Genomic DNA, 55,756 nt, shown 5'->3' on the forward strand with positions numbered 1-55,756 from the left:
CTCGACCGGCACATCCGGCTGTCCGCCCACGTCGTGCAGGACGTGTCGGAGTGCGGTGAACAATTCGTTCGAGATCTCGTATGGCGAGTCCAGCGGTTTGCGGAACACGGGAGCGAGATCTGCTACGCGAGTTTGAACTTCGTCGAATCGGTTCGGTGAACTCATGAGGTCTCCGTAGTGACGGATCCGATGTTCCCCCGGCCGAGTGATCGCATACGGCGCACACCCGGTTGCGGGGCCGCGAGCCCCTATTCAAATTGCATTGATCCGACTGACAAGGCTACACGTCAAGATCGTTCGATTGAAGACGCCGCCGCCTGCCGTGTCACCCGAAAGGCCACCATGACCTGCTCGGACGCGGGTTCTGGGCGGTGCACGCGCAGCGCAGCTCGGGCGGCACGTCGGACAGCACCTGTTCGATGTGCTCACCGCACCCTCGGTAGGTGGGCTTACCGCATTTCGAGCAATCGGCACGTTGACACATCGGGTCTCCTTCAGGGTTGGTACCCGCAGGGGTATAGCGGAGTCTTTCACTCGACCCTGCGGCGGGTAGCCGACAGGGGTTTGTGACAGAATCATCAATTTCGAATAGTTGGTCACCTGCGGACGCTTGGGAGCTGCTGCCGAGCGTCAAGGGCGTCGGCTCCGAACGCGCATACCAATACCTCACCGAATCACTGCAGTGCTTCGGCGGTTCCGGAGATCGAGTTGAAGAGAACTGTTCAACCTGGGTCGGAGATGGGCTGAGCCCAGGTCGACCGGGAGTTGCTGACCATTGCTGCGTTTATGAGGAAATCATCAGTTATTGTGTTATCGTACCGGTGTTGTGCGTGATCGCTTTGCTGATGTGTCAATCGGTGGCTCGGTGAGAGGACTCGTATGTCCCGGTATCTGTTCGCCCTCGGCCAGGTCGTAGCGCGTCGTCGCTGGTGGGTGCTGGCACTGTGGATCGTCGGGCTGGTCGGCGCGATCGGTTTCGCCGCCGGCGCCGGTGGCAAGACCAACGACAACTTCACCGTCCCCGGCACCGAGTCGCAGGATGCCGTGTCATTGCTGCAGCAGCGGATGCCGGCATTCAGTGGCGCGCAGATGCAGGTTGTTTTCGAAACCCCCGGCATGGTCAAGGTGACCGACCAGCAAGTGACCGCCGAGATCGAACAGGCTATGGCGGGGTTGAAGGGACTGCCGCAGGTCGCGGCGGTCGTCGATCCGTTCCAGGCGCAGGCGGTGTCGCCGAATCAGCGCGTGGCACTCGGCAGTGTGCAGTTCTCGGTGTCGGCGGGTGAGGTCGGCGAGGAGACCCTCGACGAGGTGGATCGCGTCGCCGACTCGGCTCGCGATGCCGGTCTAACGGTGGAATTCTCCGGTGCGGTGTATCCGGGCTTCACGGCCGAGATCCCGCATACCCCGGAGATTCTCGGCATCGTCGCGGCATTCATTATCCTGCTGATCACCTTCGGTGCGGTGGTCGCCGCCGGACTGCCCATCATTACGGCGTTGGTGGGTGTGGGTATCGGGCTTACCGGGATTCTGGGCGTGGCCGCCTTCGTCGATGTGGCCTCGGCGGCGACGTCGCTGGCGCTGATGCTCGGCCTGTCCTGTGGGATCGATTACGCGCTGTTCATCCTGTCGCGGCATCGGCACCAGATCGTGCTGGGCATGGCCGCGGCCGAGTCGATTCCGCTGGCGGTCGGAACTGCGGGCAGCTCGGTGGTGTTCGCGGCGATAACCGTGATCATCGCACTGTGCGGCCTGGCGGTCGCGGGCATTCCCTTCCTCACCGTCATGGGGCTGACGGCAGCGGGTGCGGTGCTGGTCGCCATGCTGGTCGCACTGACACTGCTGCCCGCGCTACTCGGCTTCGCCGGCGATATGGTCGCCAAGTTCATCTCGCCGCCGCTGCATCCGGGAAAGGCGGAGGAGGTCGCGCGCATCGCCGCCTACGAGCCCGAACGCACATTCGGGCACGCGTGGGGCCGATTCGTCACCCGATTCCGGATCCCGATGCTGGTTCTCGGTATCGCCATTCTCGCCGCACTGGCCATCCCGGCCACGCGCATGGACCTCGGATTGCCCAGTGGTGAAACGCAATCGGAGTCGAGCACCGCGCGCAAGGCATACAACATCGTCAGTGGGTCGTTCGGCCCCGGTTTCAACGGACCACTGCTGGTTGTCACCGACCTGTCGGCCGCTACCAGCCCGGACGCCGCGCAAACACTGATGGGCCGACTGCGGCAGGTGCCCGACGTCGCCGCCGTCCAGCCCGCCGGCTCCGACAACGGGTTGCTGCTGGTGCAGGTCATCCCGAAGACCGGTCCCAACGACTCCGCGACCACCGATCTGGTGCACCGGCTGCGTGACGATCGTGACAGCATCGAAAGTGGCACCGGCGCAAAGTATCTCGTCGGTGGCACGACGGCAGCGAATATCGACACCTCGAACCAGTTGGCTAAGGCGCTGCCTATCTTCCTCGCGGTTGTCGTGGGTCTGGCGCTGGTATTGCTCACGATCGCGTTCCGCACGATTCTCGTCCCGCTGTCGTCGATCGTCGGATTCATCCTGTCGGTCTTCGCCGCCCTCGGCGCACAGGTTGCGGTATTCCAATGGGGGTGGGGTGCAAGCCTTTTCGATGTGACCAAGGCGCAGACGCTGAGCTTCCTGCCGATCATCACGCTGGCCATCATCTTCGGCTTGTCCAGTGACTATCAGATCTTCGTGGTATCCCGGATCAAGGAGGAGCACACGCGCACCGGTCAGGCGATCAGTTCGGTGCAGAACGGCGTCGCGCACTCCGCGCGCGTCGTCACCGCCGCGGCGCTGATTATGTTCGCGGTATTCGTCGCCTTCACCACCACCGATAATCCGATCGTCAAACCCTTGGCGTTCACCCTGGCGGTCGGTGTCCTGCTCGATGCCTTCATCGTCCGGCTGACGCTGGTACCCGCGGTCATGGCCATCATCGGAAACCGCATGTGGTACCACCCGCGCTGGTTCGCGCGCTACGTCCCCGACCTCGACATCGAGGGTGTCGAACTCGAACGCCGATTCAGCCACGACACCGAAGCCGAAGTGCCGCAAGACATTACCGGTGTGTCATGACGCCCGCTAGCCGAGTAGCGCGTGCTCCTCGGTCACGAAGTAGGAGGACTGCGCCAGGGCGATGAAGTTCTTCTCGTCTTGGTTGAGTCGATTACCCGCGCGTTCATCCAGGCAGTCGCCGGAGACGCCGCACTGATCGCCGCCGACCTCGAGGAAGCCGGAACGCTCGCGGCCGCCGCAGTCATTAACGGCGACGGCCTTCGATCGGCACGCTATCTGCGCTACCTGAGCGACTTCCACAACCAGATCCCCGCCGGCGCCACACGCCACCCCGCGCTCGCGGAATTCGTCGACCTCATGCACACGCACTACCCGGCAATCGTTGCACCCCAACAGCGCTGATCTGTGGATACTGTGCGGGGCCATGACGATGTCGTCTTCACTCGCCACAGGCCTGCCCCGCACCAGCGGGTGTGCTGGGGGTTTTTCGGAAGATCGCTGCGAATTCCTCGGCCAGCAGTCCGTAGAGTGCAAGGTCGGCGGGTGCGCCGTGTACAAGTCGAGCATTTCGTGCGACGCCCTCCCGAATCGCGCCGATGGACTCGCACGCTGCCACCGCGGCGGAATTCTGGGTGAGAATCCAAGAATACATTCGGCGAAGTCCCATAACCTCGAAGCCGAACCGGGCGAGTAACTCGCCCGCCTCTGCGCCCAGGCCGCGGCGACGATTGTCGGTTTCGCCGATGGCGATTCCGAATTCGGCGGACCTGTCTTCGGGGCTTTGATGACTGAGCGATCCGAGTCCGATCGGTGCGCCGGAGTCCATCATGCAGAAGATGAAAGTCGCATTGTTGTACGACACTTGTTCATAGCTGGCGATCCATTGCGTCCACATCCTCTTTGAAGAGGGGTAGCGATAACCGACAGCGAGCCGAAACGACTCCTCTTGAAACCATTTGTGCAGAACCTCTACATCACTCTCCTCGGGAGCCCTGAGCGCTACTGTCGTACCTCTGATCACCGCAGATCTCCTTGCTGAAAGAAACCAAGTCCAGTACCGGCCGGGCGCAGGCTGACCGCCGTGTCCGCGCGAGAGCGCGCTGCGCCGAGGGCTTGCCGACGACACTTCTTTTTCGGCAGCCCTCAGTTCCAGCCCGCGCGAAAACAGTCGTCAGAGCGGAAAAGGCGGACAGGTCAAGCAAGGCGGGAAAGGCCCAGGCAGGGGAGGGATAACCAGGGGGACGAAGAGCGCCCGAAGCATCTCGGGAATCTCCAATGCCGCGATGAGGCCCCCCAGCCACGTCAAATCCAGTACAAGCATCTTTATCTCTTCTATTTATGGGATGGTTCATGACCACATTGGCTACTCGCTCGCTCACGAAAGAACATCGTGTGCTGAGGTACGGGATCCTCGAACGTTTCCAGGCGCAGGCGACTCCGAAACAAAATCACATCCCTTAGAAGGTGATCGTGATCCCGAAAATCGGCTTGTCAAGGCTGCCGCCAACGACGATACCGGTGAAGTTTTCCGTGTGGCCGCCGACGCCTAAGTAGCCGCCGCTGCCAGGGAAACCAGCGTTGCCAAAAATGCTGCCGTGGCTGAAGGTGCCGAAAGATGCGTCGCCTATGCTGCCATAGCTGGTGCTATTCGATCCGAGAGCGCCGGGGCTGACGCCGTCAGGGGTGATACTAAGGCTCATGATTTTCCTTTCGATGTTGCGCTGACGGAATAGTTCTCAAGCCCGTGCAGTAACAGTCGTCAGAGCGGATAAGGCGGATAGGTCAGAAAGGCGGAAAAGGCTCAGGCCAGATAGTGATAACCCAAGGAACGAATAACCCCCGAAGCGTGTCAGAAATCTCCGCGACGACACTCCACAACCACGTTAAATCCAGAATCAACATCTCTATCTCTTTTCCTTGTGGGATGGTTTATGACGACACTGGCTCCGACGAGCGGTCTCACCGGCTCGTCGGAAGCGAATGTCGTGTGCCGAGGTCTGGGGCTTCTCGACCGTTTCCGGGCGTGTTCCGGGGTGGTTCACGCCACCTTGAACGTGAACCTGTACAGGCCGCCGTCTCCCGCGAAGTGCTCAACGGCTGCGGGGTTACTCGTCGCCTGCAGTTGCAGGCGGCGCGGCGGGCCGAGCTCGTCGTCGTTGCCCAGCGGGAACTCCATCGCGCGCTTGTTGAGAACTCGTAGCGTCTCGCGGACCGTGGCAGCGAGCACAGCGGTCCGGAGGGCAGTCGGTTGCCCAAGGGTGCGAGACAGGGTCAGCGCCCATTGCCCTTGGAGGATCTGGTTGTAGGCGCGTCGGACATCATCCACGACGTCGCGACCGTTGTCCTTCTCGATCAACTGGAGGACATACAGGGACCGGGGGTCGTAGGCCGCTATGGCGATGTCGCCGCGGCGGGTTTCGCCGGTGTCCATGTCGTCCCAGAAGTCGTACCCGCCGTGGACCGTGAATTCGGTCTGGGTGACGACGCTGTCGCTGAGCGGGATCTGGCCGCGCCAGGTCAGCAGATAGACATCGTCCGAACCCGCCTCGGTGCTCTGCTTGATGCACTTCATCTCATCGACGATCACCTTCGTCATCACTTGCCTCCATTCCGATGTCCCGACCCGCGCCACTCTCTGTGGGATGACACCAAGCTACGGGCGGAACCGAAGGTGCGCAAGAACCTTTGATGTAACGGTTCTATCATGACAAGCACCTCTGATGTCACGGTTTAAACATGAAAAAGAGGGGACGGTTCTACCGTCCCCTCTTGCGACCCGACGTTGCCGGGCGATTCAGGCGTTGTGCGACTCTGCTGCGCGCATTGCTTCAGCCGCTTCTAGGAGTTTCCGCTTCCGCTCGTCCATCAACTGTTCTATCTGGACGGGATCTAAGGCTTTGCGGATGCCTTCGAGGAGGAATTCGCGCGCAAGTTCGGCGACCGGGACGCCGCGAAGGATCGCGATCTGCTCTAGTAGCTGGTAGTCCTTCTCGCGCATTCGTACGCTGAACGTGCTGATGTTGCCGCCCTGTGGCGATGAAGATCTGCCGGCCATCGGCCCTCCTGTTGCTGCGCAGGTGTAACGGCGCGTGGGTTCATCCCTATAAAGCCTGACCAAGGTGCGATGAACCTAGAGCACCGTTGTGTTTGCTAACGAGCATATAACGCTCGCGTCATAAGCACCATAGAACCGAAGAATCTTAGGTGCCAGTTTGTATGCAGGGCTCGAGCCGGGTCGAGGCCATCCAGCAATTCCGAGCGGAAGTAATCAGATTGACCGATACGACCCCATCACCGTCTGGCATGGACTTCGTGAGCGAGGCCGACCCGGCAGAGATCGAGACCGAGCTAGAGATCGTGATCGACATCGAGATCGACTTGGCAGAGCTGAATGATGACGAGCGCGAAGACCTCGATCGACTGCATAAGGGTGCGCTCGAGTTCTTCATCGAGGACGGCATCCGGAAGATCCAGGACTCTGGCGAGATCTGACCTCCCGCAGTCGGCAATCAAAGCCACACCAAGCCAAGCGCAGCCTGAAGTGACAGGATGCGGTTTCGGGCTACTGCTCTGCTGGCGGCGATTTTCCTGCTGCGCATCGCAGTACCAACGGCCGCGTCGGGTGCGCGATGCGCCGGATCGTCCTACCGACCCGCGGGCAGTGTGATCCTGCCTCGCAGCGGCAGCAGGGGAGCGAGGTCGACCGGCGGTTCCCGGGAGCGGAAATGTAGTAGGTCCAGGCCACCTCGCACGGATCGACGTACCGCAGGTGTGTCTCCTGTTGGGAGATGACGCCGGCGCCGTCTCGCTCGGGGCGGCGGTGATCAGGCGGCACGCTGCTGCAATGCCCGCATGCCGCGCCGATTGCTACTGCTTGGCCTGGTCCTTCATGTCGGCGCTGTCGGTTTGTGGGGTATGTCGGATGCCGCGCCAGCCCAGTGGGAGTTGGACGCGGCCTGCGCGGATATCGCCGATGAGGTGCTCGTAGCCGTCACGGACCTCGCTGAGATGGACCCATGCCGAGTGCCGAAGCTCCTCGCAGTCGGCGTGCAGCACCGTCCACCACGCCTCGGCGTAGGTCTTCGCGACATGACTGATCACCTCACCGAAGGTGTGGGTGTGGCGGCGGGCGCACCGGCTGTGACGGACGTAGGACGCCGCCCAAGAGTTGATCTTGTCGATGACCTTCGCGATATCCGCATGGAGGGCGGTCTCGGTGACATCGGGTGCACGCGGTTGCGGATTCAAAACCGCCGAAATCAGTGCAGCGTGCAGATCACCGAGTTCTCTCGCCCACGCGATCATCGGTAACGGCTCGGTGAGGCGCCCCGCGATCGCGGCCAACAGCTGATCGGGCGACAGCACAGATGCCGCATCGATCGCGCTATCCCCCGGCACCGCTATAACCGCGTCCATGGGTGATCCCCCGTATTTCTGGAAGCGAGTGCTCACGGCGCTGCTGACCACCATCTGCGGCAGATGTTGACGTAGTGGTCGCCGCTTCGGGCGATACCAGCGGCGCTGTCGCGGAGGCTGGTCATGCGAACTGTTCGGAGGCTCGTCGTTCGATGACGGCCTCAGTGGGATGGGCGTGCTGAATCATAGGTTGTTGCTCGACTATTTCGAGATGAATGGTTGATGCGGCGAGTGCGGCGCGGCGTCTCGGCGCATAATGCTAATACTGACTGCGCACTCAGTCAACGACTGGTCGAGCAGTCGGCCGGTGCTAGAGTGTCCGGAAATTTGGCCGAGGAGGGGTGGGATCAGTGAGTGGGCGTGCGACGGGACCGGGCAAGTCGGGCGCGATTCTCGATATTTTCACGCGCCATGTCGCCGAGAAGGGCTACGACGGAACCAGCTTCAGTGGTGTCGCAAGCGAGCTGGGCATCTCTCAGGGCCTGATCGTGCATCACTACGGGACGAAGGCGCGGCTGTTGGAAGCTCTGCATGTTTCCTACATGCGGCGTCGGATCGACGAGGCCGAGCGGATTGTGTCGAAGTTCGCCACGCCGACCGAGCAGCTTGCCGGGCTGTTGCACGCGGCCATGCTCTATCAGGTGCACGATCGGAATCGGACCGTTGCCTTCCAACGTGAGGTCGCGCGGCTTGCGCAGGAGGCTGAAGATTCCGAGGGGCGCAAGCTGCGCAGGGATTACATCGGAATCCTGCACAGCGTGGTCGATGCGGGCATTGCGTCGGGTGAGTTCCGCACTGTCGATACCAGCATCCGGAGCCTGCTCATCTTCGGTGCCGCGCAGTGGGCGTGGACGTGGTTCGAGCCGGAAGGGCGCAGATCCGCCGCGCAGGTCGGTGCCGAACTGGTAGACCTCACTCTCGGATCTCTATTGGTGAATCGCAGATCGCTGCCGCGCCTCTGCGACCCCGACGGTCGACTGGTCGCAGGGGTACTCGAGATCATCACCGCCGCCCCGGAGACACCGAAAGCCGCCTCGGAGTGATGACCATCCTTCGGAAGATTCCCTGATCGATGCGCTGCGCGAGATCGTCGACATCCACCAGGCCACCCTCGGCCAGATCGCCCTGGCATGGCTGACCACCTACCACGGCGACACCGTCGTCGCCATACCCGGCGCCACCAAGCCACACCACGCCGAGGAGGCCGCCGGGGCGATGAAGGTCGCACTGAGCGGCGAGGAGACCGAACGCCTTGCCGATCTGTCCACAAGGGTCACCCACTGACCGCTGTTCTATGGGCCGTCGGTGGTTGCCAAACGTCGATTCGTCACGCGCAGTTGACGTTCCGTGCTATTGGTGAGGTCGTCGACTTGCTCGGCCGTCAACCGCCCGCACGGTTGTCCCCAGTGCAGCGCGATATCGTCCCCCGGCGCTGCGTCCGGGATCCCGGCGTAGCCGTCCGTCCACACCGGGACGGTTCGCCGTGTCGTCTCCGACAGTGATAGGTGTGTGCCGTCCCAGCGCAACCGGCTGGTCCCGACGGTGAGGTCGTCGCGGTGGCGATCCAGTACCGTCGCGGCGGTGATGCGGCAGTTGTCGAGGATTTCCAAGGGTTGGTCGCCGCCGGCAGCGGGCAGCAGCCTGGTCCACGGGTAGACACCGAAGACGTGGAAGCTGTGGTTCGCGGCTGCCTCCGGAGCGAGAGTGGGCCCCAGATGGGACCAGTACATACCCGCGATCGGGGCGATGAGTCGCAGCAACTCGGCGAGGAATTCGGGGCCGTCGAGTTCGGCGCCGATGCCCCCACCCAGCCAATAGGAAGCCACCAGTCGCTCGTCCAGCGGATCGGCGACGCCGGTCAGGCGCGACATGGCCCGCAAGTACGGCCATGCGCCGGAGAAGCCGCGCGCTAACACCCGCACGCGTTCGCCATCGCGGTCACGCAGCGCCGCGGTGTGCTCGGGCCCGCAGTAACCGAGGTGGTTGGGCGCATACGCGTAGCGCGCGAACATCTCCACACCGTCCATCAGGTCGGTTCCTCCGATAACGTTGCGCTCCAGCGGCTTTCGATGTCGCCGTAATGCCAGATCGCGAGCGCGCCAGCCCAGGTGGACGCGAAGAGGCCGACGATGATGAAGCCCATCGTGGCCAGGTCGAGGCCCCCGATCCAGGCGAGCACCCCGCTGGTGACATCGAATTTCTCGGTGAGGATGGAGATGAGCTCCTGGACACCGATCAGCAGGGCCACCGCGACCGAGAGCCCGGTGACCACCATGTTGTAGTAGATCTTGCGGATCGGTCCGGTGAAGGCCCAGCCGTAGGCGTAGTTCATGAACGAGCCGTCCAGTGCGTCGAACAGCGACATGCCCGCCGAGAACAGCACGGGCAGAACGAGAATCGCGTACCAGGGCAGCCCGGTGGCGGCCGCGCCGCCTGCGATCACCAGCAGACCCACTTCGGTGACGGTGTCGAAACCGAGGCCGAACAACAGCCCCACCGGATACATCTGCCACGGCTTGCGCACCGCGCGCATGACCGGCGCCAAGACCCGGTTGAGCACGCCGCGCGAGTCCAGGGCGCGCTCGAGTTGCTCTTCGCTGTAGCCGCCGCGTCGCATAGCGCGTAAGACCTGCCAGATCCCGATCAACGCGGCCAGGTTCAGGAGTCCGATGAGGATCAGGAAGGTGCCCGAGACCGATGTGCCGAACACCCCGGTCCACCGCTGCAATCGCGAGTCCTCGTCTTCCAGGTTCCGCGCCAGCGCGGTAACCCCGAAGGTCAGCAGCCCGACGAGCACGAAGACGATGGTGGAGTGCCCCAAGGAGAACCAGAAGCCGACCGTGATCGGTTTCTGCTTGTCCGCCACCAGTTTTCGGGTGGTGTTGTCGATCGCCGCGATATGGTCGGCGTCGAAGGCGTGTCGCATGCCCAGCGTGTAGGCGGTGACGCCGAGCCCGACGCCGAATATCGCGCCGTCCACCTGATGCTCGTCGGGCACGACCAGCAACAGCAGCGTCCCCCATCCCACGATGTGCAGTATGACGATTGTCGCTGCCATGCCGAGGATGCTGCGACGCTGCCCGCCGTCGCATCCGTCCCACGCATCTCGCAGCTTCGTGGTGATTGTCGCCACGGTCCCATCTTTCCCACTCGTCCGGCGGAGCCGCCGCCGTGTTCAACAGATTCGCGGTAGCTGCTCTCCTGCGGGCAGGTCGACGACACGGGTGCCGCCGAGAGCGGTGCGGGCCACCACCATCCCCGGGTGCTCGGCAACGCAGTGACCCACGATTGCCGCGTGGGCGCCGAGGGGATGCGCATGCATGGCGTCGAGGACGCGGTCGGCATCGGCGGGGGGTACGAATGCGACGAGTTTGCCTTCGTTGGCGACATACAGCGGGTCGAGACCGAGCAACCCGCAGGCATCGCGCACCCCGACGGGCACCGGTATCGCCAGTTCATCGAGTTCGACGCCGACGCTCGCGGCACGGGCGATCTCGTTGAGGGAGGCGCCCATGCCGCCGCGTGTGGGATCGCGCAGCACGTGCACATCGGCGCCGGTGGCGAGCATGGCCGCGACCAATCCGTGCAGTGGCGCGGTATCGCTGCACAGTGTCGTGCCGAACTCGAGTCCTTCCCGGCAGCTCAGTACCGCGATACCGTGCAGTCCGATCTCACCGCTGACCAGCACCATATCGCCGGGCCGGGCCCGCTGGGGCCGGATGTCCACGCCTTCTGGAACCAGTCCGATGCCCGCGGTGTTGATGAAGATGCCGTCGCCGTGCCCGGTGTCGACGACCTTGGTGTCGCCGGTGACCAGCCGGACCTCGGCCGCGAGCGCGGCGGTGCCGACGGCTTCGGCGATGCGGGCGATCTCGGCCAGCGCGGTGCCCTCTTCGAGGATGAACGCGGTCGAGAGCGCTATCGGCCGGGCGCCCGACATCGCCAGATCGTTCACGGTGCCGTTCACGGCGAGGTCACCGATCGAGCCGCCGGGGAACACCAGCGGCTTGACCACGAACGAATCGGTGGAGAACGCCAGTCGCAAATCGCCGAGGGGGAGCACCGCCGAATCGCCGAGCTCGGTGTCGGCGGCCGCGCCGAACGCGGGCAGGAACAGGTGCTCGATCAGCTCGCCCGACATCGCACCACCGCCGCCGTGTCCCATCACGATGTTGGGCGCGTCGCGCAGCGGCATGGGGCAGACCCAACCATCGATGTCGAGTGGGGGAGATACGGCTGCCCCACTGCCGTTGGTGTCAGGCATGGGCTACCTCCGCGGGAAGATCGAGACGCCGGTACAGGTAGTACGCGGCACAGGCGCCTTCGGAGGAAACCATCGTGGCACCCAACGGGTTTCGCGGGGTGCATTCCTTGCCGAATGCTGCGCATTCGTGAGGTTTGATCAAGCCTTGGAGCACTTCACCGGACCGGCACACCGAAGACTCGGCGGTGTGCAGATCGCCGACGGAGAAACGCTGTTCGGCGTCGTAGTCGCGGTAGCGCGGCGACAGCCGCCAGCCGCTGCTGGGGATCACGCCGATGCCGCGCCACGCCCGGTCAGTGACCTCGAAGACGTCCTCGAGCATGGCCTTGGCCGCTGGATTCCCGGCCGCGGCTACCGCACGGGGATAGGCGTTCTCGACCTCGTGGCGTCCTTCCTCGAGCTGGAGCACGGTGCGCCGGATGCCTTCGAGGATGTCCAGCGGTTCGAATCCGGTGACCACCATCGGAACCCGGTATTTCTCGGCCAGCGGCGGATATTCGCCGGTGCCCATCACCGTGCAGACGTGCCCGGCGGCGAGGAATCCCTGCACCCGGCAGCTGGGCGACTCCATGATCGCCGCGATGGCGGGCGGGACGAGCACGTGCGAGACCAGCAGTGAGAAATTCTCGATGCCGAGCCGTTGGGCCTGGTACACCGTCATCGCGTTGGCGGGCGCGGTGGTCTCGAATCCGATGCCGAAGAACACCACCTGCCGATCCGGGTTGTTCTTGGCCAGTTCCAGCGCATCCAGTGGCGAGTAGACCACCCGCACGTCGCCGCCTTCGCTCTTGACCCGGAACAGATCCTTGTGACTGCCGGGTACCCGCAGCATGTCGCCGAAGGAGCAGAAGATCACCCCCGGCCGTGCGGCGATCTCCAGTGCCTTGTCGATCACCTCGAGCGGGGTGACGCACACCGGACAACCGGGCCCGTGGATCATCTCGATCTGATCCGGCAACAGCTGGTCGATGCCGTGGCGGATGATCGAATGTGTCTGTCCGCCACACACTTCCATGATCGACCAGCGCTTGCTGGTGGTGGCGCGGATACGGTCGAGCAAGTGTCGCGCCAGCTCGGGATTGCTGAATTCGTCCAGGTATTTCATGACTTCGCCTCCTGGTCGTCGACGGTCGAGCCCGGCGCGGATGCGTCGGAATCGTTCGCCCCGGGTTGCGGGGCTTCGGGGTTGTCGACACCGGCCTGCTTCGCCGCGAGCGCGAAACCGTCGCCGAACTCCTCCTTCAGTACGCCGAGATGTTCGAACTCGGCCAGCGTTCGCAATGCGGATTCTTCATCCAGGCGTTGGATCGCGAACCCGACGTGCACCACGACGTAATCGCCGACGGCCACGTCCGGGATGTATTGCAGGCACACGTCTTTGTGCACGCCGCCGAAGTCGACCTCCGACATCAGCGTGCCGTCGCGTTCGTTGACGCTGAGCACCTTTCCGGGAACCGCAAGACACATCAGTTGTCTCCTTCACTCACACCGCACCGGCTACCAGGAGCTGACCGAACGCGATCCCGCCGTCGTTCGGTGGCAGTCTGCGATGACTGATGACACGGAATCCGTCGCGTTGTAGCAGACGGGTACAGCTCGACAACAACAGCGCGTTCTGGAACACACCGCCCGACAGCGCGATCACCGACTCGGGCGCGGCGAATCGCCGTGCCGTGTCGTGCACGAGGTCGGCGACGGCGGCGTGGAATCGGGCGCCGATGACGGCGGGCGGTATGCCGCCTGCCGCGTCGGCGACGACCTCGGCGAGTACCGGGGCAGCATCGATCCGGGCGGGATCGCCGTCGTGCCAAGCGAACCGGTACCGGCCCGCCGTCCCGCGGGCCCCGCGGGCCCGACCTTCGAGTTCGATCGCTGCCTGCGCCTCATAGTCGACGACGTGCCGCACCCCGGCCAGCGAGGCGACCGCGTCGAACAGCCTGCCCATGCTCGAAGTCGGCGTGCAGCCGAGCCCGGTATCGAATTGGTGCGCGAGCACGGCCCGCTCGGCGTCGGGGCAGGCGTCGACCGAGGCGATGCCGGGGGACCACTCGATGCCCGCCGCGCGCAGATGCGACAGGGCCATCCGATAGGGCTTGCGGACGCTGAGGTCGCCGCCCGCCAAGGGCACATAGGACAGGTGCGCCATGCGCCGGTAGCCCTTGTATCCGGCGACGAGCACCTCGCCGCCCCAGATCGCGCCGTCGGGTCCGTACCCGGTGCCGTCGAAGGCGATGCCGAGGACCGTCTCGTTCGCATCGATCCCGTGCTCACCCATCACCGCGGCCAGATGCGCGTGATGGTGTTGCACGGTATGCACAGGTCGGTCGGCCGCGTTTGCGCGGGCCCACGCGGTGGAACGGTAGCCGGGGTGGGCGTCGGCTGCGAGTTGGGTCGGGTGCACGCAAGTGAGTTCCTCCAGGTGGGATCGCGCCGTGTCGAACGCCTGCAAGGTGGCCAGATCGTCCATGTCGCCGATGTGCTGACTGAGCCAGGCGTACCGTCCGTCGGCGACGGCGCAGGTGTTCTTCAGGTCGGCGCCGACCGCCAGGGTCGGCGGAACCGGGATGGGCAGCGCCAGCGGGAGCGGCGCGTAGCCGCGGGAGCGGCGTACCGGCAGCTCGGCGCCGTCCACGACACGCACCACCGAGTCGTCGCACGGGATGAGAATCCGCCGGTTGTGGCCGAGCCAGGCGTCGGTGAGCCCGGCCAGGCGGGTGCGGGCGTCGGCGTCGTCGTAGCAGATCGGTTCGCCGCCGAGATTGCCGGAAGTCATCACCAGCACGCCGGGGCCGGGCGGGTCGCCGGGCAGGCCGAACAACAGCAGATGCAATGGGGTGTAGGCGAGCATGACTCCGAGGTCCGGGTTGCCCGGTGCGACCGCGTCGGCGACGGGGCGTTCGCCGCGCGGCAGCAGGACGATCGGCCGCTGCGGCCCGCTCAGCAGGGCCGCACCGGTGGGATCGATGGTCACGATGCGCGCCGCGGCGTCCAGGTCGGCGACCATGACGGCGAACGGCTTGTTGCCGCGCCGCTTGCGTCGACGCAATTCGGCAACGGCGGTGTCGTTGCCTGCGTCGCAGGCGAGGTGGTAGCCGCCGATGCCCTTGACCGCGAGAATGCCTCCGGCACAGAGTAATTCGCGCGCTGCGGCGAGTGGCCGCGCCGGATCGCCGGGCCCGGTGTAGGACAGGGTGGGCCCACAGTCCGGGCAGGCGATGGGCTGGGCGTGGAACCTGCGATCGGCGGGGTCGGCGTATTCGCGGGCGCAGCGCGGGCACATGGCGAAATCGGCCATGGACGTGCGCTCGCGGTCGTAGGGCAGCCTGGCGATGATGGTGAATCGCGGGCCGCAGTTGGTGCAGTTGACGAAGGGGTGGCGGTAGCGGCGGTCGCCGGGGTCGCGCAGTTCGCGCGCGCAGTCCGCACAGATCGCCACATCGGGTGAGGCCAGGGTGCGTCCGGCGCCGCCGCGCCGGGTGTCCCCGATCAGGAATCCGGTACCGCCGCGGATATCGACCGCGGTCTGCTCGACCGAGGCGACGGCGGACAGCGGTGGCGGGGACTCGTGCACTCGGCGAATGAACTCCCGCACCGATGCCTCGGCGCCCTCGATCTCGATGACGACGCCGTCCGTGTCGTTGGCGACACGGCCGGTCAGCGCGAGCTCGACGGCCGTGGTGTAGACGAACGGCCGGAATCCGACGCCCTGCACCACGCCGCGCACGAGCAGGCGGCGGCGAACGCGGTCGTCGTTCACGACTGTTCTCCGCTGCCGAGCAGACGCAGTCCGGCCATCGCCCGCTCCGCGCCATCGGCGTCGGTCTTCTCGACGACGAATCCCATGTGGATGATCACCCAATCACCCGGCGCGGCGGGCTGATCCTCGTCGAGCAGACCGATATTGACCTGGCGCTTCTCACCGGATACCTCGACCACGGCGATCTGCCCGTGGTAGCCGTCCGGAATCTCCACGACCCGCCCCGGAATGCCAAGGCACATGATCACACCTCCTGTCCAGCGCGCAATTGCGCCGCGATGCGCGTGACCTCGGCTGCCGCAGGTTCGACGGCCGCGGCGACGACAGGGCTGAGGCCGATTCCCTCGGCCACCGAGTCGACCTGGCAACCGACGACGACGGTCGGCGGCACGACACCGCCGAGCGCGCGCACCGCGGCGAAGACCGCCTCCGGATTCATCGCGTGCGCGTCCATGGCCGTCGTCGCCCCCGACTCGGGTTCGGCGCGCAGGATCTGCACGCGACCGGGTGCGCCGGTATTCGGCAGAGCGTCCACCAGTACCACCGCATCCCACCCGTCGAGCAGGTCGTAGGCCAAGTGCAACCCGCGGATGCCGTAGTCGACGATCCGCTGGTTCTCCTCCGACGCCGTGGGCAGCCGACCGACCACCTCGGGGCCGAATCCGTCGTCGCCGAGGAAGATATTGCCGATCCCGGCAACGAGCACGCGGGCGCTCATCTCACATGTGGCGAATCTTCAGATAACGCCGGAGGTCGGGGATCGACCGTATGCCGAGATACGCGCCGACCACGACGATGACCGCCACCACCGCGGTGGAGACCACACCTACTGCTTCCATGACCGTATTCCTTTCACTCGTCGCCGTTGACAATCGGTTCGAGCTCATCGGGAGCGAAATACAGGTAGCGGCCGTACCATTCGTGCAGATCGGCCGCCGGATCGTCCTCGATTACCACCCCGACATGCGTTTCGCCGTCGACGTCGGCGTGCACCGAAGTGACGCGCGCCGCCCTGCCCTCGTAGAACAGGTCGTGGGCGTCGGCGCGTCGCGTCGGGCGCAACCGAACCCGGCTGCCCTGCCGCACCAGCACCCCGGCGATCGGGACCGCGTCGGACTCCGGGCGCACCGCGCCGTCGGCCGCCGGATCCCACCAGCTCATGCCCTCGGGCACCTCGGGAACCAGGTGCGGCGTCGGCTCACGGCACAGCCCGTGCAGGTCGTGCATGGCCTCGGGCGTCATGCGATCGCAGCGGTCGATGATCTCGGCCGCTCTCGGGTCGGTGGCGCGGGCCCGTTCCTTTTCGTCGTCGGTGAGCGTCATGACGCGCAGGGTGAGGATTTCGTCGATCTCGGTGGAGTCGAACAGCTGGCCCGCGCTCTGCTCGGCGATCTCTGGATGGTCGTAGAGGATGATCGGTGACACCAGGACAACGTCGTTGTGGCCGGGCGGCCCGGCCAACACCGGGAAACAGCGGTGCTGGGTGCAGTGTTCGACGGCCGTCGCGGCGCCGGGTTCGGGGTCGAGGAGCGAGACGAACTCGCCGCCGTCGAGTTCGGCGATCACGTGGGCGCCGAGCATGGAGCGGGCGGTGGCGTCGTCCGAGCTGGTGGCTGCGCCGCCGCTGTTGCGCAGCCGTATTCCGACGCGTCGATAGTCGCCCTCGGGGGCGACGGTCAATTCGAGCGTGCCCTCGATCGGTGCTCGGGTGCGCACCACCACGCCCGCCGTCGATCCCGGAATCGGTTCGACCGCCTGCCAGCCCGGTACTTCGATCGGCATCGTCGTATTCACCAATGACCAAGGGCCACAGGGGATTTCGCATTCGGTGGCTTCGTCCCAGCTGACCCATCGGCGACCGTCGGCAATCAGTTCGGCGCGCGCGGTTCCGTCCAGTTCGACCGTTCGGCGCTGCAATTGCAGGAACCGCGCGGTGAGCGTGATCCGCGTGGCACCGGACGTGCGGACAAGGCATTCGGCGGCCAGCGAATCGTCCTCACCGAATCCGGCCGCGGCCGCGCCGCGCGGGCCGAGCACACCGAACTGCCAGCGGGACTGGTTTTTTCGGGCGTCCGACCGGTAGGGGTACAGCAGATACCCCTCGTACAGTACGGCGTCGGCGACGGCGCGGGCACGGGTCATGGCGGCGTTCACGGCGCGGACTCCTCGGTGAGAAGTTTCGCGACAGCGTCGTCGAATCCGAGCAACCCGTGCGAAGACTTGTAGGTGGCCAGCGCTTCGACATTCTCCCGGCGCAACCGCACCCAGCCGGAATTCGGATAGTGGGCGTCCATGAGATCGCGCCATACGGCGACCGGCATGTCGTATTTGTCCTCGCGGTCCCATGGCACCTGCTGAACCGCGAAACCCGTTTCCCCTCTGATGAATACGGTGCCGCTGAACAGGAAGATCAGGGGTACGGTGCCCTCGCGCAGGGCGTGTAGGTACTTCGATCCGGTGACCTCGAAGTCGTAGGTGCACGGCATCGGCAGTTCCACCTCGGCGCCGCCGGAGAAGCCGGGCACCATGGTGGCACAGTGCATCCAGGTGAACGACTTATGTGTTTCGTGCCAGCGTTCGCGCGGGCCGAAAAGGTCCAGCAGCCCCGCGCCTTCGGCGTCGGAGTAGCCGCGCCGGAAGGGTTCGATTCGCACCTGGGCGCGCAGCGCGATCGCGTGCACCGGCTCCTCGGCCAGCGCGGCGATGCCGATGCGCGCCGACAGATTCGGGGTGACCGCGTACGGTTCCGGCCGCACCTCGAGCACCGCAAAGGTCATCGCATAGGCCGGGCTCATCGCGCCACCTCCGGCCGGGCCCGAGCCGACATCGTGGTGAAGAATTCCGCGATGTAGTCCCTGGCCTCCTTGCCGCCATCGAATCCGCGCCACAGCATCCGCATCCGTCCGACGAACTCGTAGCAGGCATCGATCGGCAGCAGCAGGACCGCACCGGGACCGCCGCGTTCGGGCATCCGGATGAGCAGGGCCTCGACATCCGGTGCGAGCCGGTCGAGTTCGGGATGGCGATCCAGCATCGCCCGCCAATCCCGCAGCGGCAGTTCGGATTCGGTAGCCCCTGCCGGTCCCGGATAGAACGCGACAGTGCGTCCGAGCGCCGAATTGACGAAGAAGAACGCCAGGCCGACCGGGATGTCGAGGGCGTCCCATTCGCCCTGACCGATCGCACAGTCGGGGAACGAGACGTAGTGGTCGGGCACTGCCCGGTAGCGCAGCTCGGCATGCTGATCGGTGAACAGCAGATAGCAGCCCACGCATACGCACATCAGCTGCCTGCCTTCGATATCCACCACATGCCGGTGCTGTGCACCGACCGGTTCGGCGCACATTTCGCACCGCTCTCCGGCCGCCGCCGGCGGGGACGGATCGGTCGCGATACGACGCAGTGCGCGCAGGCCCTGGTTCATCCGCGGACCTCCGCAGGCACCGCCACCGAGATCTCACCGGACCGCACGAGCACGGGCAGCGGCTCGAGATGTCCCTCGCCGTCCAGCCGCGTTCCGGCGTGCACCACGTCGAAATGGGCCAGGCATCCCGGACAGCGCAGCACCGCCGAGTCGGCCGGGGCCCCCATCCTGCGGTGCAGCGCGGCCCCCGCCATCGAACGCCCACAGGCCGCGCAGCGGTCGCGATAGACGAACAGATCCGCACCGACCCTGCAGGCCAGCACCGGCACATCGGCCACCGTGAAACCGCCGACCTCGCCTGCCGCCAAGTCCGCGAGCTCGGGGACCGAGATCCAGCTGCCCGCGGGCGGATCAGCGGTGTGTACCCGCGCGAACAGCGCGTCGGCCGGTATCACGCCCGCCTGCGGCTGTGCCGCTGCGGCGACCACCTCGATAGCCTCGATTTCCGGTGCGGCCGCACGCACCGCGTCCTCCACCGCCAGTTCCAGCGTCACCGACGATGACGGGCACGTGCGACAGCTGCCGGACAGCTCGAGCCGCACGACACCGTCGGCGACATCGATGAGCGTCACATCGCCGCCGTGCGAGCCGAGGTACGGGCGGACGCTGTCCAGCGCCGTCGCTACCCTCGTTCGCACGTCGTGCGGGTGCAGGCCGTGCACCAACAGCAGGCTCGCGACCAGATCGTCGCGGGTCAACTCCTCGACGATCCGGTCGTCCAGCCCGGCGACGATCCGGCCGAATGCCGCGCCGTAGAGGTCGACGACCTCACGCACGAGACGCTCGGCGCGCTCGCGCGCCACCGGGCCGCCTGCCGAACAGGCATCCAGCAGGGTGTCGATCCGATCACCCGCGCCCCGCCACTGGTTGTCGTCCATCGGTCTGGCTCGCTGCTGCGGGCGATCATCCACGCTGTGCCTCCAGTCGTCGGCCCGACCTGTCATTCCGCGGTGAGCGCCTGCGTGGGTGAATGCACCTTGTCCAGGGTTACGCCGTTGCCCAGATACATGTGCACCCCGCAGGGTAGGCACGGATCGAAGCTGCGCACCGTGCGCATGATGTCGATGCCCTTGAAGTGCTCCCGGTCGTTCTCCTCGAAGATCGGCTGGCCCTGTACCGCGTCCTCGTAGGGCCCCGGCGTACCGAAGGAGTCACGCGGACTGGCGTTCCACGGCGTCGGCGGATACGGGTGGTAGTTGGCGATCTTGCCGTCCCGGATGACCATGTGGTGCGACAGCACACCGCGCACCGCCTCGGTGAAACCACAGCCGATGCCCTCGTCGGGCACCTCGAAGTGCTCCCACGTCTTGGTGTTGCCCGCCCGGATCTCCCCGAGCGCCTGCTCGGCGAAATGCAGCGCGCACGCCGCCGCGTAGGCCTGGAAGTAGGTCCGCGCCCGGTTGCGTTCGATCGTGTTGCTGCCGTGCGCCGGAATCTTCCATTCCAAGGTGACCGGGCCCTTCAACGCGGTCTTGGGCAGGTTGATCTGCACGCTGGATCCGGTGGATTTGACGTAACCGATGTCCACCAGCCCGGCCAGCGCCGTCACCCACAGGCGAGCCAGCGGCCCACCGCCGGTGTCGAGCGCGAGATGGTCCTTGCCGTCGAACCAGCGGGGCGACATCACCCAGCTGTACTTGTCGTCCAGATCGCGCTTATGCGGTTTGGGGTTGGTGTGCTGATTCCACGGATGGCGCCGGTCGATCGGATTGCCGAGCGGATCGGTCGTGACGAACATTTCCTGATCGGTCCAGTCCTCGTAATACGAACTGCCCAACAGGATCCGGAGGCCGAGATTGATGTCGACCAGCGAGGTGGTGATCAGCTTCCCGTCCACGACGACGCCGGGGTTGACGAACATCCGCCGACCCCACTGCTCCATATCCTTGTAGTCGAAGTTGCACACCGCGGGATCCTGGAACGATCCCCAGCAGCCGAGCAGTGTGCGGCGCAGCCCCACCTGCTCGTAGCCCGGCAGCGCCTCGTAGAAGAAGTCGAACAGGTCGTCGTGCATCGGCACGACCTTCTTCATGAACTCCACATACCGCATCAACCGCGACATGTAGTCGGTCATCAGCTGAATCGTCGCGACCGTGCCGACCCCACCGGGATACAGCGTCGACGGGTGCACGTGCCTGCCCTCCATCAGGGAGAACATTTCGCGTGTGTACCGGCTGACCTGCAGCGCCTCCCGATAGAACTCGCCGGTGAACGGATTGAGCGCCCGCATGATGTCGGCGACGGTGCGATAGCCGTGGTCACCGGCGTGCGGCGCCTCGGTGCGCTCGGCGAGTTCGAGCGCGCCCGGGTTGGTCTCGGCGACCATCTTCTCGCAGAAGTCCACCCCGACCAGGTTCTCCTGGAAAATATTGTGGTCGAACATGTACTCGGCGGCCTCACCGAGGTTGACGATCCACTCGGCGATGGGCGGTGGTTTGACCCCGTAGGCCATGTTCTGGCAGTAACACGAACAGGTCGCGTGGTTGTCACCACAGATGCCGCAGATGCGGCTGGTAATGAAGTGCGCGTCGCGCGGGTCCTTGCCCTTCATGAAAATCGAATAGCCGCGGAAGATCGACGAGGTGCTGTGGCACTCGACCACCTCGCGACTTTTGAAGTCGATCTTGGTGTAGATGCCCAGACTGCCGACGATACGGGTGATCGGGTCCCAGGCCATCTCTACCAGGGCGTCGGGTTCGATCTTGCGAAGCGACGGATCGGGAATGATCTCTGTCATCGAAATATCTCCCTACCAGGTGCGTGTCGCGCCGGATTCGAGCTTCCCGCCCTTGTGCCGCCAGCGCGGTTCCTTGTCGACGGTGCGGCCGGTGATGTGGCGAAGACTGCGGATCACCGACCCGTACAGCCCGGAAGCGGTCGAGGAGATCTTGCCGCCCGGCGGTTCGTCCATGAACGGCATGAACTTGTCCGGGAATCCCGGCATCGTGCAGCCGATGCAGATGCCACCCACATTCGGGCACCCGCCCACGCCGTTGACCCAGCCGCGCTTGGGCACATTGCACTTGACGACCGGACCCCAACAGCCCAGCTTCACAATGCATTTCGGTGATCCGTACTCTTCGGCGAAATCACCCTGCTCGTAGTAGCCCGCTCGGTCGCAACCTTCGTGCACGGTGGCGCCGAACAACCACTTCGGGCGCAGCGCATCGTCGAGCGGGATCATCGGCGCCTGGCCGGTGGCCATATAGAGAAGGTATGTAAGGGTCTCGGACAGATTGTCGGGCTGGATCGGACAGCCGGGCACGCAGACGATCGGAATGCCCGCTTTGCTCTTCCAATCCCAGCCGAGGTAGTCCGGGACACCCATCGCGCCGGTCGGATTTCCCGCCATGGCGTGGATACCTCCGTACGTCGCGCAGGTGCCTACGGCGACCACTGCGGTCGCCTTGGGCGCCAGCCGATCGAGCCATTCGCTCGTCGTCATCGGCTGACCGGTCGCAGGATTGTTGCCGAAGCCGCACCAATAACCCTCGTCGTGCAGCTGCTCGTTGGGGATCGATCCCTCGACGACCAGAACGAACGGATCCAGTTCGCCCCGATCTCCCTTGAAGAACCACTCCAGGAAATCGTCCGCGCCACCGGTCGGACCGCATTCGAAATCGATGAGCGGCCAATGCACGGCAATCTTCGGTAAACCGGGGAGTGATCCGAGTGCGATCTCTTCGATGCTCGGCTGGGTGGCGGCGGTGAGGGCCACCGAATCGCCGTCGCAGCTGAGTCCCGCATTGATCCAGAGGACGTGGATCAGGGTTTCTTCGGCTTTTACTGCTTCCTGAGTTGGCATCGGACTGCCACCTTCCGCAGCGGGGGCACGCGGATACGGTCAGCTTTAACAACGCATCCGCGCGTGACTCTGATCACATGAGTCTAGGTCTGAGAGCGAATGGCTTTCAAGGCTTCGGTATGCCGGATGTTAGCCGTGCGTTGAGCCAGCCGTACCAGTGAGCCAGTCCATCGCCGGTGGTCGCCGATACCGGAACGATCGTTACGCCGGGATTCACCGACCGCGCGTATTCCGCGCATCGCTCCAGGTCGAAGTCCACATAGGGCAGCAGATCGGTTTTGTTGATCAGCACCAGCTCCGCCGCGGCAAACATGTGCGGGTATTTCAACGGCTTGTCGGTGCCCTCGGTGACCGAGACGATCACGACCTTGCCCGCCTCGCCGAGATCGAACAATGCCGGACAGACCAGATTGCCCACATTCTCCACGAACAGCAGGCTGTCCGGCGCCGGCTCCAGCGCGTCGAGAGCGCGTCGCATCATGTCGGCATCGAGATGGCAGCCCGCGCCGGTATTTACCTGCACGACCTTGCAGCCGGTTGCTTCGATGCGCTGCGCATCCAGCACAGTGGCCTGATCGCCTTCGATGACGGCCACCGGAACCGAGTCGAGTTCGCGGATCGTCCGCTCGATCAGGGTGGTTTTCCCCGCGCCGGGCGAACTGGTCATATTCAGCGCCAAGATTCCGCGTTCACGCAATCGCGTACGGTTCGCCGCGGCGAGCTCGTCGTTCTTGGCGAGCACCTTCTGTTCGAGGGTCAGCGTGGTCAGAGCGTGTTCGTGGGAGTGCTCGTGTTCATGCCCGGGACCATGCTCATGGTGGCCATGATCGTGCGGGTGATCGCGGTCTTGGTGTCCGACGGTGATCACAGCGACCCCGTCGCCCTCGCATCCGCAGGTTGCGCACATTGCTCACTCACCTCCATCGATACGATTCGAAGTTCCCGCCCCGCAGTGATCTCGACATCGGCGCTGCCGCAACTGCACAGCACGATGAGGTCGGGCAGAAGGAATTCCGCCCCGCAGTTCCGGCAACGCGCTGTCCCCTCGACAATGCGCAGGTTCAGCCGTGCTTCCTCGGCGAGTGTTCCCTCGGTGGCAAGCTCGAAACAGAACTGCATGGACTCGGGCACCACAGCGCACAGCGCACCTACCTCGACCGTCACGTCGTGCACCACGCGCCCTTGCGCATGCTCGCAGACGGCGTCGACAAGGTACTGGGTTATAGCCATTTCATGCATCCCGACCTCGCCTTTCGACAAGCCCTGGGATGAATCCTACGCCGCGGGGGACCTCGCCTCGGCAATAATCTGCCGCCGGGCCGTTGCTACTGGCTCGCCTTGTTCCTCCAACTCGGCGCTGCCATTTTGCCGGATGAACCAGGCGTTGCGGACCTCGGCTATCGCCTTGCCGGATGACGCCGCGAGCATTGTCGTGATCGACGAGGTGTATGAGCCGCAAGGATTTTCTGGATCTGCCGATGGGGACCCGAAGATCTGCTGCGCGCGTGGCAGTGACGACGTGCTGTCCCGGCTTCTCGTCAGTGAGAATCAGGCTTTTGCGAGACCACCCGCTCGAGGGCGCGCAGGTCTGCATCCAGCTTGCGGAACAACCAATAAGCGGCGACGAACGCGAGCCCGGAGGCCGCGCACAACCCCAGAACCGAGTCGCGCACAAGCGGAAGCTCCTCGGGTTCGAGGGCGGTGAAGCCGGCCAGCACCCCGACCAGCGGCACCGACGCCGTCACCGCAAGATAGGCCGTGAGTCTGCGACGCAGCGCACGCAGATAGGCGGCGTCGTGCACCGATGCGGGGCCGTGGCGCAGGTAGATGGGATAGACGCAGCGGACGACGTAGAAGGTGGAAAGGAAGAATGTATAGGCAACGGAGATGGTGCCCGCCACCAGAACGGTTGCCGCGGCATGGACTATCAGCCGCGCCGGTAGGTCGGTGAACCAGCGAAGCAACATCACCCCCGTCACGGTTGCGCAAACCGCGAACAGCAGCGTGTTCATCGCGCACAGGTCGCCCCAAAACAGTGTGCGCGACCGCACCCGCGCGAGCACTGCCTCGTCGTAGCGTCTGCCGGCGCGCAAGCCGCGAGGAACCGCGAGCAAATCACGCGACATGTATGCGTAGATGAAAATGGCAGGCGGCGAGGCGCAGAGGATGAAAACGATGACACCCTTGTCCAGCTGCGAGTTGGTGGCATCGGAGAGCTGCTCTCTGATCAGTTCCTGGACGTGCACAGCCATGTAGACCGTAGCCAAGGTGACGCCGACCAGCGAAGATAGCCACAGGATGGGGGTGGGCCAGCGCGAAAGTCGGGCCCGCCAACTGTTCGGCGGCGGATAAACAAGGTCGCGGGCCAGTTTCTCGAGGCACAAGTCGAACTGCTGGGCCAATTCCGAACCGCAGGAGTAGCGGTCTTCGCGGTCGGGCGACAGACACTTCAGCAGCACTCGGCGCAACGCCGCGGGGCAATCCGGCGGAAGCTCCGATAGGAACGTCGACTCGACAGGGTTGCGCCGCAGTTCGAGCATGCGGGCCAGCGATGTCTCCGACTCGCCTGCGGAGGTTTCGTCCGCGAATGGTCGATGTCCCGTGAGCAACTCCCACAGCATGACAGCCAGCGCGTAGATGTCGCTTCGAGTATCGAGGTCGGCGGCGGTCACCGGGAGGTCCGGATGGCAGGCTTCGAGCTGTTCGGGCGACATGTACGCCAGTGATCCGCCGAAGTACGCCAGGGGACTTGTGCCCTTGAGGTGTTTGCTGGAGCTGACATTGAAGTCGGCCAGCTTCGGGATTCCCTCGGCGCTCAGCAGCACGTTCGCGGGTTTGATGTCTCGATGCAATACTCCTCGGTCGGACGCGTGCTGCAGTGCGTCCGCGAGTCGGCGGCCCAGCCAGGCGACGGTCTCCGGCCACGTCAGTGCGGCGGTCCGGGTCCGAACAGCTGATTCCGTGGGCCGAACCTCGCCCTTATCGGCAAGTACCTTGTCGATGGCATCGAGCAGCAGTTGCCCGCTGCGGTATTCCGGAGGCGTCGAGCGCTGTAGGCGCAGCACGTCGAGCAGTGTTCCCCCGGGTAGGTACTGCATGTACAGCAGCTTCAGCTCGCCGTCGGCGATGAGTCGCTGGTCGAAGATGCGCACGATGTATTCGTGGTCCAGTTGCGCGAGGGTCTGCGGCTCGTTGCCGTGGTTATGGGAAATCTTGACCGCGACCAGTCGCTGCATTGATTGTTGTCGAGCGAGATACACCTGGGCGAAGGCGCCGGCGCCGATCCTCATCAGGAGATCGAAATCGTCGATATGGTGGCCGACATCGATGGCGTCGAGAACCATTTGGGCACTTGGACGAGCAATCATCGTGCTGCGGTAGTCGCTCGTGAGCTGTGCGAGCTCAGGACCGGCCGCCGTGGCGGCCTCGGCGAGGGTAGCCTCATCGGCTGCGGGCGAACCGCGGCGCAGTGCGTGGAACTCCTCGTAGACCAGCTCGGCCGGAAGCGGACCATCTTGCAGCTCCGCAAATTCCGCACGGTATTCGATCAGTCGTTTGGGAAAGTGATAACGAAGCCAGCGGTATTCGAGATCGATCTTGATCAGTTCGATCAGTATCGTATGCCGCTCAGCCGGTTCACGAGGCAGGTACTCCGACAGGTCTGGTGGGGAACCGGACGCCCAAGCCTTGGAAAACCGTGCCACCACGGCGGCAAGCGCTGTGCGGGTTCGCTCAGCTGGATCGACCAGATCGGTCGGCTCGTACATCGGTCGCTCGGAGATCAGCGCCAGCCGCTCAGCCGGCGGCTACGCGCGATGCGGCCCATGTCGTAGTTGCCCCACATTATTTCCTTTCCGTCGAACCTCCCTGCCCAAGGGTATCGCCCTCACCAGATGGGGCCTGTGGGTCGCGACCTCCGATTGTTTGTTCTCACAAATAGAGAATTACAATACCGAAAATGAGAATCCTGCTATTTCGACGGGCCACTCGGGAGGGGATGTGGAACGACCGGGCCTGACCCGCCGCGAGCGCCGCATCATCACCGTCGCCAGCGTGGGCGCTCGGCGACTCGGCGCCGCCGTTGCGCACCCATGTGAGCTCGGCGCTGCATTCCGGAGACATCACCAAGGGCGAGATGTCATGCGGCAGTTCGCGGTGCACGGCTTCGCGAAGGGCGAGGCGCTGCAGGATGCCGTTGAACACGCGTGGGCCACCAGGCTCGAACACGTGGACCGGTGAACCGCCGCCACAGCAGGTCATCGTTGACGGCGATGTCCGTTGGCGCGCAGTGCGGGCGGCAGATCGGTACCAGCGGATGCCAGTAGCCGTCGGCCTGCGGTGATCGAGGACCGCATCCTCGGCCGCGGGAGCCTGGGCTGTCCGCAGGTCGGGCCCTGTTCGGAGGCGTTGGCGCGTGATTTCGTGTGCACGAATCCAGGAAAGTGCCTTCCCCTGCGACGTACCATCGATTAATGTGTCGTTGTATAGCGGTACGTTAATTGAGGGGAAGATAGCTCATGGAGATCGCGACGAAGTTCTGGACGGTGCGTCGTATGGTGGTCGCGACGCTGTTCAGCATCATGCTGGTGCTACTGACGATCGCCTCGCCGCACCTCTTCGCGGCCTCGGCCGGGCCGCGGGATTCGCACAGTCCCGGGGGTGGTCACGGCTACGGATCGGGAACGCGCCCAAACAGCAATGACCACAGTCAGCGCAACAGCGGTTACGGCTACGGAGCGCGCTCCAACAGCGACGGCCACGATCAGTACCGGGGCCGCACCGAGAATCCCTGCCAGTACACCCCAACGGGGACGTGCGGAGCGCGCTGACAATGAGGTCGGCGTGCTACCTGGCTCGCCATTGGTTCTGGATCGCAGCGGGCAACTCGTCGACCTCGTCGAGCCGCCAGCCCGGGAAGTAGCGGACCGACAACGGGAACACTGCAATCGGAGAAACCGAGTGCCCGGCAGCTCATCGCGACGGGGTCCCGTCCTCGGCCAACAGAGCACGGCCGTTGCCGACTTGGCCGGCCCACAAATCAGGGGACTGTCAGATAGTTCATCTGACAGTCCCAACATCCAGCCGTCTGCCGAGGTCTGAAGATGGACCGAGCGCGGCGTTTCGCCTGCACGGCGCGAACTCCGACGCCACGGTGCTATGCGCGCGGCTTCGTCCGGTCATATCCATCCTTGCAAGGTTCTGACCTCCGACAAGCGGGTGAACTCGGCGGCTGGGGAAGTCGGCGGGGCCGGAGCTGGAACGGGTGATTCGCGTCCGCACGGGCCGTGAACAGGGCAAACTATCCGGTGGACTCTCGCGGTCTCACGGTAGGGCTGACCATAGACAGAAATTCCGGAGCTAGGAGGACGCGATGACTAGTTTTGCAAGCCAGCAGTGCATCTTCCAGATGTCGGAGACGAACCCGCGGGCGCAGCTGTTCGTTGATGGCGGCGCCGCTTACGCTTTCTTGATGTACCGGGATATCCAAGACGGCCGGTATGATCGCATCCCCGCGCCGCCGGGCAAAGATGATCTGGTGTTGCACGTCGAGAAGGGGCTGCGGGTGACGATGTTCTCCGAGCCCGTGTTTTCCGGAGCCAAGACCGTAGTGGCAGCGGATCAGGGCAGACGTGTCAGGCAGTTGGTGGACCGCGCGGTGGTGAAGTCAGCGATCGTCGAATCGGTCTGACGCAGACCACCATCGCCGCACCCACTCGTCATCGCTGTCGCCGGCCTCGCGCTGGCACTCGGCGGTGTAGCGGTGATCACGGTCAAAGGCGTGGCCGGCGGGTGTCGGTGCCCGGCTTGTGCGGGGATCAGAACATCGACTGATCGGTCGGGATCGGTTCGGGTGGGCGTCGTCGTGGCGAGGGCAGTGCCATCGCGAGTTCCCCCCGTCGGGCAGCCCGCCGCCACCGCTGTCCGGAGTCGATGGCACGCCGGATCTTGCGCACAGTGGGTACCTGTGTGAGCAGGTGTAGCTGATATCGCCACGGCATTTGTAGCCCGTGCCGAGCCGCCATCGCATAGGCGAACTGCACGGCGCTGCGGTCGAGATACCGGTCGGCGTGTTCGAACCAGATCATGCTGGTACGGGCGGCGGCCTGTATCGGGCGCAGCGCAGCGCGCCGCTGTGCATCGTAGTTCTCCAGCGCGTCGGCGACCTCGGCATGCTCGTACAGGTTCTGTGCGAGCACGACGGCGTCGACGATTGCCAACCGGGTGCCCGACCCGATGGTGAAGTGCGTTGTGTGCGCAGCATCGCCGAGCAGCACCACGTTGTCGTGATACCAGGTCTTGTTGGTTACCTCAGGAAAGCGGCTCCACCTTGCGAACTCGCCTCGTGTCTTGCTCATCAACGAGTGACCGTCGAGCAGGCGCGTGAATATGCTCTCCAGAACACGCAAGTTCTCCAGGTTGTCCAGGGAGTCGAATCCAAGTCCATGCCAAGTCTGCGGTTGGCACTCAACGATGCAGGTGCTGATTTTCTCGGCAACCGATGGGTAGGCGTGGAACCAGATCCAACCGGCCGGGGTGTGTTCGAAGGCGAAGGTAAATCGGGTGAAGACCTTGTCCGTACCGAGCCAGATATATCGATTCTCGCCGAGTGTGACGGACGTGCCGAAACGATGATTACCCAGCTGCCGTACCCGGCTGTTCGCGCCGTCGGAGGCGACGATGAGATCGGTGTCGTCGAAGCCGGACAGATCGTGGACCTCTCGCCCGTGCTGGACATCGACGCCCAGGTCGCTCGCCCGTCGGGAAAGTGCGTCGAGCAATGCCGCGCGCCCCATGCTGAACCCGTAGCCTCCGAAATGTGCGGTCTGGTCGTCTCGCACATGGATTGCCTGTTCACGCCATAGGACCGACCCGGCACGCACCGCCTGGGCGCTGTCGGGGTCATTTCGATACAGAATGTCGAGCAGGTCGTCCCAGTACACGACGCCCCAGCCATAGGTGGACCCGGGGGGATTGCGGTCGATCACCGTGATGTCATGGGCCGGGTCGCGCCGCTTCATCGAAATAGCAAAGTACAGCCCGGCCGGCCCGCCACCGACACACACAATCTTCATCTCGTCACCAGCTCCAGCCCGGTTGGTCGAACCTGGCGTCACATGATCGGTACTTCGATGCAACCGAGCCCGGCACGCTGTGCGTGTCCGGGCTCAGTCACCGGCGCTAGAAGCTGCCCCAGCCACCCCAGCCCCAGCCGGGTGGGTTCCACCAATTCCCCCAGCCGGGATTCCATCCCCAACCGCCGCCGTGACCCCAACCGCCGCCGTGACCCCAACCGCCGCCGCCCCAACCGCCGTGACCCCAACCCCCGCCGCCCCAACCGCCGCCGCCCCAACCGCCGCCGTGACCCCAACCGGGGCTGTCGACGAGTTGGGTTGCAGACTCGGGCGTCGTTGCGCGCGCGAAAGGCGCTTGCGCCGCGGCTGTGACAACCGGAATCGCAGCAACTGCGGCTATACCGGCGGCGGCCGCCAACCGGGCGAACTTCGTGTGTGAATTCTTTCTTTCGGTCATGATAGGGCTCCAGATGCTGTCCCGACCTGCTCGAATTCTACGCGGTTTCGCCGAACTCTAGAAGTCGCTGCGTTAACCCATCTATAATCTTCCGCCACATTCCACACCGCTGCCCAATCCGAGGCTGCTCGCGTACTCCATGGCGGAGGGAGCCGGTGGCGAAGGTCGCAAAGGGCGAACGAGTGTTGACGGTGCGGACCCAAGGTCATGACCAACTGGACTCACCCCATCGTGCTGGCCGAAAGCGCACCACCCGCCATAGCAACAGTCGCAGGGGCTTGCGCGAACGGGGCACCGATGTGAGCGGGAGCGTCGTCCGATCCTTCAACCGGCCGGGCCCTCGCGCGCCAACCGATTACCTCGACACCCAATAGTTCAGATCTAGATGAATACAGAAAAATATGTATCATCGGAGCGGTGGAAACCGCGCTGCAATTCGACGCGCTGGCCCGTTTCGGGCACGCGCTGTCCGACCCGACCCGCACCCAGATCCTGCTGAGCCTGCGGGCCGGGCCGGGATATCCATCGGAACTGGCCGACCGGATCGGGGTGTCACGGCAGATCTTGTCCAATCACCTGGCCTGTCTTCGTGGGTGCGGTCTGGTCGTCGCGGTCCCCGAAGGACGACGCAGCCGCTACGAGCTGGCCGATCCGCGCATCGCCGCCGCGCTCGAGGATCTGCTCGGGTTGGTGCTGGCCGTCGATCCGGCCTGCTGTCCGGTCTCCGACACCGAGGGGTGTTGCTGATGTCGGTGCCCTTGGGTTTGCCGTCGGCGGTTACGGTCCGGGGGCCGTCGCCGCAGCGGCGGAGGTTGCTGGCGCGGCGGATCCGGTGGTTCGTCGCGATGACGATCTCCTACAACGTGATCGAGGCGATCATCGCTCTCACCGAAGGGTCGCGGGTGTCCTCGACCGCGTTGATCGGGTTCGGGCTGGATTCGGTGATCGAGGTGTCCTCGGCGGCGGCGGTCGCCTGGCAGTTCGCCGGACGTGACCCCGCCGCGCGGGAGAGGATCGCACTGCGCGCCATCGCGTTCTCGTTCTTCGCGATCGCGCTCTATGTCAGCGTCGACTCGGTCCGCGGCCTGCTCGGCGTCGGCGAGGCCGAGCACTCGGCGATCGGGATCGGTTTGGCCGCAGCCAGTCTGGTGGTCATGCCCGTGCTGTCATGGGCGCAGCGGCGAGCCGGACGTGAACTCGGTTCCGCCTCGGCGGTCGCCGATTCCAAACAGACCCTGCTCTGCACTTATCTCTCGGCGGTGCTGCTGGTCGGTTTGCTGCTCAACAGCACCTTCGGATGGTCATGGGCCGACCCGATCGCGGCACTGGTCATCGCCGCCATCGCAGTCAGGGAAGGCGTCAACGCCTGGCGCGGGGACACCTGTTGCCCCACACCCACCAACACCGACACAGTCGGCCACGACTGCGACTGCTGTGACTGACCACCCGACTCCATCCGATCCGAAAGGACCTGCAGTGCCACGCATCTCGACTGCTGCACGCGCCCGCTATCACGAGGAAATGCAGGCCGCGAAAACCGTGCTCGACCCTGCACAACGGTGGGCTCACCTCGAACGAGCACATATCCTGTCCCAACCCGACCCCTGGCTGCACACCCGCAACCACTTCGCCATGTTCGCCCTCGCGGTCGGCCAACGCGACCGACGCGAAGCACTCGGCCAGATCATCCGGATCATCCTGGCCGCCCCCGGCTCACTGACCGGCCGCTACCCCGAAGGCAACACCGGCCGCGCCCAGGTCGGACTCCTCCAGTCCATGCCCACCCCACCCGACCTCGCCGCGCTGCTGCATCCTCGAGCGGCATAACCGCTGATCCAGGCGGACTCGACAATCTTGTGCACCTGTCGGACCTCGCTGGAATCCTCGACGCTCGAGCGCACGCCCGCGAATTGGCATGCGAGCGAGCGGGTCGTGCTCTGAACGAGATGGAATGGCACCAGCAGGTCCCGGATCTGCCGTACCGGCAGATCCGCCCGTGACAAACGCAGGCAAACGCGCGCCCGAGTCCGAGGTTCCCCCGCGGACCTGGGCGCCGTCAGGACTCCCAGTCCTCGTCTTTGCTGTTGACGGCCTTGCTCGGTGACGTGATTCTCGTCCGGCACGAACGCCGTGTGCGACGAGCGCATCCACCACGCGATTGTTCGGCTCAGCGATCTCCTCGGCCGAGTAGCCGAGTTCAGCCAGGACTGCCCGGAAGGAGGGGCGCTGGGACCATGCGGATACCACCTGCCGCGCGGTGTCGCGGGCCCGGTCGGGTTCGTCGTCGGCCACCACGGAAAGCCCCACCACGAGCAGCTTGTCCGGGCCGAGCACCTGGCCGTCGTGATCTGGTTGTGCCAGCAGCACTCCGGCGTCGACAAGTGTGAGCTCGAGGCGTGTCCCCGGTGGCCAGCCCAGTACGGCGAAGCTGACCTTGTCGAGGATGTGGCCCGCCTCGCTGACGGTGCACGTGCCGTAAACGACATCGGCGGTGCGTACCGCGTGAGTCGCGGTCTATGGGCCGTGGATGAGCTGTAGGCGAACGATTTTCGGTGACTCCCGTCGGTTGCTGTGAAGGGCTCAACCTCTCGGTGTGCGTGTTGTGCTCGGTGTCGGGCGTCTGACGGGTGCGATCTGTCTCCATACTTGGCGGTCGTTGTGGGCTTCGGTTCGGTTGGTTGCGGGTCTGTTCTCTGCGTCAAAGGTGTTGCGGCGTCCGCGGAATCGTCTGTCGAGTGCGGTGTGTGGTGGTGCCGGTCGCTGCAAGGTGGCGACCGCCACCGTGTTCACTGGTGTGCGGGGGAGGGTGCGCGGTTGGGTCGGTTGGTGAGTAGTGGGCGGGGCAGTCCCGAGCCAGCGGCCAAGTGCGTAGGACGTATGGGAACGGCCTATGCCCTCGATGCATCTTGCCACTTAGACGTATGTCTGTTTACAGCCGACCATGATGCCTGACGAACACCTCAGAATCATCGGTTTCACGTAGTGCTGCGCGGATGGGCTGTCCCGCCGCCGACTTCCGCGGCAGTCCGAATGAGGCAGCTTCTAGGCATGATGTGCGTGTCGGTGCGGGGGATGGATCGACAGCGAGTACGGTCTCTATCCGCAAGCGATGAAGTTGTCTCGCCGCCACCATGGATCGACCTGTACCAGAGGCTGTGCAGGAGGGCTCACGCAATGTCGCAGCATGTTTTGCTGCTCTGCAGCGCTGAGAACGGTCTTACCCGACGCGCGGCCGCCGCGCTGCGCAGGGCGGGACGGGTGGTTCGAACCGAAGTTGTCACCGGTTCCGGTGAGATGGATGCCGCGGTCGCTCCTGCGGATTTCGATCTCATCATCTGCCCGTATCTGAAATCCGCCGTCCCCGAGCACATCACCAGCCGCTGGACAACTCTGACCATCCATCCCGGTCCGGTCGGCGACCGTGGTCCGCACTCGCTGGATTGGGCGATAACGAATGCCGAACCGAGGTGGGGTGTCACGGCACTTACCGCAGTTTTCGAGATGGACGCGGGCCCGGTCTGGGCATTTCGTACTTTCCCGCTGCCCCGCGGTTGTACCAAGAGCGCCATATACAACACCGTCGTCGCCGATGCTGCTGTGGAATGCATTCTCGAAGCCTCCGATAAGGCATCCGATCCTCGATACGTGCCGGTTGATCAAACGGACGCGCCGCGAGAAATTCACGGCGCGCGCCCTAGGTCGGCGATGCGGCAATCCGACCGGGCCATCGACTGGGCCGGTGACGCCCATACGATCGCGCGCCGGATCAACGCCGCGGACGGCTCTCCGGGCGTTCTCACTACGCTGCACAGTCATCCCGTTTACGTGCACGACGCCCATCCCGGGATGCGCATCGGCCGAATCGGCGAGCCTGGAACTATCGTCAGTCGTGCTCACCACCGCATCGAAATAGCTTGCGGCACAGACACACTCTGGATCGGCCACCTCCGCGCGAAAGCCGCGTCGGACGGCTGCAAAGGCCCCGCGACCAATGTGCTGCGCCGGATCGGCTACCCGATCCTGACTGTTCCGCAAAACACCGCGGCCACGTACCGCGACATCCACTACCGCCGCGAAGGTAGCAGCCCGATTGCGACCATCACCATCGACGCCTACAACGGCGCATTCGACACCAGTTTCTGCCTGCGTCTCGCCGAGGCGATCCGTTTCGCGGGACGGCAGGGCACCGACGTGCTCGTCGTGCGCGGAACCAAAAGCAACCCGCACTGGTGCAACGGGATCCACCTCGGAGCCATCGAACATGCGGTCGATCCGGCCCGCGAAGGCTGGGCGAATATCACCGCAATCAATGCCGTGTGCCGCGTGTTGCTGGAGTGCACCTCGCAGGTCACCGTTGCCGCTCTCACCGGCTCGGCAGGTGCCGGTGGGGCGATGCTCGCCCTGGCCGCAGATGTCGTCGTGGCCCGGCGGCGCGTCTTGCTGAATCCGCACTATGCGACCCTCGGGCTCACCGGTTCCGAGCTACATACCTATACCCTGCCCCATCGGGTGGGGTCTGATCGTGCCCGTAAGCTGCTCACCGATTGTCCGAGCCTCGATACCGTCGAGGCTCACCGTGCGAATCTCATCGATTGTGTCGGTCCTGACAGCGAATTCGATTGCTGGCTCGACGACCTCGCCCGGGAGTACTGCCGCCCGACCGTGCGGGCTGCCGCCATGCGGGTCAAGTGTGCCCGGCTCAATGTCGACCTGCCTCCCGGCCGTATCGACGCGATCCTGACCGAGGAACTGGCGCAGATGTCGGCTGATCTTTTCGGCGACCGCCACGGATTCGCCGCACGACGGCATGCCTTCCTCCGCAAAATCCTGTAACCCGCCCCGGTTCGGGTCCACCGCAGCCAGTAGGGAATCCGCTTACCAGCCGCCACCACTGCCACTGGCGCGACGTCATCCTCATCGGACGCCGCAGCCCCGCCATCCAATTGCCTATCCAACACAGCAGGTTCTCGCCGAAGTGATCGCGGAGGAAGGCCAGGTCATCGGCGTCGCAGATCTTGTTGCCGATGACGGCGATACGGGTGGGTGAATCAATAGCTGGTTGTGGGTGCGGTGTCCGATCAACAGGGTGCGGTCGCCCGACGAGCAAGCTCACCTACCGCCGCAACCGATACGGGATGCGGAATTACCCACCCGCAGCGACGGCGGTGTGTCCGTCCTGAGCCGGTCGTGCCAGCACTCCAGGGGGGAGGCGGGTCAGCCCCGGGCGGGTGCCTGGTCGACAGTCGAGGGTGGCGAAGCCGAACTTGTCGAGGACGCGGCCGCCGTCGCCGAGGGAGCAGATCCCGTAGACGACATCACCGTTGGCAGGGCGCACCGTCCGGGCTGTCGGAAGGGGACCGTGGATGAGCTCCTGCAGCGGGGACTGGGGAGGGGTGACAGGCGAGATCATCGGGGACCACCCTCGCCAGCAAACCTCTCCGAGGGGGTAGAAATGACGCAATCTGGCAGATGTGCCACGAATCATTGCAGGTCAGAAAGTGTTTCCACTGGTCGGCTCCCGAGTGTGCGAGGGCACTCGCACACAGAGCACGAATTTCTGTCACGTATGACGTGAATCTGTGGCGAGAGGGGACTCTCACACATTAATCAGGCAAATTTGCTGTTTTCGTGTGTTCGATAACATCAAATATTAGGTAACCCTCGTGTTTTGATCAAGCGGGTCGGTGGAGTTTTGGTTCGCTCTAACCGACTGTCAGAGAGGCTCTTTCGAGTTTGTCTGATATTGCGAGATTCGGCCCAGTCGAATAGGTCGGTAAAATCAGCCATATAAAATCTGGTTTATCAGTCGTGGCTGATATCAACCACGAGTATTTGTTTGCGAACTTTGATCATCGGAGGGCCGGGTTCTTGGTGCGTGGCCACGTCCTACAGATGGACCGTGCTGTGGGCGTCGCCCGCTCGGGGCGGCGGTGATCAGGCGGCACGCTGTTGCGGATGCTCCTCGAATCCGGTTGCCAGCGGGTGTGTTTCGCCGGTCATGGCTGAAAGTGCTTCGGCGACTTCGTGAAGCGACGCCCTCACGTAGGTGAAAGTGGCGCCGATGTTTCCGGCGGTGTCAGTGTGTCCTGCGAAGGCGCAGGCCACTGCGTAGCCGCGGTGGCGTTCGACCCAGGTGAGGGTGGTGTAGCGCAGCCAGTGTGCGGTGACCTGTTGGGTTGCGACCCACGGCAGGTGCTTGCCGATCCGTTTCCAGAGGTAGTGGTAGCCGCGGCCGGTGATGGGTTGTTCGTTGCGGTACCGGAGCAGCTGTTCGTCCTTGTGGGCGCCACGCTGGCGATGTGCCTGCAGGGCGCGCATCAGGGTGGGGGAGACTGTTGCCAGCGGACCACGCCGCCCTTCTCCCGGAGCTGGACGAGGCATTGCTCCGGGGCGAGGTCGCATGGGCGTAGCGCGAGGGCGCCGCCGCGGCGGCAGGCGGTTTCGATGTGCAGTCGCAGGATCAGGGTGTCGAGGTCGGGGTCGTTGCCGGTGGTGGCGGCGACCCGGTTTATCTCGGCGAGCAGATGATCCGGCAGCGCCCGGCGGTTGTTCGGCAGGCGCCGGGGTTTGATGATGTGATCGGCGGGGTTGGCTGCGGTAGTGATGTGGCCGTCGGCGTGCGCTTGCCGGTACAAGGCTCGGAGTGCCCCGACCATATGCTCGGCGGCCGAACGTCCCCCACATGTGTTGCGGCGCACGACGGCCGGCTGCTTGGCTTGCTCGATCAGCTCCCTGATTTCCAGCGGCGACGGCTCGGTGATCGGACGTGGACCCCAAGCGGCCGCGATGCGCTTCCAGTATGGGCCGTAGGTGCGTGAAGTGCCTGGGGGAACAGCATTTTGAAGCCGGTCGATGTATTCCGCAAAGGTCGGTACCCTCCGGTGCTCTTCGGTAGAGCCGAGGAGCAGGTCCTGCGGGCGCAGTCCAAGCCGGGAGAGCAGCAGCCGAGCCGCTTCGATCTCGCCAGCGGTCATGGCTGCGTCCACACGGTCGGGTCGAACGCCCACAGCGCAGCGCTCGCTGCAGCAGGAGGGAATATCGCGAGCCCGCCGAATTCCGGTATCGCGGCAAGGAGTAGCCGGTCGCTGTGTTCGATCCGGGCGCAGTGCCGAACCTGGGCGGGAAGGCGTAGATAGCCGCGGTCGCTGATCACGTCGGGCCCATTCGCATTATCGAAAACGACGACGACGGCGTTGACGATCGTGAAACCAACACGTTGCCCGGAATGCCACTCGAGATGCCGGAGCGATGAGCGATCAGCGAGGCGTCCGAAATTATCCATCGTGGATTCCGCGATGTGAGCAGCAGGCGTCGTCGGCCCTGGGACGCTATCGACTCGTAGGAGCGGTAGCTCGAGGCGCGGCCTTTCAGTCGCGGTCGTCATGGTCACCGCCGAGGATTGGCCTCACGTTGGCCAGCAGCGTTGAGGCATGGATGCGGACATCTGTTCACTCCGTAAACCGACCGCATATTCAACAAATCCCGTCGGTTCGGCGGGTCCTCGATTCGTTGCCTGTGCCGATGTCGAGACAGCTCCGTCTCCGCGTTGGCCATGCCGGGCGATGATCATCATGGCGTCGGCGTCCGAGACGCCGGTGCCGGCTACCCGCCCGGCTGGTGGCCGCCGATGAGGACACTCCGGCGCACGGGTCGGCGTGGCGCAACGCCGCGAGCGCTTGGCGCGCGAACGGCCACGCACAATCGCCGAAGTCGTCGCACTCCTGGACCGGATCGGCGCCGGTGCACGTGTGCGCGGTGGCCGATCAGATTTCGCCGAGGCATGGATGGACCATGATGCGGTTGGCACGCTCCGACGAGGCAGGCGCACACCGCGAACTCGCCGCCACCGCCACCATCCGCCTGGCACGTATGCCACCGCCCGAGGCCACGATCGTCACTGTGGCCGGAACTGGATCGACATTCTTCTCGTCGTCGGCAATCACGGCACGGAATCCTTTGGGCCGGCGTGTATTCAACTCGGCCGTGGTGCACGACCGCTCTGGCTGATCTGACTACGCTTGCGACATGCGCTTGGCAAGGACATGGATCGGGGTGGACGTGACCGCCACCCGGGTACGGGGGGACATCACGAGCGGCAAGATTGTCGTCCACTCTGCGATGGGCCGAAGGCAAAACCGCCTTGTGCGCCGCTGGACCCACCGACTCAACGAGGAGCAGAAGCGCGCCACTGGCAACGTAGTAGTCGATGACGAAGGCCGAAACCTTCTGACAGGCTTGATCGTCGACCAGCTCGCGCCCGCCTTCGCCCACTTGGACAACGGCGCCAGCCCCGGAGACCTCGAACTCGTCGACCGCGTCGACGCGGTCGGTGATCTGCACTGGCGTGCCCATTGGATCACCGCACCGGACGGCTACCCGGTCGGCCTGATTGTGTGGCTGGCTCCCGGCCCCGTCCCCGCCCGCCCGATCTACAACTCCTGGATTCTCGATCTCGAAGCCATGACAACTAGGAGCGCCGGTGATGATCTGGCGATCATCGGCACTGACCGCAAGGTCGGCGAGCCGCGCCCCATCCGCGATTTGCTGGCCTATGCCAACGCAGCCGACGTACCGAACTTCCTCGCCCTCTACTGGGACGCCAGCACCGCACCGAAAGGCACACTCGCCGAGGCGATGTGGTCGATCAAGACACCCAGTGCAGCGAACTGGGTGCACTTCTTGTCGAGCGCGCACTCGGGCATCGGCCCCACCGACACCACTGTCTACGGCATCACCGCGCAGCTCCCCGCGCGCCCCGATGGGCTCGACCTCACGCTGCGGCAGATAACGCGCTTCAGCGGGACATCCCTGATACTCATCGACGCCGAACGCCAAGTCGTTCTGCACGCCTCGGGGGTGCTGCGCGATCAGCTCGACGCCCAGCGTGTCGGCGAGCTGATTGAACAGACCCACCTCGCCCAGTGGCTCGACGGCTCATCTGGCGCCGCGACCTACACCACGTGGTTCGAGGGGAAGGTTTCGATCGCCGGCCGGGAGTACGACGCCACCGCATGGCCGCTGCCCAGTGTCCAGCAGAAACCCGTACGGCCCGCCGCGATCGTGATCCAGGCCCACCACGACGACGACATTGTGGTGGCCTGACTGGTCACACGGAACGACCAGGCCGCGGGCGGGGTGTTTGGCTCCGGCGCGGTTCACGCGCTGTCCACAACGCTATCTGCCCTATCCGATGCAGCTGCACGACACCCCATGACGCCTCGAGCGCCCGCCGCAGCCCCGATTCGTCGTCGCCCGCGTTGTGGAACGCTCCCTGGCGGCGAAAGAACGCGCCGACCGCGCGGCTCAACAGTGTCGCTGGCTCTGCAAGCACAGTGGAGCCGAAGAACACCCCGTCATCGGTCGTGCACGCGGCGATGTGCTCGAAAGCTACCCCCTTGATGTCCCAGCCGCCCGGAACACAATGCATTAGCAAACTCGCCGCAATCGAGGTGAATTGGCGGCCGACAGGCAACGGGCTCAGCACCGAACCGTGATGAGTCCGGGCGATGATCCCCCGCTCGCGCAGCCGCTTCGAAGTCACCGCCAGCGGGGGCGGGTTCAGGTCGAGCAGTTCCACGTCCGGAGTCGCGACATCGAAGCGTGCGTGCGCGAGGAGCCATCCGGTTCCGGGGCCGATATCCAGGTGGTTGCCCGACACCGAGCGATCGTATTGTGCGAGTAAATACGAAGTATCGCAACGCCATACGCGACTGTTGTTGAACCCTAGAACACATCGGTCGTAGACCCGGAGAAGTTTCGGCGAATACGGGGCGGCACCGTCGAGCTCGGTGCGGCTAACCTGCGGTCCATTCATGCAGCGGACTCCAAATCGTGAACACGAGGCACCCGGAGGCAGCCTCGAATCAAAGGCATCTACTGCCGGGACTCGGGAAAACTCGCCGGCCAGGGCAATGAATCATAACAACCCGACACGGCCCACAGGAACGCAGGAACCACTTGGCTAGCAACATGCCAGAAACCGGACGGTTTGCGTCCCTGGGGTGGCCGCGAACTAGTGCCAGCTCACATGCTGGTCCGCCACAGCACGGCTTCGGGTAGCTCAAGGATGCCGACCAGCTCCCCGCCGAGAATGTCGGCGATTGCCAGCGCTGTGGTTCGTTCGATTCGCCCGCTTGCCACAACCGCAATCACCTCCATCAGCCACTGTCCAGAGTCTGTGGCGCCGAGGTTCACCGTGATTGAGGGCCGAAGCGAGTGCTCTTTCAGCATCAACCACGCCCGGCGCAGCTCAGCCACGGTAGGCCGGGTGTTGATCAGCTCCACCGGCAGGGCGTGCAGTAGCTCGTGCCAAGCAATAGGAGCATTGACCTGGCAGAGCCATGGCCCTGTCGTCGAGTCCATGGGTTCGGCTAGACCGTAGCTCTGGGAATCCCAGGTGCACGGGATGAGCGTGTACGGCGCGATCACGTCCCACAGAGCAGAGGGCATACCCGGCCGAATCCGGTCCAGGAAGACTTCCAAGTGTTCAGGCTTGAGATCTGGGCGAAACTCCATGGACTCGATCTTCGGCTCCATTCTGACGCCCTCCATTCGTCCCCGACAACGAGCTACCGCATGATGATGGTGGTACAGACACGGCAGCACGGCGACCAGCTCGACAACGGCTAGCTGCTAGCCATCGGGCCAGCAATCCTCAGTTCGCGCAGAATCTTCCGGCGCGTCGCGCGCACAACCGCCCTCCGAGGTGATCGACGATGTCGGCTGGCGTGTCGAGCGACCGGAGGACGAGGTCCGCACCAGCGTCACTGACGACCCGGTGCGGCGCCACGATCTGTTCTTGGCAGCCATCGATGCCTTTCCAGTGGCGACGGGATCATGCTGCGGATGAACTGGTCCATCGCCGTTGGGCTGCGGCCGGCGCGAGATGTACTCGCGGAGTTCGTCTTTCACGATCGTTGTGAGGTTGTCCATGTGAGATTCGGTCGCCTCCGGGTATCGGCGCGTATCAGATGTCCTGCCGGCGTGCGGTAGGGTCTCGATCGTCACTTGCGGGGTTCTGAAGGGATGGGGAATGAATCAGTCGCAGAACGAGTTCCGCGTGTGCGGCCATGTGACGAAAGGGTATGCGATCGGGCTCATTGTGCTCGCCGTGGTCATTGCTGCCTGGATGGTATCGCCGCTGTGGGTGCCCCAGGACGTCCTCTCGAACGAAATCGCCGCTGTGGTCGTTGGACTACTGTTCTTCTTCTGGGGGTTCAGGAAGCAGGTCTTCCGGCAGACGATGATCCGGGCCACTCTTGAGGGCCTGGAATTCGACAAGAACGTTCTCCGGGAGCCCTGGCAGCACATCACGTCCGTATCGATCGGCACCCTGGCCTCGGTCGGGGTGGATAGCGTCACCAAGCAGGAGAGCCGACGGTCCTACTGGCCCATCCTGATCGTCAAACGGACCGCGGGCGGCGTCACGACGACATACCGGTACGAAACATGGTTCGACCAGCCGTGGCAGGAGCTGTTCCGATACATCCACGCCGTCGCGCCGCACGTTCAGTTGGCCGACGTCCGCGAAGCCCAACGCGACGCGCACGAGGCCAACCGGCCTGGTCGTTCGAATGTGTACCTCGACCGCAGTTTCGACGTGTAAACGGCCAGCGCGTGGTGCGCGGTCGTCGTAGCGGCATGCCCGCATGGCACCGACCGTCGTGCGATGCCGCCAGGGCGGATAGACCTTATCCGCGGCGGGATGCCCCAGGCAGCAGGAAGGCAGCGACAGTCTTGATACGGCCACCAACTGGATGGCACGCAAAGGCGTAAACACGCAGCTCAACGATACTGTTCGCCGAGCCCAGGCACCCCGGAACAGTGTTCGGGACGGAGAGGTCGCAGGTTCAAATCCTGTCACCCCGACTCGTTGGTGCATGCTCGTCTTATCCCCGGCGGCTCGACTCCAATTCGCCACCTCGGACACGCGAAACGTTGCGCCGCAGTCGTTGCAGCAACGCGTTGCCTCGACGTCCCACGGACCTCACCATGGAAATCCGCGCAGTCTCGGTATTCAGGGTTCGCTGTATGTCAGCGCGAAATGCCGCCCGCAACTTCATCAACGTCTGAAGCGTCTGCCCCTGGACGGACTTCCACTCGTCCGAATCGATTTGCTGCATGTAGTCGAACTGCATCAGCAGCACCGACTGTCGGTGGTAAGCGAAACGAGTGACCATCACCGTCGGCAACAACTCCTTGCTGGCAACAAGCTCTGCTGTCGCAGACAAGATCGGGCACCCGATCACACTCGTTGGCAGTAGAGCGGAAGGTACCGCGCACGCGTTTTCCGACTGGGACTACATCGTCGACGGCTTCAACAACCAGATCAGAAAGAAAATCTATAACTCCCTACCGATCGGACCGGCCGAGTTGGGATATGGACGCAGATTCGACATCCTCAGGGGACCGATAGACACGAGCAGACCGTACATAACCTTCAATCCGAGGTAGGCATATATGGATGTAGAGCTGCAAGAGGTCGCGAACCGTCGAAACATCCGGTTTGTGATTCGACGCGCAAATTTCCGGGTCTGTTGGTGCAAGGGGACACCCTGAAATCTTTGATGGAGATCGTTCAGGAGGATTGTCCGGGGTCGTTCGCCCATGAAACATTGGCCGAATGGGTTCAACTCTACGAGTCCATGATGGACGAGGCGGGCATCAAGCTGCCATACCATCGCGAGCAGCAGTAATGATAAGTTCACTTCAGGATGTCAAGCCTGGTGCGCGTTCTAGTGTGCAATCCGGCATGAATGTGCGACGGTATTGCACTGCCGGGAGCTGTGGATGAGGTACGTGAAAGTAACGTGGCACCACGCGTGTGACGAGCCTGTCCTCTACTTCCATGTGGGCCGACGGGAACAACGAGACGGACACGGCAGGACTCGCCGAAATACCTATTGCGCCGGTCGCGGAAATCGCCAGCCGGCTCGAGTTCGACGCCGAAGAGATCTGTAGAGATCGGTTCGAAAGTGAGTGGTCGAAGGCCCGCGGCGTGGTGTAGCGCATTAAGGAACGTGAAACGCTTGACAGCGAGTCCCTCGAGGCAGGCGAGTATGCGTATACCAGCTCGAAGTTGTGCAGCGCGCTCACCGTACGAGGGTTGCCTGAGCACCCCCGCAGCCAAGACCTCGCGTACACGGTGCTCGCCGAGTAGTTTCACGTGCCGGCCGGGAGAACTGCTACTACGGTGTTCGCTACTCGTGTCAGCTCGGTGCACAGTTCGGGCCGTCTACCATGCTCGTTCACCGCAGCTTCGAATATGATCGTTCTCGGTGCGACGCCGGACTTTGGATCCCGTGCCACGTCGGATGCTATGTCGCAGAAGTAGTCCGACTGCGCCCAGTACAGCATGACCGCGGGGCGGCCGCCGATTGTCAATGGTGTTGGCCGCGCATATTTATCGCGGTCGTATGTCTCGGTCGCAAACGAGGTACTGGTGGATATGACGAGGACCTCGTACCAGGTGCCGTGCCATGTGCACGACGCATAATTGCCTGTCGAGCTTCCTCCAGAGCGCTTCGAACGCGGTTCGAGACCGGCAGTGGCGATGTCGGTATCGGGGATTCCGCATGGATCCCATAGGGGAATCTGGGCAGCGGTAGTCGTTGGCGCTGCCGTGTTGGACGTGCTGGAGGACGAGGGCCAGGTGAGTATTGTTGTGGGCAGCACCGATTTGGCGTGCTGAGCAACAGCTTTGGCGATCGATTCGGCACCGGCCTGCAGATCATTGCGGAGTTCCGGTGAGTCGCCAACGGGAAGGGACTCCGGGCCAGTCCTGGCCGGATGTCTCAACATCGACTGTCAGGTTTCCGATTCTGAATCGAAGGCCGATCCGCACCGGGCTCGCCTTGGGCTGCTCGAGCCAGGTGATCGCGTCGTCGCCGATCCCGAATACGGTCGTCGGTGGCAAGGTGTTGCTGGTCGTGGTGGCCTGCGCCAACAAGCCGGTGGTGGTTGCCCCGACTGGAGTGGGCAATGTGATGATGTCGTAGGAGATCCTGACGCTGCGTGACATCGGTACTCGATAGGGCTTCATGGGCTCACGGGGAACCGGATCTACATAGTTGATGGGCGCAGTGCAGACTCTGCATGTACTCGCTACTGAGACGTTCTCAGCCGTTCCTTGCGTTCCTCATCGAGGGCTTCTTGAGGAGGGTCGTGTATGCAGACCCGAACAGCTCGAAGCCGTCCTGATACTTGGCAATCCGCTTGTCGGTGTTGATGAACGGGTACAGGCGGGCTAGGAGCTGGTAGTTCTTCGTCAACACCTCGGCCGCACCAGGATTGGCGTCCAGGAAGCTGTTGGTAGCTCGCACGGACTCGTATCCGTGGACCGTGAGGTCTAGGCCGTCCGCGTCAGCGAGCAGGTCTTCGATGCAGGCAAAGGTGGTGCGGAACTCGGCGACCAGCTCGGACACGTCGGTAACGAACCCCGCCGCCCTGGTCGGACTCCGCCGCGGTAGGGACGGCGACGGCCCGCTGGACCTCTTCTGCCAGTCCGATGTAGTCCACGACCACGCCAGCGGTCCCGCGCAGGATATGGAGCACCTGCTCGTTGACCCGCACCAGCCCGCCTTCGACAGTGTTGACCGTGGCGACGATCTCCTCGACCATGGCGTCCACGTCGAACCCGTCGATGACGTCAGGGTTGAGCCGGACGATGGCGTCCCGAAGCTGGGAGGTGATCACCGTCTGCGTCGTCTCACGCGGCAACGCCCTACTGGCCGCGAAGTCCCAGCCCTCACCCGAGCCTCAGCGCTGATCTGTTACAAGAAACTTGCGAAATCAGCCACATGAGACACGGTCTAAAGCCGGTAGCCGCGTATCGTGACTGTGCGCTTTTCTCCCGAATGCTCCAAGTTCGTGATGCCCTCCCGCGCTAATACTTCTCCGCGCCACTAGCCTCCACCGCAGCAGTTCAGCCAGGCATAATTTGTGGGTTTCCTATCTAGCACCACAGAACACAGGCACACTCAGCCCATCGCGTGTCGACGCTCGGTCCGTTCTATCCGCTCTAGCTGGTCAGCCAACTCTACCCACGACTGTGCATTGGCTCGTGCCAGCCGGGCCAAGATGCTGTGGCAGTGGCTCGGCGAATCTCCGATGAATTGCTGCCAGGCCCGAATTTCGCTAACCGATGCCGTCACATGTCGCAGGATCGATCGACCTTTCTCATTGAACCGCAGGGCCGGATCATTCTGTAGAGACTTCACAATCTTTCCCTGCAGGGTCGTTACAGCCTCGCGTAGCTGACGCAGGGCGGGTCCGGAACTTGGTGTTGTCAGCACAAGATCTCCGTCGCGGACCGGCGGTCCCGGCCGACAATCACGCGAGGCACCCGCATTGTCGATCTGGCTCGATTCGCCATGTACGACCACTGCCCCCTCGCCACGGCTCAAACGCGCACGAACATCACGGACTGTGCTTGGCGAGATCCCGGCCAGCCTAGAGATTTCCCGGAGGGACGCGTCGGGTCGGTCATGGATGATGTCTGCCGCTATCCGACGTCCCTTGTCCGCATCCACCGGGCGCACCTTGCCGTCGCCACCGACTCTGCTATCAGACTGGGTGTCCGCACCCGTTGTATGACGACGCAGCACACCGACAGTCTTGTGTGATAGACCAGCGGTACGCGCGATCAATCGGTCCGACCAGCGTGGATGGGAACGCATCAGCCGCACTGCGGCAGCCTTACGCTCACCAACCGACAGCGGCAGTCCATGCACGACATTCGAATGCACAGCCACGGCGTATGCGTCGGCATCCTCACCCTCGAAGAACCGGACCGCAATCATCTCGTGGCCGAGCGCTCGCACTGCGGCGAGCCGGTGCGCACCATCTATCAGCCGCATTGTCGACCGGTGCACAATTACCGCAGGTAGCTCCCCCACCGACTCCATCAGCACGCGCACATGATCAGCACTCGTACCCGCTTCTGCCCGCACGTCCAGACCAGGTCGAATAGCGGCGACCGGCGTCAACTCGACCGGCACCGACTGCAACTTCGAAATCCAGTCCAAAACCGGAGAATTACCACTACTGATCGGGAAATCCGATTCCTGAATTTCTTCACTCATACCCATGCCCTTGTCGATCACAACACAAGCCCAACAGCCCATTGCCGGATCTGCTGACGAAATACTCAATGATATGGTTTGACGAGTAGGAGTCCTCGATAAGAAGCCAGCGCGGGGCCTACACGACGGCCGGGTCGCCGTACACTACGACCGTTTCGTCGTCGATCTTGGATTTCGCCGATACCATTACGTAGGAACGGACTATGAGTCCGGTCAGGCAACCATCGGCTTTGATACTGGTTCGAACAATATCGATGCGCTGCTCGTGATCTTTCAGGGAGATCTTTTCGACAACGAAATCCGATATCGTTCCCGCTGCAAGGCCGGCGGTTATTTGTGGTTTCACCGCTATTTTGGGCGACACCTTCGACCGTCGATCGTCCGGCGACTCGAACACCTGCGGAGTTATCACGAGCACGCTGGGTGGTACGAGCCCAGCATCGATGCCGAGGGACGCAGTGATCGACCGCAAGGATGCTGCGCATCCAACATGATAGCCGACTGTCAGCTCGGCGTCCTTCAGGTTCTTGAATACAGAACCGGTTATCTCGGCGTAGGCCGAATTGCTCACCACCGCTTCCCGAGTCGGGAGGGGTCCGGGACCGGTCGCATTGACAACCTCCTCGTCGCGGTGTCCGACGATCAATGTCCGACCGTCCGCGGTCCGAACCGACAGTTCGTGTCGGTCACTCCGCGGAACGTCGGCTGAGGCGCTGGGTGCACTCGTGATCAGGGCGACCACAGTGAGCGATGCGTACAACCCACCACGAATTCTCTGTTCTACCTTCACCGCAGCTTCCGTCTTACAGCGGGATCGGGTCACCGTAGACCGCGACCGAGTCGTCGTCTTGGGTGGATTTCGCGGCGATAATCGTGTATGAGCGGATACTTGCTGGCCCTACACAGCCGTCGATCTTCACATGGGCATTGCGGGTGGTGATGAATGCCTTGGTGTCCTCTATCGGCTTTTCGCCGGTAGGGAGATCGGCAACCTTGCCCGGTGCCAGCGTGACTTGGAAGCTCGGCGAAATCGAGGCGGTCGGACCGATATTCGCGCCGACGGTGGGGGTCGGGATGCCGGGGTTGATGAGGATGCCCGGGGTGAAGCCGACGTTCACCGAAGCGCCCAGGGTGATGGATGTCAGATCTACGGCACACCCCACGTGGTAGCCCGTCCGTAGTACCACGCCCTGCAGTTTTGAGCCGCGCCCTGCGATCGAGCCGTAGGCCTGGTTGGTTACGAAGACTTCGCGGGTGGTGCCGATGCCGTTTAGCGGGGGGACGCGGTTGGCTTCCTCGTTGCGATGGCCGACCACCAACTGCCAGCCGTCCTCCATGGCGACGGAACTTTCATGGGGTGGCAGGGATAGCCCCTCCGCCTGGGCATTCGTGGCACCGGCCAGCAGAGCGGCACCCACAGCCGCCATAGCCGGGATCAACTTCTTGGTACGCATCAGCTCCCCCTTTTCGATCGAATGAACCGAGTCGACCAACTCCCTGGGCCGCTCGGCATTGCGCGGAACGCTAGGGCGCAGTTGCCGGGCACCGCAATCCCACAATTGCGCCGTACAGAGGGATTGTGCAGGTCACACACAGTGCAGATTTAGTCCGGTCCGGACACAGCACGGCAGGGGTCACGGACAACATGCATGCAGGAATGGGCCCCAGGCAGATCGCACACACGGGCTCGCTGGCCTAGTACGGACAGGTGACGAAAAATGTTGGAAATCAAGGGAACTGAATCAGCCTCGCCGCCGTCTATACCTCTCGTAGAGACAGACACGACCGACCGGCCGTCGACGACGGGGTCTTCGAACAGTTCGGGGGAACGCATGACGCTGGCATCAACTGACACAGCCCAGTACGCCAACCGCGGGAGGCCCGAGCGAGGGGAGTTCGCCAGACAACTGTCTGCCCTGCACCGGGACGCGGGCGCCCCCTCGTTGCGGCATGTCGCCACGCTGGCTCAGCAGCGGGCACGCAATACCGAGGGCGAGGGTCGTTCGGCACTGGCGACGGCGCAGCGGATCAGCGACTGGATGAACGGACGCAATGTTCCGGCGCGGTTCGAATCGCTGGTTCCGGTCCTGCATGTCTTGGGCGCACGGGCACGACGCCGCGCCGGAACGCCCCCCGAGACAGTGAGTCTGCAAGCCTGGAGGTCACTGTGGGCGGCGGCGCGGCGCGCCCCCGCCGTATCGGACGCCACGACCCAACCGCCGTATCCGAATGCCGATGGGTTCTCAGAAGGGCACGAAGCTGCCTTCTTCGGGCGGCAGCGTGCCATCGGTTCCATCCTCGAGATGGTTCGAGCATCCGCAAGTTCACAGCGCAATGCCGGTGCCATCGTGCTCACCGGCGCGTCCGGTATCGGCAAGACCGCGCTGCTCCAGGCCGGCGTCATTCCTGCCATGAGCGCAGAGTCGACGCGGTGGAGGGTCGTCGTCACCACGCCAGATCGCAATCCTCTCTGCTCGCTGGCGCGAACATTCTGTGCCACAGAATGTTTCAGCACACCCGAGCCGGATCTCGACGCCGTCCGGCGATGGGCCGGTGACCGTCGGCTGCTGCTGATCGTCGACCAATTCGAACAGTTGTACCGGCCTGATGTTGATGCGACGGTCCGCGAGAGGTTCCTGATCTGGCTGAAGCAGGTGTCGACGATCGGGTCGGTCCTCGTTGCGGTGCGATCCGACCAGCTCACCAGTTGCTCCCAGCCTCCGTGGCTGGCGCATTCCATTCAGCACAACAGCTTCACACTGAACCCCCCAGATCGTCAGGAGCTGATGTCGGCTATCGTCGGTCCACCACGCACACGCGGAGTCACAGTCGACCCTGCCGCAGCAGAACTGCTGATCACCGAGCTAGAAGGAAGCCGACCAGCCAGCGACGACCCTACCGCCGGCGTCGGCGTGCTACCCCTGCTGTCGGCGACCATGCGATCGATGTGGGCAGGGCACAGCGGACGTCGACTGGACCTTGCCGCCTATCACCGGGTCGGAGGCGTGGCCGGAGTGGTCGGCCGAATCGCCGAACAGACCTGGGAGGCGCTGACATCGACAGAACAGCTCGATGCGCGTCACATCCTGCTGGCATTGGTCACCGTCCACCGTGACGGCACCATCACCCGCTGCCGGACATCAAACGCGGAACTCGCCCACATCGCCGCACGGACCAGCACCGGGCCCGACATCGTTCACCGGTTGGTGCAGGCACGGCTAATCAACCTGGAATCCGACTATGCATGCCTCGTGCACGACGCCCTACTGAAGTGGGATCGACTATATGGCTGGATAACCGAGCGTCGGTCGCAACTGATCTGGCGGCAACGCATCGAAGACGACGCCGCAGAGTGGGATGCCGCCGACCGTGACCCCGGCCTCCTCTATAGGAGTGTCCGGCTGAAGACGGCAATCCGATATGCCGATCCCACCACAAATACCCTGGCCACCACATTCCTCCGGGCTTCTGCCAGAGCCGAACTCGCTGCATCGCCAGCTGAGCTCCAACCCGAACTCAAGTATCCGAGAACCGCCCGACAGTGAGAACCGCCCTCAAAGCCAAGTATCAGCTCCGTTCCGCGAGCACGGCCGTCACATGACTGGACGATCGGCGGTCTGGGGCTGCTGCTTCGACATCCGACACTTGCGGTCACATCGGTGCTGATAATCAGTCATCTGAGTGCCTGTGAACAAACTGATCGAATGACGTGTCTGGTGTTGTGATCTGCGGTTTTTGGTGCGGGCCTGTTGGGGCGGTTGCTGGCGGTTTATCGTCGGGGCGGGGGCCGATGGAGGCGAATCATGTCCTGGCGCGAGGAGCTGGCCCGGCGCGAGGCCGGTCTGGACGAGGAGGTGGCGCGGCTGCGTCGCCAGATCGATGAGTTGACCGATCAGCTGGCCGCGGCCGAGCTGGCGTTATCGAGACTAGCGATCACTCGGGAGACGATGGCCGAGTTGCTCGCCGAGGACGAACCCACCGGAAACGGCGTGCCGGGTGAGGCCGATGTGAGTGCGAATATTGTGGCAGCGCAGCCTGTTTCGGGTTCGGGCCGGGCGTTCGGATTGGTGCTGGTGCCGCAGCGCGAGGCGGGTATGGACGCGTCGGCGGTGTTGCCGGGTGACTACTGCGACATTCTGGCGATCCTGGCCGAGGCCGGGAACGGGTTGCGTGCCGGGCAGGTCGCGGCCGAATTGGGGATCACGGTAACCGATCGGTCGAAGGTGGAGGCGTTGCGGTCGAAACTGAAACGCCTGGTCACGCGGGGGTGGGCCGCTCAGGCGCCGTCGGGGGTTTTCACGATCGCCGAATGATGCTGGTGTCGTGGGTGATTGACACTCCGGCCGTGCTGCGGTGTGGCATCGCAGTGGGGGCGGGACCAAGTGGTAGCCAAGGGGTCACCACAACTCCTGCACCCACAAGGCCCCGCCCCATGTCGTTCTACCCTGCAACGCTTTTCGCTGGCGCCGATATCGCTGAAAACGGGTGCGTGTGTGGCGTGCCGGTTCGGGCACGGCACCCGCCGACCCTCCAGGGCGCGCCGCTACACCACCGACACCAGCGACGCCCAATGGGAGCAGCTGGCGGCGGTGTTGCCGTGGCCGGTCTGGCTCGACGGCGGCGGGGGCCGGCCCGAGGAATACTGCCGCCGCCAGATCATCGACGCGATCTTCTACCTGGCCGACAACGGCTGCAAATGGCGCAACCTACCCTGCGACTTTCCGCCTTGGCGCACCGTCTACGGCCTGTTCCACCGCTGGTGGCACAGCGGAGACGTCACCGCAGTGCATATTGACATGCGAGACCGCTTGCACACCAACACTTCTCGGGATCCCGACCCGACTGCGGCGATCATCGATTCCCAAACTCTGCGCGCCGCTGAAACCGTCGGCACCGGCACCCCCGGCTGGGACGCAGGCAAGAAACAGAACGGCCGTAAACGCCACATCATCGTCGACACCCTCGGGCTACTGCTCATCGTGCACGTCACCGCTGCGGGCGTCCAAGACCGCGACGGCGCCCGCCCCGGCCCTGCAGCAGCTGCGGGAACTCTTCACCACCCTGGCCTTGGTCTGGGCCGATGGCGCCTACTCCGGCAAACTCGTCGACTGGGCCCGCCAGCAACTCGCCCTCACCCTCGAGATCGTCAAACGCAGCGACGACACCACGGGATTCGTTGTCCTACCACGACGTTGGGTCGTCGAACGCACCCTGGCCTGGATCACCAGACGCCGACGATGCGTCCGCGACTACGAACGTCTCCCCGAACACCACGAAGCCATGGTCACCTGGTCCATGATCATCCTCATGTCCCGGCGACTGGCTCGCACCCGAAAATGAGCAGTTTGTTCACAGGCACTCAACGGCCTTCTCCCTCAATCAGGTTGATCCGCTCAAGCTTAGACCGCCACCTCCTGACAAAGCCGTCCGCGAGGGTAGGTTCCAGATCTGTTGCGCTGCCCGCAAGCCACCGTCGATACTGCTGGTTCTCCCGTTCGGCCCCTGTGGTCGTCGGAGGCGTCGCCAACAATGCACCGATGAGCCTTTCGATGTGCTTGGGAATTTCGTTGCCCGGTCCGCCCACACGCTCGAGCACCTCGGTTGCTTGCGCGGCCGCGAGCCTGCCGACGGCGATGCCGAGCTGCTCCTTCACCGCCTGAGCGGCCCCCTGGACTGCCTCGGGGAGATCCGAACGGTCGCAAAACTGGAAGCAACGGTCTGCAGCGGTGATCAGTGCATCCACGACATCGATGTCGAGCTCCACAAGGCGGAAGTTCAGCGGGTCGCGATCACGGTTGCTCGTGGAGAACGGATCGGGGGAGCCGACGACTGGTGCTTGCTCACTCAATTTCATCGGGTCGCCGCCATGAAGCGTTCGTGCTGCGCTCCCTTCGGTCCATCGCAGGCCGATGTCGAGAAGCCGCAATGTGGCAGGGCTCGGTGGTGCCGTGCCGACATGCGGATTTTCTATCCGAGCCATCGTCGCGACGGAGGGCCCACCCGCGACTCGCACGTCCGGCCGCGACCACCCAAGCTCCTCGCGGCGCCTGGCCACGATCTGACCGAAACGCTCTTGCACATCCCGCGTTACCACGGGGCGAACCCTATTCGACCCATGCTCAATGCTCGTCCTCTCCACCCCGAAACTGTGGCCAAAACATCACGAGGCACTCATTAGTCCGGCACGAAAGCTCACAAGATCTTCACGGATATATCAACGCAACTCATGATACGTTTGCGGACGTCAAACTGCTAAAACATTGAGAGAAGTCAACCGTGCACTGTTGAGCGACCGGAGCTGACGTCGGAAACTGAGCAGTACTCCGGTCAATGTGGGGAGCGCTTTGACCCAGCGAGGAGACCGCAATCCTGTGTGGCCGTGGATCGCCATCGGCAACACATCCATTGGCTGTGTCAGCCCGGCCCTGTTCATGCAGCTGCTCCCGGCGGGCGGCCGAGATGTCTGCTTGGTTGTGAGGGCGGGCATCCTTTCTGTGAACGAAACTTGAACTGGGTCGTTCGGATGGTCTGCTCTGGAGCACCGTTCCGAACGAGGACGGATCGGGGGGCAATCATGGACCGCTAATGAGCCAGCCCGGCTATCTATCCGCCTCTCTGCAATCGGGGGAGGGTGTGCCGACAATGATCAGGACGGGGCATGAGCTGGCGAAGGATTATGGGCCGCCGCTGCGGGCTGCCAGGCCGGCACTGTCAGCGGTGGCTCGACTGCTGGTGTGACGGCTGCGTTTCGCGAGCCACGCCTAGACTGGAATGCGGGGTCAGACCTGTATTGTCTGACCCGTCAAACATGCTGAGCGATCAATGGGCGATTACCCCCGACCGAGCCCCGGACCGATAAAGAGACCGGTTCGGGGCTCGATTGGTTACAACTGAGGGCAGCGTATCCCCGGGTTCTCACCGAGCCCAACATGCTCTGCTCATCCGATTCTTACTCGGGTAGTTACGTCGCCCCTTCCGCTGCTTTTCGGCCGCGGTCGCTTGTGTAGATGCCGACTATTCGGTGGTGATCAATCCCGAATCGATCCAATGACGCACATCAGTCATTTCGATTCGGCCGTCTCTGACGAGCTCGCCTACCGTGACGGATGAATTGATCTCTGGGACGAATCTCAAGAATCTATTGTCAGTACAGTATCCAGTGTAGTCATGGTAATATCCCGATTCAAGTGAGGCTGCCCAGGGTGGAATCCGAATTGTGGAGCTGAGCTCCACGGCAGGCGCGGCTGAGAACGTCGCTGAAGGCTGAGGGTCGCAATTTAGGATTGCTTGCTCATAACCCCGAACCATGGCGGTGAGCGAGTAACGTTCGATGAGCAGCTCCCGCAGTTCCTTCGACACGCGCTCGTGTTCACCGATGATCTCGGCGATATGATTGGCGGCCTGGTCCCCCCGTCCGGGATCGATTTTGCGCACAAGATCATCTGGAATCGATGTTCGCTGAGCCCCCACGCGGGCTATAACGACCGGTGTGCCGGACAAGAGCGATTCGATGTGTACGTTTCCAAAGGCTTCGGGAACCGTGCCGACACACAGGGTCGCCACACCGATGGAATAGTAGCTCGGCATGTCACTGGCCGAAATCCACGGGTGCGTATGAAGTTTATCAATTACGCCGAGCTCTTTCGCATAGTGTTCAACATCAGGTGGTAACGTCAAATGCCTGGGCGCCTCGGTGCCGAACCTTGGAGCTTCCCACGCTGGAATGAGCAATCGCAGCCTGGAGTATTGATCCTGAGATAAGAGGCTTTTCAGGGTGTGCACGACATCGATCGCTGCAGTAATCCCCTTATCTGGATCCGATCGGTGCGGATAGAGAAGGCAAAGATCTTCCTTCGATACACCGATTCTTGCGCGAAGAGCATCCGCAATGACGGGTGTAAAGTGTTTCGAGGAAAAACCATTCGGGACGACCTGCAGCGAGTTACTTGGCACTCGCCGGATGCGTCTAAAAACCTCGCGTATGCATGATCCAGTGTAGTCGGATACCGCGACGAGACGGTCCCGGGTGAAGTTGAGAACACCGGTCACGGCCTCGTGATATACGAAGTCGTGAACACTGTGAATAATCGAGCATTCATCGCTTATGTCTATGTAGGGGAGATTGGCACCATGAACGTAAAAAATGTCGCTTCGCTCGATTGTCCTGCGGATTTGCGCGATTGCAGAGGCGTGTGATATTGGATCTGCCCATAGAGATCCCGACGGCTTTTCCAACAACATCGGTGCTACGGGGACCACGCTGACGCTCGGCATCAGTTCGAACGGCTTGGACCTATCGACGGTTGCTGGATGATGCAGTGTCGTTTGTACTCCGAGCGCGGTGAAGTACTCCAAGATATTGATCAGAACTGCGTTAGAACCGTCAAGTACGTTTTCCGAGGGTGCGATTGGCCGCAATTGAAATACGGCAAGCCGAAGGCCATGATACGCAGAGTTTTTTGCCGCTGACATAGGTGAAGTACCAACTTTCAATGACGCAAGTCGAATCGATCGGCGTCGACTGGTCTGGGCGTGCTGTCCAGGATGCGGTGCTCAAACCCGTACTACGAGCGACCGCTCTCGGGAGCCGGATGGTCCGTCAAAGCTGCCAGGACGAGGGAATATGTCTGCTCAGGATCGCCCTCCGTGCTGGCAACCACAGAGACAGACTGTGTGGTTTCGACATATTCCAGCAACTGATCGTGCAAGGCCTCGAGATATGCCGTCCCGCCCCATTGCTCGACGCAGCGAAGGACATGCTGGCTCCACAGATCGGCGCCCTGACGGCGCATAAACCGGTCGAGTGAGGAGTCTTTACTGTCTAACAGGGCGATCTGGCAAAACTCGGCTTCATTTTGTGCTGCGACGCTCTGGAATTCGAGGATCTCATGTCGATGACCAAGGAAGTATGGAACTATGACGTCGCGCCCACCTCGAAGATGCGCCGACGCCATCGCGAGAGCGACGGGACGCAGAATATCATGGGTTGGCTGATTCAAATTCAGCCAGTCGCCAACAAGTTCCTGCAAGCGGTCGATGTCCAGATTGAGAACCCCGGGATGACGCTGCGTATACAGTGCTGCAAGCGTCGACTTACCCACTGCCGGCATGCCGTTGAGATGGATCAAGCGCGGCATCGCAAATCTCCTTATCTGTCGACCAATGGGATCGAGAACTGATGGGACTGAGAATTGAGCCAGGTCTCGACTCTTCAAGAGTATTCACCGACCACGAACAGTGGCACGGTGATGCGCGGCTGTCTACACGTCGACCCGGAATGCCAGTTCTGATGAGCTGTTTCGACCGATGCGTTGGTTCGCGGTCAGCTCCCTTGTGGCTGATCTCAAGCGATCATATAGGTGAACTTTTCATCGCGATCGACTGACCCGCCTCATCACCTTGAGTGCGAAGCTTGTAGACGACAGGCTCGTATGTTCGA

At 63.6% G+C, this 55,756-nt stretch carries 63 protein-coding genes and 1 pseudogene (1 of these 64 only partly in view); 20 read left to right on the forward strand and 44 right to left on the reverse strand.

Annotation, left to right across the window (positions count from 1 at the left end):
• Window positions 1–165: the 5' end (the start) of a hypothetical protein gene (locus OIE68_RS39435; protein WP_327095984.1), read on the reverse strand. Its footprint begins 261 nt before the window's first position; only the first 165 of its 426 coding nucleotides appear in the window; the start codon lies at window positions 163–165; its stop codon lies off the left edge, out of view.
• 714 nt (window positions 166–879) lie between these two features.
• On the opposite strand from OIE68_RS39435, the gene OIE68_RS39440 reads away from it, so the two are divergent.
• Window positions 880–3,099, forward strand: a complete 2,220-nt coding sequence (locus OIE68_RS39440; protein WP_327095985.1) for an MMPL family transporter — start codon at window positions 880–882, stop codon at window positions 3,097–3,099.
• A 21-nt stretch (window positions 3,100–3,120) separates the two neighbouring features.
• Entirely contained in the window at window positions 3,121–3,441 is a 321-nt protein-coding gene (locus tag OIE68_RS39445; protein ID WP_327095986.1) for a hypothetical protein, read from the forward strand.
• Between the two features lie 37 nt (window positions 3,442–3,478).
• On the opposite strand, the gene OIE68_RS39450 is transcribed toward OIE68_RS39445, so the two are convergent.
• The 4 genes from OIE68_RS39450 to OIE68_RS39465 form a co-directional block, all read right to left on the reverse strand.
• Window positions 3,479–4,165, reverse strand: a complete 687-nt coding sequence (locus OIE68_RS39450; RefSeq protein ID WP_327095987.1) for a GNAT family protein — start codon at window positions 4,163–4,165, stop codon at window positions 3,479–3,481.
• A gap of 331 nt (window positions 4,166–4,496) precedes the next feature.
• On the reverse strand, window positions 4,497–4,739 hold the full coding sequence (locus OIE68_RS39455; protein WP_327095988.1) for a hypothetical protein: 243 nt from the start codon (window positions 4,737–4,739) through the stop codon (window positions 4,497–4,499).
• A gap of 338 nt (window positions 4,740–5,077) precedes the next feature.
• A complete protein-coding gene (locus OIE68_RS39460) occupies window positions 5,078–5,635 on the reverse strand; it encodes a hypothetical protein (protein WP_327095989.1) in 558 nt (185 codons plus the stop codon).
• A 198-nt stretch (window positions 5,636–5,833) separates the two neighbouring features.
• Window positions 5,834–6,094, reverse strand: a complete 261-nt coding sequence (locus OIE68_RS39465) for a DUF6290 family protein (RefSeq protein WP_327095990.1) — start codon at window positions 6,092–6,094, stop codon at window positions 5,834–5,836.
• A 257-nt stretch (window positions 6,095–6,351) separates the two neighbouring features.
• Here OIE68_RS39465 and OIE68_RS39470 point away from each other — a divergent pair, with 257 nt between their 5' ends.
• Window positions 6,352–6,531: a hypothetical protein gene (locus OIE68_RS39470; protein ID WP_327095991.1), complete on the forward strand. Its 180-nt coding sequence runs from the start codon at window positions 6,352–6,354 to the stop codon at window positions 6,529–6,531.
• A 375-nt stretch (window positions 6,532–6,906) separates the two neighbouring features.
• Here OIE68_RS39470 and OIE68_RS39475 read toward each other — a convergent pair whose 3' ends face one another.
• Window positions 6,907–7,455, reverse strand: a complete 549-nt coding sequence (locus OIE68_RS39475) for a hypothetical protein (protein WP_327095992.1) — start codon at window positions 7,453–7,455, stop codon at window positions 6,907–6,909.
• A gap of 350 nt (window positions 7,456–7,805) precedes the next feature.
• On the opposite strand from OIE68_RS39475, the gene OIE68_RS39480 reads away from it, so the two are divergent.
• Together OIE68_RS39480 and OIE68_RS47270 are read left to right on the forward strand one after the other, a co-directional pair.
• Window positions 7,806–8,498 carry a TetR/AcrR family transcriptional regulator gene (locus OIE68_RS39480; RefSeq protein ID WP_327095993.1) on the forward strand — a complete coding sequence of 231 codons (693 nt, stop codon included), beginning with the start codon at window positions 7,806–7,808 and terminating at the stop codon, window positions 8,496–8,498.
• Window positions 8,499–8,523: 25 nt separating this feature from the next.
• Window positions 8,524–8,739, forward strand: a complete 216-nt coding sequence (locus OIE68_RS47270) for an aldo/keto reductase (protein WP_419150843.1) — start codon at window positions 8,524–8,526, stop codon at window positions 8,737–8,739.
• A gap of 8 nt (window positions 8,740–8,747) precedes the next feature.
• Here the strand turns inward: OIE68_RS47270 and OIE68_RS39485 are convergent, their stop codons facing one another.
• The 19 genes from OIE68_RS39485 to OIE68_RS39570 all read right to left on the reverse strand — a co-directional run bounded on the left by OIE68_RS39485 (window position 8,748) and on the right by OIE68_RS39570 (window position 26,908).
• Entirely contained in the window at window positions 8,748–9,482 is a 735-nt protein-coding gene (locus OIE68_RS39485) for a DUF6390 family protein (RefSeq protein ID WP_327095994.1), read from the reverse strand.
• On the reverse strand, window positions 9,482–10,513 hold the full coding sequence (locus OIE68_RS39490) for a HoxN/HupN/NixA family nickel/cobalt transporter (RefSeq protein ID WP_327095995.1): 1,032 nt from the start codon (window positions 10,511–10,513) through the stop codon (window positions 9,482–9,484). Before OIE68_RS39490 ends, OIE68_RS39485 begins: the two co-directional genes overlap by 1 nt.
• Before the next feature lie 117 nt (window positions 10,514–10,630).
• Window positions 10,631–11,719, reverse strand: a complete 1,089-nt coding sequence (hypE, locus tag OIE68_RS39495) for a hydrogenase expression/formation protein HypE (RefSeq protein WP_327095996.1) — start codon at window positions 11,717–11,719, stop codon at window positions 10,631–10,633.
• Complete coding sequence (hypD, locus tag OIE68_RS39500) at window positions 11,712–12,824, reverse strand: hydrogenase formation protein HypD (protein WP_327095997.1); 1,113 nt, start codon at window positions 12,822–12,824, stop codon at window positions 11,712–11,714. Before hypD ends, hypE begins: the two co-directional genes overlap by 8 nt.
• Window positions 12,821–13,186 carry a HypC/HybG/HupF family hydrogenase formation chaperone gene (locus OIE68_RS39505; RefSeq protein ID WP_327095998.1) on the reverse strand — a complete coding sequence of 122 codons (366 nt, stop codon included), beginning with the start codon at window positions 13,184–13,186 and terminating at the stop codon, window positions 12,821–12,823. The genes hypD and OIE68_RS39505 overlap by 4 nt, the downstream gene beginning before the upstream one ends.
• Before the next feature lie 16 nt (window positions 13,187–13,202).
• Complete coding sequence (gene hypF / locus OIE68_RS39510; protein ID WP_327095999.1) at window positions 13,203–15,476, reverse strand: carbamoyltransferase HypF; 2,274 nt, start codon at window positions 15,474–15,476, stop codon at window positions 13,203–13,205.
• Window positions 15,473–15,718, reverse strand: coding sequence for a HypC/HybG/HupF family hydrogenase formation chaperone (locus OIE68_RS39515; protein ID WP_327096000.1), 246 nt, complete (start codon window positions 15,716–15,718; stop codon window positions 15,473–15,475). The genes hypF and OIE68_RS39515 overlap by 4 nt, the downstream gene beginning before the upstream one ends.
• 2 nt (window positions 15,719–15,720) lie before the next feature.
• A complete protein-coding gene (locus OIE68_RS39520; RefSeq protein WP_327096001.1) occupies window positions 15,721–16,194 on the reverse strand; it encodes a hydrogenase maturation protease in 474 nt (157 codons plus the stop codon).
• Window position 16,195: 1 nt separating this feature from the next.
• Complete coding sequence (locus tag OIE68_RS47275; RefSeq protein ID WP_085998701.1) at window positions 16,196–16,315, reverse strand: DUF6893 family small protein; 120 nt, start codon at window positions 16,313–16,315, stop codon at window positions 16,196–16,198.
• Between the two features lie 13 nt (window positions 16,316–16,328).
• Window positions 16,329–17,630, reverse strand: a complete 1,302-nt coding sequence (locus OIE68_RS39525) for a hypothetical protein (protein WP_419150628.1) — start codon at window positions 17,628–17,630, stop codon at window positions 16,329–16,331.
• Entirely contained in the window at window positions 17,627–18,271 is a 645-nt protein-coding gene (locus OIE68_RS39530) for a DUF6084 family protein (RefSeq protein WP_327096002.1), read from the reverse strand. Before OIE68_RS39530 ends, OIE68_RS39525 begins: the two co-directional genes overlap by 4 nt.
• Complete coding sequence (locus tag OIE68_RS39535; protein ID WP_327096003.1) at window positions 18,268–18,900, reverse strand: DUF5947 family protein; 633 nt, start codon at window positions 18,898–18,900, stop codon at window positions 18,268–18,270. The genes OIE68_RS39530 and OIE68_RS39535 overlap by 4 nt, the downstream gene beginning before the upstream one ends.
• Entirely contained in the window at window positions 18,897–19,778 is an 882-nt protein-coding gene (locus tag OIE68_RS39540) for a NifU family protein (RefSeq protein ID WP_327101981.1), read from the reverse strand. Before OIE68_RS39540 ends, OIE68_RS39535 begins: the two co-directional genes overlap by 4 nt.
• A 62-nt stretch (window positions 19,779–19,840) precedes the next feature.
• Window positions 19,841–21,637: a nickel-dependent hydrogenase large subunit gene (locus tag OIE68_RS39545; protein ID WP_327096004.1), complete on the reverse strand. Its 1,797-nt coding sequence runs from the start codon at window positions 21,635–21,637 to the stop codon at window positions 19,841–19,843.
• Window positions 21,638–21,649: 12 nt separating this feature from the next.
• On the reverse strand, window positions 21,650–22,705 hold the full coding sequence (locus OIE68_RS39550) for a hydrogenase expression protein HypE (RefSeq protein WP_327096005.1): 1,056 nt from the start codon (window positions 22,703–22,705) through the stop codon (window positions 21,650–21,652).
• 106 nt (window positions 22,706–22,811) lie between these two features.
• The gene (gene hypB / locus OIE68_RS39555) at window positions 22,812–23,612 is read right to left on the reverse strand and encodes a hydrogenase nickel incorporation protein HypB (protein WP_327096006.1); all 801 of its coding nucleotides are present in this window, start codon (window positions 23,610–23,612) and stop codon (window positions 22,812–22,814) included.
• A complete protein-coding gene (locus OIE68_RS39560; protein ID WP_327096007.1) occupies window positions 23,570–23,944 on the reverse strand; it encodes a hydrogenase maturation nickel metallochaperone HypA in 375 nt (124 codons plus the stop codon). Before OIE68_RS39560 ends, hypB begins: the two co-directional genes overlap by 43 nt.
• 299 nt (window positions 23,945–24,243) lie before the next feature.
• Entirely contained in the window at window positions 24,244–26,472 is a 2,229-nt protein-coding gene (locus OIE68_RS39565) for a serine/threonine-protein kinase (RefSeq protein WP_327096008.1), read from the reverse strand.
• Window positions 26,473–26,635: 163 nt separating this feature from the next.
• Complete coding sequence (locus tag OIE68_RS39570) at window positions 26,636–26,908, reverse strand: hypothetical protein (protein ID WP_327096009.1); 273 nt, start codon at window positions 26,906–26,908, stop codon at window positions 26,636–26,638.
• A 314-nt stretch (window positions 26,909–27,222) separates the two neighbouring features.
• On the opposite strand from OIE68_RS39570, the gene OIE68_RS39575 reads away from it, so the two are divergent.
• A complete protein-coding gene (locus tag OIE68_RS39575; RefSeq protein WP_327096010.1) occupies window positions 27,223–27,534 on the forward strand; it encodes a hypothetical protein in 312 nt (103 codons plus the stop codon).
• Window positions 27,535–28,112: 578 nt separating this feature from the next.
• Window positions 28,113–28,394: a hypothetical protein gene (locus OIE68_RS39580; RefSeq protein ID WP_327096011.1), complete on the forward strand. Its 282-nt coding sequence runs from the start codon at window positions 28,113–28,115 to the stop codon at window positions 28,392–28,394.
• A 127-nt stretch (window positions 28,395–28,521) separates the two neighbouring features.
• On the opposite strand, the gene OIE68_RS39585 is transcribed toward OIE68_RS39580, so the two are convergent.
• Complete coding sequence (locus OIE68_RS39585; RefSeq protein WP_327096012.1) at window positions 28,522–29,778, reverse strand: FAD-dependent monooxygenase; 1,257 nt, start codon at window positions 29,776–29,778, stop codon at window positions 28,522–28,524.
• 106 nt (window positions 29,779–29,884) lie between these two features.
• Window positions 29,885–30,235 (reverse strand): hypothetical protein, encoded by a 351-nt coding sequence (locus OIE68_RS39590; RefSeq protein ID WP_327096013.1) that lies wholly within the window; start codon window positions 30,233–30,235, stop codon window positions 29,885–29,887.
• 417 nt (window positions 30,236–30,652) lie between these two features.
• On the opposite strand from OIE68_RS39590, the gene OIE68_RS39595 reads away from it, so the two are divergent.
• The 5 genes from OIE68_RS39595 to OIE68_RS39615 all read left to right on the forward strand — a co-directional run bounded on the left by OIE68_RS39595 (window position 30,653) and on the right by OIE68_RS39615 (window position 35,068).
• A complete protein-coding gene (locus OIE68_RS39595; protein WP_040701203.1) occupies window positions 30,653–30,982 on the forward strand; it encodes an ArsR/SmtB family transcription factor in 330 nt (109 codons plus the stop codon).
• Complete coding sequence (locus OIE68_RS39600; protein WP_327096014.1) at window positions 30,982–31,677, forward strand: cation transporter; 696 nt, start codon at window positions 30,982–30,984, stop codon at window positions 31,675–31,677. The genes OIE68_RS39595 and OIE68_RS39600 overlap by 1 nt, the downstream gene beginning before the upstream one ends.
• Window positions 31,678–31,711: 34 nt before the next feature.
• Complete coding sequence (locus tag OIE68_RS39605) at window positions 31,712–32,062, forward strand: DUF3703 domain-containing protein (protein ID WP_327096015.1); 351 nt, start codon at window positions 31,712–31,714, stop codon at window positions 32,060–32,062.
• A 303-nt stretch (window positions 32,063–32,365) separates the two neighbouring features.
• Window positions 32,366–32,773 carry a hypothetical protein gene (locus OIE68_RS39610; RefSeq protein WP_327096016.1) on the forward strand — a complete coding sequence of 136 codons (408 nt, stop codon included), beginning with the start codon at window positions 32,366–32,368 and terminating at the stop codon, window positions 32,771–32,773.
• Window positions 32,774–33,409: 636 nt separating this feature from the next.
• Window positions 33,410–35,068 (forward strand): enoyl-CoA hydratase-related protein, encoded by a 1,659-nt coding sequence (locus OIE68_RS39615; RefSeq protein ID WP_327096017.1) that lies wholly within the window; start codon window positions 33,410–33,412, stop codon window positions 35,066–35,068.
• Window positions 35,069–35,378: 310 nt separating this feature from the next.
• Here OIE68_RS39615 and OIE68_RS39620 read toward each other — a convergent pair whose 3' ends face one another.
• The 4 genes from OIE68_RS39620 to OIE68_RS39635 all read right to left on the reverse strand — a co-directional run bounded on the left by OIE68_RS39620 (window position 35,379) and on the right by OIE68_RS39635 (window position 37,517).
• The gene (locus tag OIE68_RS39620) at window positions 35,379–35,645 is read right to left on the reverse strand and encodes a hypothetical protein (RefSeq protein ID WP_327096018.1); all 267 of its coding nucleotides are present in this window, start codon (window positions 35,643–35,645) and stop codon (window positions 35,379–35,381) included.
• 524 nt (window positions 35,646–36,169) lie between these two features.
• Complete coding sequence (locus OIE68_RS39625) at window positions 36,170–36,553, reverse strand: hypothetical protein (protein WP_327096019.1); 384 nt, start codon at window positions 36,551–36,553, stop codon at window positions 36,170–36,172.
• The gene (locus tag OIE68_RS39630; RefSeq protein ID WP_327096020.1) at window positions 36,553–37,209 is read right to left on the reverse strand and encodes a hypothetical protein; all 657 of its coding nucleotides are present in this window, start codon (window positions 37,207–37,209) and stop codon (window positions 36,553–36,555) included. The genes OIE68_RS39625 and OIE68_RS39630 overlap by 1 nt, the downstream gene beginning before the upstream one ends.
• Entirely contained in the window at window positions 37,206–37,517 is a 312-nt protein-coding gene (locus tag OIE68_RS39635) for a hypothetical protein (RefSeq protein WP_327096021.1), read from the reverse strand. Before OIE68_RS39635 ends, OIE68_RS39630 begins: the two co-directional genes overlap by 4 nt.
• A 335-nt stretch (window positions 37,518–37,852) precedes the next feature.
• Here OIE68_RS39635 and OIE68_RS39640 point away from each other — a divergent pair, with 335 nt between their 5' ends.
• Both OIE68_RS39640 and OIE68_RS39645 read left to right on the forward strand, forming a co-directional pair.
• The gene (locus tag OIE68_RS39640) at window positions 37,853–38,242 is read left to right on the forward strand and encodes a hypothetical protein (RefSeq protein WP_327096022.1); all 390 of its coding nucleotides are present in this window, start codon (window positions 37,853–37,855) and stop codon (window positions 38,240–38,242) included.
• A gap of 45 nt (window positions 38,243–38,287) precedes the next feature.
• On the forward strand, window positions 38,288–39,337 hold the full coding sequence (locus tag OIE68_RS39645) for a hypothetical protein (RefSeq protein WP_327096023.1): 1,050 nt from the start codon (window positions 38,288–38,290) through the stop codon (window positions 39,335–39,337).
• Between the two features lie 4 nt (window positions 39,338–39,341).
• Here the strand turns inward: OIE68_RS39645 and OIE68_RS39650 are convergent, their stop codons facing one another.
• The 3 genes from OIE68_RS39650 to OIE68_RS39660 all read right to left on the reverse strand — a co-directional run bounded on the left by OIE68_RS39650 (window position 39,342) and on the right by OIE68_RS39660 (window position 41,242).
• A complete protein-coding gene (locus OIE68_RS39650) occupies window positions 39,342–39,893 on the reverse strand; it encodes a class I SAM-dependent methyltransferase (protein ID WP_327096024.1) in 552 nt (183 codons plus the stop codon).
• A gap of 365 nt (window positions 39,894–40,258) precedes the next feature.
• Window positions 40,259–40,771 carry a hypothetical protein gene (locus tag OIE68_RS39655; RefSeq protein ID WP_327096025.1) on the reverse strand — a complete coding sequence of 171 codons (513 nt, stop codon included), beginning with the start codon at window positions 40,769–40,771 and terminating at the stop codon, window positions 40,259–40,261.
• A 96-nt stretch (window positions 40,772–40,867) separates the two neighbouring features.
• Window positions 40,868–41,242, reverse strand: a complete 375-nt coding sequence (locus tag OIE68_RS39660; protein ID WP_327096026.1) for a hypothetical protein — start codon at window positions 41,240–41,242, stop codon at window positions 40,868–40,870.
• A gap of 25 nt (window positions 41,243–41,267) precedes the next feature.
• Here OIE68_RS39660 and OIE68_RS39665 point away from each other — a divergent pair, with 25 nt between their 5' ends.
• The 3 genes from OIE68_RS39665 (at window position 41,268) to OIE68_RS47280 (ending at window position 43,241) form a co-directional block, all read left to right on the forward strand.
• The gene (locus OIE68_RS39665) at window positions 41,268–41,840 is read left to right on the forward strand and encodes a phage holin family protein (RefSeq protein ID WP_327096027.1); all 573 of its coding nucleotides are present in this window, start codon (window positions 41,268–41,270) and stop codon (window positions 41,838–41,840) included.
• 566 nt (window positions 41,841–42,406) lie between these two features.
• Window positions 42,407–42,688, forward strand: a complete 282-nt coding sequence (locus OIE68_RS39670; RefSeq protein ID WP_327096028.1) for a hypothetical protein — start codon at window positions 42,407–42,409, stop codon at window positions 42,686–42,688.
• Between the two features lie 394 nt (window positions 42,689–43,082).
• Complete coding sequence (locus tag OIE68_RS47280) at window positions 43,083–43,241, forward strand: DUF6881 domain-containing protein (protein WP_419150629.1); 159 nt, start codon at window positions 43,083–43,085, stop codon at window positions 43,239–43,241.
• Between the two features lie 155 nt (window positions 43,242–43,396).
• On the opposite strand, the gene OIE68_RS47285 is transcribed toward OIE68_RS47280, so the two are convergent.
• From OIE68_RS47285 to OIE68_RS39700, 7 genes are all read right to left on the reverse strand, one after another.
• Complete coding sequence (locus OIE68_RS47285; RefSeq protein ID WP_419150630.1) at window positions 43,397–44,035, reverse strand: DUF3558 family protein; 639 nt, start codon at window positions 44,033–44,035, stop codon at window positions 43,397–43,399.
• On the reverse strand, window positions 43,965–44,255 hold the full coding sequence (locus tag OIE68_RS39675; RefSeq protein WP_327096029.1) for a hypothetical protein: 291 nt from the start codon (window positions 44,253–44,255) through the stop codon (window positions 43,965–43,967). The genes OIE68_RS47285 and OIE68_RS39675 overlap by 71 nt, the downstream gene beginning before the upstream one ends.
• Before the next feature lie 97 nt (window positions 44,256–44,352).
• Window positions 44,353–44,658: a hypothetical protein gene (locus OIE68_RS39680; RefSeq protein WP_327096030.1), complete on the reverse strand. Its 306-nt coding sequence runs from the start codon at window positions 44,656–44,658 to the stop codon at window positions 44,353–44,355.
• Window positions 44,597–44,953 carry a hypothetical protein gene (locus tag OIE68_RS39685; protein WP_327096031.1) on the reverse strand — a complete coding sequence of 119 codons (357 nt, stop codon included), beginning with the start codon at window positions 44,951–44,953 and terminating at the stop codon, window positions 44,597–44,599. The genes OIE68_RS39680 and OIE68_RS39685 overlap by 62 nt, the downstream gene beginning before the upstream one ends.
• Before the next feature lie 260 nt (window positions 44,954–45,213).
• On the reverse strand, window positions 45,214–46,338 hold the full coding sequence (locus OIE68_RS39690; RefSeq protein ID WP_327096032.1) for a hypothetical protein: 1,125 nt from the start codon (window positions 46,336–46,338) through the stop codon (window positions 45,214–45,216).
• Between the two features lie 97 nt (window positions 46,339–46,435).
• Entirely contained in the window at window positions 46,436–47,107 is a 672-nt protein-coding gene (locus tag OIE68_RS39695; RefSeq protein ID WP_327096033.1) for an MspA family porin, read from the reverse strand.
• Window positions 47,108–47,120: 13 nt separating this feature from the next.
• Window positions 47,121–47,771, reverse strand: coding sequence for an MspA family porin (locus OIE68_RS39700; RefSeq protein ID WP_327096034.1), 651 nt, complete (start codon window positions 47,769–47,771; stop codon window positions 47,121–47,123).
• Between the two features lie 378 nt (window positions 47,772–48,149).
• Here OIE68_RS39700 and OIE68_RS39705 point away from each other — a divergent pair, with 378 nt between their 5' ends.
• The 3 genes and pseudogenes from OIE68_RS39705 (at window position 48,150) to OIE68_RS39715 (ending at window position 51,657) form a co-directional block, all read left to right on the forward strand.
• On the forward strand, window positions 48,150–49,862 hold the full coding sequence (locus tag OIE68_RS39705; protein ID WP_327096035.1) for a hypothetical protein: 1,713 nt from the start codon (window positions 48,150–48,152) through the stop codon (window positions 49,860–49,862).
• A 258-nt stretch (window positions 49,863–50,120) separates the two neighbouring features.
• A complete protein-coding gene (locus OIE68_RS39710) occupies window positions 50,121–50,630 on the forward strand; it encodes a hypothetical protein (RefSeq protein WP_327096036.1) in 510 nt (169 codons plus the stop codon).
• A gap of 276 nt (window positions 50,631–50,906) precedes the next feature.
• Window positions 50,907–51,657: pseudogene (locus tag OIE68_RS39715) on the forward strand (IS5 family transposase).
• Between the two features lie 19 nt (window positions 51,658–51,676).
• On the opposite strand, the gene OIE68_RS39720 reads toward OIE68_RS39715, so the two are convergent.
• The 3 genes from OIE68_RS39720 to OIE68_RS39730 form a co-directional block, all read right to left on the reverse strand.
• Window positions 51,677–52,171 carry a hypothetical protein gene (locus tag OIE68_RS39720; protein ID WP_327096037.1) on the reverse strand — a complete coding sequence of 165 codons (495 nt, stop codon included), beginning with the start codon at window positions 52,169–52,171 and terminating at the stop codon, window positions 51,677–51,679.
• Window positions 52,172–53,331: 1,160 nt separating this feature from the next.
• Window positions 53,332–54,672: a glycosyltransferase family 4 protein gene (locus tag OIE68_RS39725; RefSeq protein ID WP_327096038.1), complete on the reverse strand. Its 1,341-nt coding sequence runs from the start codon at window positions 54,670–54,672 to the stop codon at window positions 53,332–53,334.
• A gap of 209 nt (window positions 54,673–54,881) precedes the next feature.
• On the reverse strand, window positions 54,882–55,454 hold the full coding sequence (locus OIE68_RS39730; RefSeq protein WP_327096039.1) for an AAA family ATPase: 573 nt from the start codon (window positions 55,452–55,454) through the stop codon (window positions 54,882–54,884).
• Between the last annotated feature and the right edge of the window lie 302 nt (window positions 55,455–55,756).

It is taken from the genome of Nocardia vinacea, from assembly GCF_035920345.1.
GTDB lineage: Bacteria > Actinomycetota > Actinomycetes > Mycobacteriales > Mycobacteriaceae > Nocardia > Nocardia vinacea_A.

Excerpts from the sequence above, each read along its gene's own strand:
- OIE68_RS47275 (WP_085998701.1), bottom strand. The coding sequence starts at position 16,315 with ATGGAAGCAGTAGGTGTGGTCTCCACCGCGGTGGTGGCGGTCATCGTC.
- OIE68_RS39635 (WP_327096021.1), bottom strand. The coding sequence starts at position 37,517 with ATGGATAATTTCGGACGCCTCGCTGATCGCTCATCGCTCCGGCATCTC.
- OIE68_RS39720 (WP_327096037.1), bottom strand. The coding sequence starts at position 52,171 with ATGAAATTGAGTGAGCAAGCACCAGTCGTCGGCTCCCCCGATCCGTTC.
- OIE68_RS39465 (WP_327095990.1), bottom strand. The coding sequence starts at position 6,094 with ATGGCCGGCAGATCTTCATCGCCACAGGGCGGCAACATCAGCACGTTC.
- OIE68_RS39655 (WP_327096025.1), bottom strand. The coding sequence starts at position 40,771 with ATGGAGCCGAAGATCGAGTCCATGGAGTTTCGCCCAGATCTCAAGCCT.
- OIE68_RS39675 (WP_327096029.1), bottom strand. The coding sequence starts at position 44,255 with ATGTCACGCAGCGTCAGGATCTCCTACGACATCATCACATTGCCCACT.
- OIE68_RS39590 (WP_327096013.1), bottom strand. The coding sequence starts at position 30,235 with ATGACCGAAAGAAAGAATTCACACACGAAGTTCGCCCGGTTGGCGGCC.
- OIE68_RS39585 (WP_327096012.1), bottom strand. The coding sequence starts at position 29,778 with ATGAAGATTGTGTGTGTCGGTGGCGGGCCGGCCGGGCTGTACTTTGCT.
- OIE68_RS39600 (WP_327096014.1), top strand. The coding sequence starts at position 30,982 with ATGTCGGTGCCCTTGGGTTTGCCGTCGGCGGTTACGGTCCGGGGGCCG.
- OIE68_RS39580 (WP_327096011.1), top strand. The coding sequence starts at position 28,113 with ATGTCGGAGACGAACCCGCGGGCGCAGCTGTTCGTTGATGGCGGCGCC.
- OIE68_RS39560 (WP_327096007.1), bottom strand. The coding sequence starts at position 23,944 with ATGCATGAAATGGCTATAACCCAGTACCTTGTCGACGCCGTCTGCGAG.
- OIE68_RS39615 (WP_327096017.1), top strand. The coding sequence starts at position 33,410 with ATGTCGCAGCATGTTTTGCTGCTCTGCAGCGCTGAGAACGGTCTTACC.
- hypD (WP_327095997.1), bottom strand. The coding sequence starts at position 12,824 with ATGAAATACCTGGACGAATTCAGCAATCCCGAGCTGGCGCGACACTTG.
- OIE68_RS39700 (WP_327096034.1), bottom strand. The coding sequence starts at position 47,771 with ATGCGTACCAAGAAGTTGATCCCGGCTATGGCGGCTGTGGGTGCCGCT.
- OIE68_RS39515 (WP_327096000.1), bottom strand. The coding sequence starts at position 15,718 with ATGTGCCTTGGCATTCCGGGGCGGGTCGTGGAGATTCCGGACGGCTAC.
- OIE68_RS39535 (WP_327096003.1), bottom strand. The coding sequence starts at position 18,900 with ATGAACCAGGGCCTGCGCGCACTGCGTCGTATCGCGACCGATCCGTCC.
- OIE68_RS39545 (WP_327096004.1), bottom strand. The coding sequence starts at position 21,637 with ATGACAGAGATCATTCCCGATCCGTCGCTTCGCAAGATCGAACCCGAC.
- OIE68_RS39540 (WP_327101981.1), bottom strand. The coding sequence starts at position 19,778 with ATGGACGACAACCAGTGGCGGGGCGCGGGTGATCGGATCGACACCCTG.
- OIE68_RS47280 (WP_419150629.1), top strand. The coding sequence starts at position 43,083 with ATGTGGGCCGACGGGAACAACGAGACGGACACGGCAGGACTCGCCGAA.
- OIE68_RS39565 (WP_327096008.1), bottom strand. The coding sequence starts at position 26,472 with ATGTACGAGCCGACCGATCTGGTCGATCCAGCTGAGCGAACCCGCACA.
- OIE68_RS39505 (WP_327095998.1), bottom strand. The coding sequence starts at position 13,186 with ATGTGTCTTGCGGTTCCCGGAAAGGTGCTCAGCGTCAACGAACGCGAC.
- OIE68_RS39705 (WP_327096035.1), top strand. The coding sequence starts at position 48,150 with ATGACGCTGGCATCAACTGACACAGCCCAGTACGCCAACCGCGGGAGG.
- OIE68_RS39620 (WP_327096018.1), bottom strand. The coding sequence starts at position 35,645 with ATGATCTCGCCTGTCACCCCTCCCCAGTCCCCGCTGCAGGAGCTCATC.
- OIE68_RS39630 (WP_327096020.1), bottom strand. The coding sequence starts at position 37,209 with ATGACCGCTGGCGAGATCGAAGCGGCTCGGCTGCTGCTCTCCCGGCTT.
- OIE68_RS39575 (WP_327096010.1), top strand. The coding sequence starts at position 27,223 with ATGGAGATCGCGACGAAGTTCTGGACGGTGCGTCGTATGGTGGTCGCG.
- hypB (WP_327096006.1), bottom strand. The coding sequence starts at position 23,612 with ATGTGCGCAACCTGCGGATGCGAGGGCGACGGGGTCGCTGTGATCACC.
- OIE68_RS39625 (WP_327096019.1), bottom strand. The coding sequence starts at position 36,553 with ATGCGCGCCCTGCAGGCACATCGCCAGCGTGGCGCCCACAAGGACGAA.
- OIE68_RS39455 (WP_327095988.1), bottom strand. The coding sequence starts at position 4,739 with ATGAGCCTTAGTATCACCCCTGACGGCGTCAGCCCCGGCGCTCTCGGA.
- OIE68_RS39475 (WP_327095992.1), bottom strand. The coding sequence starts at position 7,455 with ATGGACGCGGTTATAGCGGTGCCGGGGGATAGCGCGATCGATGCGGCA.
- OIE68_RS39530 (WP_327096002.1), bottom strand. The coding sequence starts at position 18,271 with ATGAGCCCGGCCTATGCGATGACCTTTGCGGTGCTCGAGGTGCGGCCG.
- OIE68_RS39485 (WP_327095994.1), bottom strand. The coding sequence starts at position 9,482 with ATGGACGGTGTGGAGATGTTCGCGCGCTACGCGTATGCGCCCAACCAC.
- OIE68_RS39710 (WP_327096036.1), top strand. The coding sequence starts at position 50,121 with ATGTCCTGGCGCGAGGAGCTGGCCCGGCGCGAGGCCGGTCTGGACGAG.
- OIE68_RS39550 (WP_327096005.1), bottom strand. The coding sequence starts at position 22,705 with ATGCCAACTCAGGAAGCAGTAAAAGCCGAAGAAACCCTGATCCACGTC.
- OIE68_RS39460 (WP_327095989.1), bottom strand. The coding sequence starts at position 5,635 with ATGACGAAGGTGATCGTCGATGAGATGAAGTGCATCAAGCAGAGCACC.
- hypE (WP_327095996.1), bottom strand. The coding sequence starts at position 11,719 with ATGCCTGACACCAACGGCAGTGGGGCAGCCGTATCTCCCCCACTCGAC.
- OIE68_RS39520 (WP_327096001.1), bottom strand. The coding sequence starts at position 16,194 with ATGAGCGCCCGCGTGCTCGTTGCCGGGATCGGCAATATCTTCCTCGGC.
- OIE68_RS39490 (WP_327095995.1), bottom strand. The coding sequence starts at position 10,513 with ATGGCAGCGACAATCGTCATACTGCACATCGTGGGATGGGGGACGCTG.
- OIE68_RS47285 (WP_419150630.1), bottom strand. The coding sequence starts at position 44,035 with ATGTTGAGACATCCGGCCAGGACTGGCCCGGAGTCCCTTCCCGTTGGC.
- OIE68_RS39665 (WP_327096027.1), top strand. The coding sequence starts at position 41,268 with ATGAATCAGTCGCAGAACGAGTTCCGCGTGTGCGGCCATGTGACGAAA.
- OIE68_RS39440 (WP_327095985.1), top strand. The coding sequence starts at position 880 with ATGTCCCGGTATCTGTTCGCCCTCGGCCAGGTCGTAGCGCGTCGTCGC.
- OIE68_RS39730 (WP_327096039.1), bottom strand. The coding sequence starts at position 55,454 with ATGCCGCGCTTGATCCATCTCAACGGCATGCCGGCAGTGGGTAAGTCG.